The 50,314-nt window shown below is 33.5% G+C and carries 46 protein-coding genes, 2 pseudogenes and 1 riboswitch; of the genes and pseudogenes, 44 read left to right on the top strand and 4 right to left on the bottom strand.

Annotated elements, in window-relative coordinates; translation table 11 throughout:
• On the bottom strand, positions 1–1,105 hold a 1,105-nt coding region (locus GW534_RS04955; RefSeq protein ID WP_161919956.1), incomplete at its 3' end, for a Ppx/GppA family phosphatase.
• A 130-nt stretch (positions 1,106–1,235) separates the two neighbouring features.
• Positions 1,236–2,429: a trypsin-like peptidase domain-containing protein gene (locus GW534_RS04960; protein ID WP_210253468.1), complete on the bottom strand. Its 1,194-nt coding sequence runs from the start codon at positions 2,427–2,429 to the stop codon at positions 1,236–1,238.
• A gap of 444 nt (positions 2,430–2,873) precedes the next feature.
• On the opposite strand from GW534_RS04960, the gene recA reads away from it, so the two are divergent.
• The 25 genes and pseudogenes from recA to ribH all read left to right on the top strand — a co-directional run bounded on the left by recA (position 2,874) and on the right by ribH (position 32,135).
• Complete coding sequence (recA, locus tag GW534_RS04965) at positions 2,874–3,923, top strand: recombinase RecA (protein ID WP_161919958.1); 1,050 nt, start codon at positions 2,874–2,876, stop codon at positions 3,921–3,923.
• Between the two features lie 340 nt (positions 3,924–4,263).
• The gene (gene rny, locus GW534_RS04970) at positions 4,264–5,826 is read left to right on the top strand and encodes a ribonuclease Y (protein ID WP_161919959.1); all 1,563 of its coding nucleotides are present in this window, start codon (positions 4,264–4,266) and stop codon (positions 5,824–5,826) included.
• Positions 5,827–5,939: 113 nt separating this feature from the next.
• Complete coding sequence (locus tag GW534_RS04975; protein WP_161919960.1) at positions 5,940–6,737, top strand: TIGR00282 family metallophosphoesterase; 798 nt, start codon at positions 5,940–5,942, stop codon at positions 6,735–6,737.
• A gap of 156 nt (positions 6,738–6,893) precedes the next feature.
• The gene (gene spoVS / locus GW534_RS04980; RefSeq protein ID WP_019391885.1) at positions 6,894–7,154 is read left to right on the top strand and encodes a stage V sporulation protein SpoVS; all 261 of its coding nucleotides are present in this window, start codon (positions 6,894–6,896) and stop codon (positions 7,152–7,154) included.
• Positions 7,155–7,349: 195 nt separating this feature from the next.
• Positions 7,350–7,763: pseudogene (locus GW534_RS04985) on the top strand (DUF1801 domain-containing protein); the annotation flags it as partial.
• Between the two features lie 340 nt (positions 7,764–8,103).
• Positions 8,104–8,310, top strand: a complete 207-nt coding sequence (locus GW534_RS04990; protein ID WP_161919961.1) for a helix-turn-helix transcriptional regulator — start codon at positions 8,104–8,106, stop codon at positions 8,308–8,310.
• Positions 8,311–8,332: 22 nt separating this feature from the next.
• Entirely contained in the window at positions 8,333–8,710 is a 378-nt protein-coding gene (locus GW534_RS04995; protein WP_246203934.1) for a permease, read from the top strand.
• A gap of 109 nt (positions 8,711–8,819) precedes the next feature.
• On the top strand, positions 8,820–9,047 hold the full coding sequence (locus GW534_RS05000; RefSeq protein WP_161919962.1) for a hypothetical protein: 228 nt from the start codon (positions 8,820–8,822) through the stop codon (positions 9,045–9,047).
• 806 nt (positions 9,048–9,853) lie between these two features.
• On the top strand, positions 9,854–11,437 hold the full coding sequence (gene miaB, locus GW534_RS05005) for a tRNA (N6-isopentenyl adenosine(37)-C2)-methylthiotransferase MiaB (protein WP_161919963.1): 1,584 nt from the start codon (positions 9,854–9,856) through the stop codon (positions 11,435–11,437).
• A 3-nt stretch (positions 11,438–11,440) separates the two neighbouring features.
• Positions 11,441–11,875 (top strand): RicAFT regulatory complex protein RicA family protein, encoded by a 435-nt coding sequence (locus tag GW534_RS05010; RefSeq protein ID WP_161919964.1) that lies wholly within the window; start codon positions 11,441–11,443, stop codon positions 11,873–11,875.
• Between the two features lie 147 nt (positions 11,876–12,022).
• Positions 12,023–12,793 (top strand): metallophosphoesterase, encoded by a 771-nt coding sequence (locus GW534_RS05015; RefSeq protein WP_161919965.1) that lies wholly within the window; start codon positions 12,023–12,025, stop codon positions 12,791–12,793.
• A gap of 161 nt (positions 12,794–12,954) precedes the next feature.
• Positions 12,955–13,494, top strand: coding sequence for an outer spore coat protein CotE (gene cotE / locus GW534_RS05020; RefSeq protein ID WP_161919966.1), 540 nt, complete (start codon positions 12,955–12,957; stop codon positions 13,492–13,494).
• Positions 13,495–14,297: 803 nt separating this feature from the next.
• Positions 14,298–15,932 (top strand): SLC13 family permease, encoded by a 1,635-nt coding sequence (locus tag GW534_RS05025; RefSeq protein ID WP_161919967.1) that lies wholly within the window; start codon positions 14,298–14,300, stop codon positions 15,930–15,932.
• Between the two features lie 159 nt (positions 15,933–16,091).
• Positions 16,092–17,678, top strand: coding sequence for an acyl-CoA synthetase (locus GW534_RS05030; RefSeq protein ID WP_161919968.1), 1,587 nt, complete (start codon positions 16,092–16,094; stop codon positions 17,676–17,678).
• A gap of 132 nt (positions 17,679–17,810) precedes the next feature.
• Positions 17,811–20,471, top strand: coding sequence for a DNA mismatch repair protein MutS (gene mutS / locus GW534_RS05035; protein WP_161919969.1), 2,661 nt, complete (start codon positions 17,811–17,813; stop codon positions 20,469–20,471).
• A 41-nt stretch (positions 20,472–20,512) separates the two neighbouring features.
• Positions 20,513–22,516: a DNA mismatch repair endonuclease MutL gene (mutL, locus tag GW534_RS05040; RefSeq protein ID WP_161919970.1), complete on the top strand. Its 2,004-nt coding sequence runs from the start codon at positions 20,513–20,515 to the stop codon at positions 22,514–22,516.
• Positions 22,517–22,712: 196 nt separating this feature from the next.
• Positions 22,713–23,648 carry a tRNA (adenosine(37)-N6)-dimethylallyltransferase MiaA gene (miaA, locus tag GW534_RS05045; protein ID WP_161919971.1) on the top strand — a complete coding sequence of 312 codons (936 nt, stop codon included), beginning with the start codon at positions 22,713–22,715 and terminating at the stop codon, positions 23,646–23,648.
• 47 nt (positions 23,649–23,695) lie between these two features.
• Positions 23,696–23,920, top strand: a complete 225-nt coding sequence (gene hfq, locus GW534_RS05050; protein WP_161919972.1) for an RNA chaperone Hfq — start codon at positions 23,696–23,698, stop codon at positions 23,918–23,920.
• Between the two features lie 402 nt (positions 23,921–24,322).
• A complete protein-coding gene (gene spoVK, locus GW534_RS05055; RefSeq protein ID WP_161919973.1) occupies positions 24,323–25,270 on the top strand; it encodes a stage V sporulation protein K in 948 nt (315 codons plus the stop codon).
• A gap of 101 nt (positions 25,271–25,371) precedes the next feature.
• Positions 25,372–26,649 carry a GTPase HflX gene (gene hflX, locus GW534_RS05060; protein WP_161919974.1) on the top strand — a complete coding sequence of 426 codons (1,278 nt, stop codon included), beginning with the start codon at positions 25,372–25,374 and terminating at the stop codon, positions 26,647–26,649.
• Complete coding sequence (locus GW534_RS05065; protein ID WP_161919975.1) at positions 26,639–27,910, top strand: methionine gamma-lyase family protein; 1,272 nt, start codon at positions 26,639–26,641, stop codon at positions 27,908–27,910. The genes hflX and GW534_RS05065 overlap by 11 nt, the downstream gene beginning before the upstream one ends.
• A gap of 518 nt (positions 27,911–28,428) precedes the next feature.
• Complete coding sequence (gene glnA, locus GW534_RS05075) at positions 28,429–29,763, top strand: type I glutamate--ammonia ligase (protein ID WP_161919977.1); 1,335 nt, start codon at positions 28,429–28,431, stop codon at positions 29,761–29,763.
• A 136-nt stretch (positions 29,764–29,899) separates the two neighbouring features.
• A riboswitch (FMN riboswitch) is annotated at positions 29,900–30,052 on the top strand.
• Positions 30,053–30,294: 242 nt separating this feature from the next.
• Positions 30,295–30,942, top strand: a complete 648-nt coding sequence (gene ribE, locus GW534_RS05080; RefSeq protein WP_161919978.1) for a riboflavin synthase — start codon at positions 30,295–30,297, stop codon at positions 30,940–30,942.
• Between the two features lie 41 nt (positions 30,943–30,983).
• A pseudogene (gene ribB, locus GW534_RS05085) lies at positions 30,984–31,571 on the top strand (3,4-dihydroxy-2-butanone-4-phosphate synthase); the annotation flags it as partial.
• Positions 31,572–31,664: 93 nt separating this feature from the next.
• The gene (gene ribH, locus GW534_RS05090) at positions 31,665–32,135 is read left to right on the top strand and encodes a 6,7-dimethyl-8-ribityllumazine synthase (RefSeq protein WP_161919980.1); all 471 of its coding nucleotides are present in this window, start codon (positions 31,665–31,667) and stop codon (positions 32,133–32,135) included.
• A gap of 85 nt (positions 32,136–32,220) precedes the next feature.
• On the opposite strand, the gene lexA is transcribed toward ribH, so the two are convergent.
• Positions 32,221–32,841 carry a transcriptional repressor LexA gene (lexA, locus tag GW534_RS05095; protein WP_161919981.1) on the bottom strand — a complete coding sequence of 207 codons (621 nt, stop codon included), beginning with the start codon at positions 32,839–32,841 and terminating at the stop codon, positions 32,221–32,223.
• A 103-nt stretch (positions 32,842–32,944) separates the two neighbouring features.
• Between lexA and GW534_RS05100 the strand changes: the two genes are divergently transcribed.
• The 9 genes from GW534_RS05100 (at position 32,945) to GW534_RS05140 (ending at position 40,373) form a co-directional block, all read left to right on the top strand.
• Positions 32,945–33,202: a hypothetical protein gene (locus GW534_RS05100; protein ID WP_161919982.1), complete on the top strand. Its 258-nt coding sequence runs from the start codon at positions 32,945–32,947 to the stop codon at positions 33,200–33,202.
• 31 nt (positions 33,203–33,233) lie between these two features.
• Positions 33,234–33,887: a YneB family resolvase-like protein gene (locus GW534_RS05105; protein ID WP_161919983.1), complete on the top strand. Its 654-nt coding sequence runs from the start codon at positions 33,234–33,236 to the stop codon at positions 33,885–33,887.
• A gap of 113 nt (positions 33,888–34,000) precedes the next feature.
• Entirely contained in the window at positions 34,001–34,234 is a 234-nt protein-coding gene (locus GW534_RS05110; RefSeq protein WP_161919984.1) for a DUF896 domain-containing protein, read from the top strand.
• 172 nt (positions 34,235–34,406) lie between these two features.
• Positions 34,407–34,841, top strand: a complete 435-nt coding sequence (sirA, locus tag GW534_RS05115) for a sporulation inhibitor of replication protein SirA (RefSeq protein WP_161919985.1) — start codon at positions 34,407–34,409, stop codon at positions 34,839–34,841.
• Positions 34,842–35,019: 178 nt separating this feature from the next.
• On the top strand, positions 35,020–35,238 hold the full coding sequence (locus tag GW534_RS05120) for a YneF family protein (protein WP_161919986.1): 219 nt from the start codon (positions 35,020–35,022) through the stop codon (positions 35,236–35,238).
• Positions 35,239–35,555: 317 nt separating this feature from the next.
• A complete protein-coding gene (locus GW534_RS05125) occupies positions 35,556–37,304 on the top strand; it encodes an ABC transporter transmembrane domain-containing protein (protein WP_161919987.1) in 1,749 nt (582 codons plus the stop codon).
• Positions 37,305–37,310: 6 nt separating this feature from the next.
• Positions 37,311–39,113 carry an ABC transporter ATP-binding protein gene (locus tag GW534_RS05130; protein ID WP_161919988.1) on the top strand — a complete coding sequence of 601 codons (1,803 nt, stop codon included), beginning with the start codon at positions 37,311–37,313 and terminating at the stop codon, positions 39,111–39,113.
• Positions 39,114–39,279: 166 nt separating this feature from the next.
• Positions 39,280–39,987, top strand: a complete 708-nt coding sequence (locus GW534_RS05135; protein ID WP_161919989.1) for a cytochrome c biogenesis CcdA family protein — start codon at positions 39,280–39,282, stop codon at positions 39,985–39,987.
• Between the two features lie 23 nt (positions 39,988–40,010).
• On the top strand, positions 40,011–40,373 hold the full coding sequence (locus tag GW534_RS05140; RefSeq protein ID WP_161919990.1) for a response regulator: 363 nt from the start codon (positions 40,011–40,013) through the stop codon (positions 40,371–40,373).
• A gap of 47 nt (positions 40,374–40,420) precedes the next feature.
• On the opposite strand, the gene GW534_RS05145 is transcribed toward GW534_RS05140, so the two are convergent.
• Positions 40,421–40,849, bottom strand: a complete 429-nt coding sequence (locus tag GW534_RS05145; protein ID WP_161919991.1) for a DUF2621 family protein — start codon at positions 40,847–40,849, stop codon at positions 40,421–40,423.
• A 197-nt stretch (positions 40,850–41,046) separates the two neighbouring features.
• Here GW534_RS05145 and GW534_RS05150 point away from each other — a divergent pair, with 197 nt between their 5' ends.
• From GW534_RS05150 to GW534_RS05195, 10 genes are all read left to right on the top strand, one after another.
• Positions 41,047–41,682: an acetate and sugar kinases/Hsc70/actin family protein gene (locus tag GW534_RS05150; RefSeq protein WP_161919992.1), complete on the top strand. Its 636-nt coding sequence runs from the start codon at positions 41,047–41,049 to the stop codon at positions 41,680–41,682.
• Complete coding sequence (locus GW534_RS16650) at positions 41,648–41,860, top strand: acetate and sugar kinases/Hsc70/actin family protein (protein ID WP_161919993.1); 213 nt, start codon at positions 41,648–41,650, stop codon at positions 41,858–41,860. The genes GW534_RS05150 and GW534_RS16650 overlap by 35 nt, the downstream gene beginning before the upstream one ends.
• Positions 41,861–41,956: 96 nt before the next feature.
• Positions 41,957–43,054, top strand: coding sequence for a PRK06851 family protein (locus GW534_RS05160; RefSeq protein ID WP_161920000.1), 1,098 nt, complete (start codon positions 41,957–41,959; stop codon positions 43,052–43,054).
• Positions 43,055–43,267: 213 nt separating this feature from the next.
• A complete protein-coding gene (gene lepB, locus GW534_RS05165; protein WP_281351972.1) occupies positions 43,268–43,810 on the top strand; it encodes a signal peptidase I in 543 nt (180 codons plus the stop codon).
• Between the two features lie 118 nt (positions 43,811–43,928).
• Positions 43,929–44,417 (top strand): acyl-CoA thioesterase, encoded by a 489-nt coding sequence (locus tag GW534_RS05170; protein ID WP_161920001.1) that lies wholly within the window; start codon positions 43,929–43,931, stop codon positions 44,415–44,417.
• Between the two features lie 15 nt (positions 44,418–44,432).
• Positions 44,433–45,002, top strand: coding sequence for a DNA-3-methyladenine glycosylase I (locus tag GW534_RS05175; RefSeq protein WP_312854630.1), 570 nt, complete (start codon positions 44,433–44,435; stop codon positions 45,000–45,002).
• A gap of 562 nt (positions 45,003–45,564) precedes the next feature.
• Complete coding sequence (locus GW534_RS05180; RefSeq protein WP_161919996.1) at positions 45,565–47,175, top strand: long-chain-fatty-acid--CoA ligase; 1,611 nt, start codon at positions 45,565–45,567, stop codon at positions 47,173–47,175.
• A gap of 237 nt (positions 47,176–47,412) precedes the next feature.
• Positions 47,413–48,156 carry an SDR family oxidoreductase gene (locus GW534_RS05185; RefSeq protein WP_161919997.1) on the top strand — a complete coding sequence of 248 codons (744 nt, stop codon included), beginning with the start codon at positions 47,413–47,415 and terminating at the stop codon, positions 48,154–48,156.
• A 227-nt stretch (positions 48,157–48,383) separates the two neighbouring features.
• Positions 48,384–49,172, top strand: coding sequence for an enoyl-CoA hydratase/isomerase family protein (locus GW534_RS05190; protein ID WP_161919998.1), 789 nt, complete (start codon positions 48,384–48,386; stop codon positions 49,170–49,172).
• Positions 49,173–49,228: 56 nt separating this feature from the next.
• Positions 49,229–50,233 (top strand): NADP-dependent oxidoreductase, encoded by a 1,005-nt coding sequence (locus GW534_RS05195; RefSeq protein ID WP_161920002.1) that lies wholly within the window; start codon positions 49,229–49,231, stop codon positions 50,231–50,233.
• Positions 50,234–50,314: the final 81 nt, after the last annotated feature.

Consider the following 50,314-nt stretch of genomic DNA (forward strand, 5'->3'; position numbering starts at 1 on the left):
CCAAATAATAAACCGGGATGGCCAATTGTAATAACTGCCAATCATCTTCAGTTAAATGTACTAACTTGAAATTTTTTAATTGTTCATATAGTGAGTATGTTAAACTTTCAACATGATTAATTTGTGCTTCATTTTGTCCATAGTCAATCACCAGTTCTTGAATACTATTTTTAATGACGGATGGAGCTAAAGTAAATTCCATGTCCTTATACAATTCTTTGTAAAATATTCCTTCCCTTAGCCCTTTTTTACTAACGATAAAGGATGATGCATTAATATACTTATAAACACATGAAAATACGATAGCAGCAGGGACGATCGTATCCGCTCGGTCCTTAGACAATCCTTCTAGTTTTTGCAACTGTTGAACCGAAAGGGAGGAAAGGTAAGAAACAAGTCGTTCCAAATCTGGACCAGTCATTTTATATTGATGTAATCCTCCCATTGGGTAATTTTTTTGGAATTGATCAATCTGGGCCAAATTTCTTGCGCTTCCACCAATGCCAATTAATGGTGTTTGTAAATTGCGTAACCATGGAATAGCAGATAATTGATTATTAATATATAGCTCTAACTCATTGATATCCTTCATTTCATTGAAAATATATTTTAATGATAAGGAGCCAAAAGGGAAACTATGTGAGTAAACCATTTTACGATCATTAAAATAAGTAATTTCCGTACTTGCACCACCTAGGTCAATGGTTAAACCTTCATGGATATTAGTTGAATTGACGACCGATAAATACCCATAAAAAGCTTCCTCTTCCTCAGTTAAAATTTCCAAATCCCAACCAATTTGTTCGTTTACAATTTTCTTGATTTTTTCTCGGTTTTTAGCAACTCGAATCGTTGCGGTGGCAGCACATATTAGTGTATGAATCGAATAAGTTTTCACAATCTCTTTAAAACTTCTTAATGTTTTCAGTAAAGTAACGATACCTTCTTGACTTAGGTTTCCTTCTTCATCAAGATAGTTTCGCAGACGGGTAACGGATTTTACATTTTCAATTTCATTTAACCGTCCATAGCCATCCTTTTTAAAAATAACTAAACGGTTTGTATTTGAACCGATATCGATTACAGCATATAATTTTGAGTCCATATTTCCACCTGAAATCTATTTTTTCATATTTAAAAGCAATAAAAATTATTTAATAATATAGATTTTACCATATTATTTCCAGATAAAATTTAATAAATATGTGTATTTACAAAATCTTTAAACTTATATTTTATTGTTTATTAAAAATAAGCTGAACTTCAAACAAATAATTGGTGTGACTCAAATAAAATTGATTACCTGGCTGCAAATATACTTCGTAATTTTGCGGGATTTTTTGCCCATTTTCTAAATAAGTGCCGTTTGTTGATCTGAAGTCAAATAGGATAAATTGTCCATTTTGCCAATCAAATACAACTCCACAGTGTTTAGGACTAATTTCTTTAGAAGGAATAACAAATTGACATAAAGAAGGATCACTACCAATAATTATTGGTTTATCCATCGGAATGAACTTATTTTCAACTTGATTTATATGTGCAATTAAAAATGGTTGTAATAGTTTGTTGGAAGTATGTTGCGGCAAATGTTGATGATTCATTCTAGTAGTTTGATACGGGGGAGAGCTATTAGATATATAATTTTGGTTTGATTCTTCGATACGCGGCTTCTCTTTTTTATTAAATAATAAAATAAGTGCGATTAAAGCGAGTACAAAGGAAGACAATGCAAAAATCATTAAAAATATAGTTAACGTATTCCATGGTGAATCTGTAGGTCGTGGGATGAGTTCATAATCAATTCCGAGTCGATCTAGTTCAACTAACAGTTCATCAACTTGGATTGCCCAATTGATTCCATCGCCTTTTCGAATCCTCTCCGGCGAAACTTGACCATATTCATCAATTATAATTCCATAGGCAAGTGAGGCACTACTATTTACACCAATAACTGTACCCCAGTCTGAAAATAAAGGACCGCCCGAATTACCAGGATTTAAAGGAGTATCTGTTTGAAAAAGGGCAACATCTAATTCGGCATATACTTTTGCACTAATAATCCCTTCAGTTGTTTTTACAGTCGTTAAAGCAGATGAGTCCATTCCTTCAGTTGCTGCTGATGGAAAACCCATAGCATAAACTCTATCGCGAATTTCCATTTCTGAAGAGCTTGTAAACTGTACTGCCGGTCGTTTAAGGGGTTCTACTGTTTCAAGAATTGCTAAATCTTTCACTTCAGAAGACCATATGACATCTACCTCAATCATTTCATCATTATCTAATAGAATGTATACAGGGAAATCATATTCGGTTCCACTGATAACATGTTCGTTAGTAACGATATGATTTTCACTAATGATAAAACCAGATCCTGTTTCTATATCATTTTCATTAGAATAAACTAACACCATTACTGTACTTTTCATATTTTCGTTTGTTGAGATTTTTTTCGCATAAACATCATGCTGAATAAAAAAAAGAAATAAAAACAAATAAAGGATAATAATAGTCATTTTTTTGAACATTTTCATCGATGTGAACACCCGCTTTTTTGTAAAATCAATAAAAACATGGTCACACAATTTCATAATTAACGAGAATAATATATTTCTACTTATTTAAGAACAGTTTATGAAAAAGTTCAGACTTATTGACAAAAATATATTTTTATATAGTTAGGTTGGTTAAAAATTAAGTTTTCGTTTAGAAAAAAATGAATTTTCATCAAAAGCAACTCACAAAAATTAACGAATAGATGTTCGATAAAATGCTTGGCAAGTAATAAAAAAAGGTATATAGTATAGATAGGTAATTTTTGAAACCAATGAAACTTAATTGTTAATTTTATGATAGAACGAGGAGGAAATTGTGTGAGTGAACGCCAACAAGCCTTAGAACAGGCATTAAAACAAATCGAAAAACAATTTGGAAAAGGCTCCATTATGAAAATGGGTGAGAAAACGGATACCCAAGTACAAACAGTATCAAGTGGATCATTAGCATTAGATATTGCATTAGGTGTTGGAGGATATCCACGAGGACGTATAATTGAAATATATGGTCCAGAAAGTTCAGGTAAAACTACTGTTGCTCTTCATGCGATTGCTGAAGTACAAAAAGCAGGCGGACAAGCTGCTTTTATTGATGCGGAAAACGCCCTTGACCCTGTTTATGCGCAAAAATTAGGCGTTAATATTGATGAATTACTACTTTCTCAGCCAGATACTGGTGAACAAGGTCTTGAAATTGCTGAGGCATTAGTTCGTAGTGGTGCGGTTGATATTATCGTAGTTGACTCTGTTGCTGCCCTTGTACCAAAGGCAGAAATTGAAGGAGAAATGGGAGATTCCCATATGGGGTTACAAGCGCGCTTAATGTCTCAAGCGATGCGTAAATTATCAGGTGCATTAAACAAATCAAAAACAATCGGTATTTTTATTAACCAAGTTCGTGAAAAAATCGGTGTAATGTTCGGTAACCCAGAAACAACACCAGGTGGACGAGCATTAAAATTCTATAGTACGATTCGTTTAGAAGTTCGTCGTGCTGAGCAATTAAAGCAAGGTGGCGACATTGTAGGTAGTAAAACGAAAGTTAAAGTTGTTAAAAACAAAGTTGCACCGCCATTTAAGTCAGCTGAAGTTGACATTATGTACGGAGAAGGTATTTCCATCGAAGGGGAAATCATTGATATTGGTGCGGATTTAGATATCGTTGAAAAAAGTGGTTCTTGGTACTCCTATAATGGAGAAAGACTAGGTCAAGGTAGAGAAAATGCGAAATTATTTATAAGAGAAAATCCAGAAATTAAATATGAGATTTTAAATAAAATTCGTGAACATTACGGTCTTGAACAACTGGACGAAAGTAATGAAGCTCCAGACCTTTCTGAAATAGAACAAAAAGAATTGGATATATAAAATTAAAAAGATCACTTTATGTGATCTTTTTTTAATAGAAAAAACAGAAATTCGTACTTTTTTGAAAGTGACACATTAATTATGAATTACAAAAATATTATATGCCTAAATTAATTAATCAGCATAATGACTTCCCCTTGACAATGGTTTTTTACACCTTTAAAATAAAGTTGTATATTTTTAATTTTTTTGTAAGGTTTAGTCAATAGTATTTGACTATCGCAAAGATTGGCTTTTGCTGTATGAAAGCAATGAGTGCCAGATAATTCTGAAACCATATTGAAAATGTACATGCCGACATGTATGAGGTAAAAAGTTCATAGCAAGAGGAGGTGAAATGATGGAAACATTTATCTACGTCATCATCTCCATTTTGCTTATTCTCGTCGGTGTTGTTGCTGGTTATTTCATTCGAAAATCCGTTGCTGAAGCAAAGATAGCTGGTGCTAAAGATGCTGCAGAGAAAATTTTAGAAGATGCTAAAAGAGATGCAGAATCTTTAAAGAAAGAAGCATTACTAGAAGCAAAGGATGAAATTCACAGACTTCGAACAGAAACTGAACGTGAACTTCGTGAACGAAGAAATGAATTGCAAAAACAGGAAAATCGTTTATTGCAAAAAGAAGAGAATCTTGATCGTAAAGACGATACTTTAAACAAACGAGAATTATCTTTAGAAAAGAAGGAGGATTCTCTGAATCAAAGACAACAGCATATTGAACAGATGGAAAGCAAAGTGGAAGAGATGATGCGCGAACAGCAAGCTGAACTAGAACGAATCTCTAGTCTATCTAAAGAAGAAGCAAAGGCCATCATTCTTGATCAAATCAAAAAGGAGCTTTCCCACGATATAGCCGTAATGGTGAAGGAATCTGAAAATCGTGCGAAAGAAGAGGCTGACAAGAAAGCAAAGAGTATCCTCTCATTAGCTATTCAACGATGTGCTGCAGATCACGTTGCTGAAACAACTGTTTCCGTCGTGGATTTACCAAATGATGAAATGAAAGGGCGTATTATCGGTCGAGAGGGACGGAATATACGAACTTTAGAAACCCTTACAGGTATCGATTTAATTATAGATGATACTCCTGAAGCGGTCATTTTATCAGGTTTTGATCCAATTCGTAGAGAAGTTGCAAGAAGTGCACTTGAAAAATTGGTTCAAGACGGACGAATCCACCCTGCAAGAATTGAAGAAATGGTTGATAAAGCGAGACGAGAAGTTGATGAACAAATCAGAGAAATTGGAGAACAAACAACATTTGATGTTGGAGTACACGGTCTTCATCCTGATTTAATTAAAATTCTCGGACGGATGAAATTTAGAACAAGTTATGGACAAAATGTGTTAAAACACTCAATCGAAGTGGCTCATCTAGCTGGTATTTTAGCAGCTGAATTAGGTGAAGATGTAACTTTAGCAAAACGTGCTGGATTACTTCACGATATTGGAAAAGCTGTTGACCATGAAGTTGAAGGAAGCCACGTGGAAATTGGTGTTGAACTTGCCACGAAGTATAAAGAACATCCTGTTGTAATTAACGCTATTGCTTCTCACCATGGTGACACAGAACCAACATCTGTAATTTCTGTTTTAGTTGCGGCAGCCGATGCATTATCCGCTGCACGACCAGGTGCAAGAAGTGAAACATTAGAAAGTTACATCCGTCGATTAGAAAAACTCGAAGAAATTTCAGAGTCCTACGAAGGTGTAGAAAAATCCTACGCCATCCAAGCAGGACGTGAAGTTCGAATAATCGTTAAACCAGATGTAATCGATGATTCTGAAGCATATCGTTTGGCTAGAGATATTCGGAAGAAAATTGAAAGTGAACTGGATTATCCAGGTCATATAAAAGTTACTGTTATTCGAGAAACTCGTGCAGTTGAATATGCTAAATAAAAAAAGGTTGATGTCTTTAGACATCAACCTTTTTAAATATTCGAGAGTAAACTTTGTCTTTATGTGTTACAATGAAAAAGAAATAATACATAGTACATAGGAAAGGATTTGTTATGAGAATACTTTTTGTTGGAGATGTAGTCGGTTCTCCCGGTCGTGAAGCGTTAGAAAAATTCTTACCAAAATTAAAAGAGAAATATCGTCCTACGATTACCATTGTAAATGGCGAAAATGCAGCATCAGGAAAGGGGATAACTGAGAAAATCTATCGCCAATTTCTTGAAATGGGTGTTCAAGCGGTTACAATGGGAAACCATGTATGGAGAAATAAGGATATTTTTGAGTTCATAGATGATGCAAAATATTTAGTACGACCTGCTAATTTACCTGAAAACAACCCTGGACAAGGGATGATTTTTATTAAAGTAAATGCATATGAAGTTGCGATTATCAACCTACAAGCGAGAACTTTTATGGATTCAATTGATAATCCTTTTGAAATTGCAGATAGACTTATAGCTGAAGCTCGGAAAAGAACACCGATCATTTTTGTGGACTTTCATGGTGAAGCTACAAGTGAAAAAATGGCATTTGCATGGTATTTAGATGGCAGAGTTAGTGCAGTAGTTGGTACCCATACCCATGTACAAACAGCAGATAATCGAGTTTTACCGAAAGGGACCGCATATATTACAGATGTTGGTATGACAGGGGTTTATGATGGAATTATTGGTGTCGATCCCGCTCCAGTTATTCATAAATTTTTAACAAATCTTCCTGCTCGATTTGAAGTGCCGAAAAGTGGCAGAACACAATTAAATGGGGTTATAATTGATGTTGACGAAAAAACAGGCTTATCTAAAAATATCGAAAGAATTTATATAAACAGTAATCAAAGTCTGTTTAATTAATTCCGTATAAAAAATCACTTTAAAGAATTTTTGAAAAAGGAAGAATATAAGGTATATAGGCTCGACTCCTTGAATATAGTAGCAATGGGATGATTTATAGGCTTGCAGGTCAGTCATTGAAAAAAATAAAGTAGAGAATTTCAAGGAGGAGCTTATATGGAAATATTAAAGGTTTCAGCAAAATCGAACCCGAATTCTGTTGCTGGTGCACTTGCAGGAGTCCTTAGAGAAAGAGGAGGGGCTGAAATCCAAGCCATTGGAGCAGGGGCATTAAATCAAGCGGTTAAAGCTGTTGCAATTGCGCGAGGGTTTGTTGCTCCGAGCGGTGTAGATCTTATTTGCATACCTGCTTTTACCGACATCCAGATTGACGGGGAAGAAAGAACTGCAATAAAACTAATTGTTGAACCTCGTTGAAAATTGAAATCATTTATTTCGTTTTTGTTTGTGTTGAGGGAAATAAAGTCTGATTGGCAATTTGCAATCAGGCTTTTTCTTTTGTTTTTTAATATTCTCTAACGCTAATTTCTAAAATACATTATTTTATTATATAATGTTAGTAGGAAGTAGTATACTAGTACGAAAGGTTTTTTAAAAGGAGAATTAATCGTTATGGGGAATGAATTGAAGACAAAACCGACAGAACGTAGTGTCATAGAATTTATTGAACAAGTGGAAAATGTAAAAAAAAGAGAAGATGTATTTCACTTACTTAATATTTTTACTGAAACTACAGGGTATGAAGCGAAAATGTGGGGACCAAGTATTATAGGTTTTGGTTCATATCATTATAAATACGAATCCGGGCATGAAGGCGATGTAGCAATTGTCGGTTTCTCACCTAGAAAGTCAAATTTAAGTTTATATTTATTTGTATAAGATCCAAAGTGCCAAGAACTATTGAAGAAATTAGGAAAGCACAAAACAGGTAAAGCATGTGTTTATATTAATAAGCTTGCCGATATCGATGTGAATGTTTTAAAACAACTAATTAAACGGTCAGTTGAAGCTGTATCAGAAAAATACACAATAAACGAGGGAATTAGAAAAAAACAAATTGGCGACTCTTTATCAAGGGTCGCCAATTTGTTTTTTTCTTTTTTATTATTAATTTCTAATGTTTTAAAAGTGATTTCTTTCATCGTTCTTGTTAGAGAAATACTTGGATTCATAATAATTTTACCTAATAAATGACTTGATACGATAATTGGAATCATGGCTATGACTGTCATCGCGATTAAAACGATACCTAATGTTTTTATTTGATTATATGCAGACTGAATATTAACGGTTATTGAGAGTTAAGTTTACTTGACGTAAAATTAGCTTTACATTTATGATGTTTTATGAAGGGGGTGATGATCATTTGAAAAATAAGGTTTCTTATTATAGAAAGAAATACGGTTATTCCCAAGAAAAGCTAGCTGAAAAATTAGGGGTCTCTAGGCAAACTATTATATCTATTGAAAAAGAAAGATATAATCCCTCTCTTCCATTAGCGTTGATAATAGCTGAAGCTTTCCGATGTAAGGTAGAAGAAATTTTTTTCTTAGAGGAGGACGATTATAAATAATCAAATAAGGAGGTTATTCTTAATGAAATCAAAAATGGGAAATTTAGTTACAGGAGTTATTTTACTAATTCTAAGTATTTATACTATTGTTAATGAATTGATCGGAAATGATACTGAATTATTATTTTTAGGAATTCTAATTTTTTCAATAGCAGTTATGTTTCTATCTTTGGCTTATCTACATAACCAATTTAAAAAGAAAGACGAAAGAATGAAAATGACACGTGAAAGGGCAATGTTTTATTCATATTTTGCGATAATGGTTTATTATTTTATATTCATAATACTATTAGGCTTGAACCTAATTAATTTAAGTCCGATAGAAACAATTGAAATCTTGGCTTCTTTAACTATTATTACAGTCTTTTTATCTCAAGTTGTTCTATCCAAAATATACTAAATGATTAGGAGAGATCTCATATGGAATATATTGATTTTATTTATCAATTACTATCTTATCAAAACTTGTTGGTGCAACAGTTTTAAGTGGAGTCATTACCTTAGGTGCCATGACCGTTTGGGACGGTAAAGATACAGTTGATAATGCTATTACAACAATTCAAGGTCAAGTTATTGACTTAAATAAATATGAAATGAATGAAAATCAATTAGTTACTAAAATAAATGACTTAAAAACTTTAAGAGACAGTCTACAAAGTGAAGTCAACAGACTGACTGAACTAGACGAGACAAATACAGCAACGATTACATCGTTAGAAGGCAAATCGCTGAAGTAAATAATGAAATTGCTTCATTAGAAGATCAATTAAATGCAGCTAATGTTGAGATTGCAAATGCTAATACAAACAGCGAAACACTTGCTCAAAGAATTGCTGACTTAGAAGCTGAACTAACAAAAGCAAATGACGATATTGAAAGACTTCAAAACGAATTAAACAATACTGATACTAGCGATAATGTTCCATTAACAGAGGCTGAAATGGCAGATATTTTAGAAACACTAACGGAACAACCAATTCAATAATATACATCAGAAGGATCGTCGTTTGACGGTCCTTTTTAATTCCGAAAAACTTGTTACTCTGGAATAAAGAGCCAAATGTGACAAAACAAATAGGGTCTACCGGAAATGGTCGATTCACAATGCTTGAGTTATGACACTTTACGGGTCCGTTATAGTTACTGTTAATTTTCAAGTTATAAAAACGGTCCCCATTTATATCTAGAATAGACCTTGACAACTGGTAACATATATCTAGTCCTCTAAAACGTAGAGGAATGGAAAGACCTGAAGTTTTCCAAGAGTTAATTGAGGCGATCCATTCTGTGTATACAAGTCTATATAAATTAAATAATACATTAAAATTTACTCTTATTGTAACAAGATTTAATAAATGAGTCTTATTTCTTATTTTCCCTTCAACGAATCTTAGAAAATTCCATTTAACTAAGTTGTCTGTTGCATATGCACGGTATATAATGGTATTTTAAAAGAGAGTTTTTCCCATGTTTGACACTTTTTTCATTAAATAATAAAACTTAAGTACAATGTGTAACACTTGAGGTTGAAAGGAGATTTTACATGAACGAAGAACAACGAATACAAGGACAACAAGTGAAAGTAGAGACTCCATCGGACAAAAAATCCGCATTAGAGAAAAATGCTGAACGTTTGAAAAAAATTTCCAGTGACGAAATGATTGCGAAATATTTTGGAACTTTTCAACCGCCAAACTTAAAAGCGGCTAGAAAAAGAAGTAAAGGGGAAGTCAATTACTTTACAGACTTTAAAATCCCTGAAAAGTTTAAAGGGATGGGCGATGGTCGCAAGTATTATATCCGTACGTATGGCTGTCAAATGAATGAACATGATACAGAAGTGATGGCAGGTATTTTTGAAGCATTAGGATATGAGCCGACAGATACTACTGATGATGCAGATGTAATATTATTAAATACATGTGCGATCCGGGAAAATGCGGAAAATAAAGTGTTTGGTGAGCTCGGTCACTTGAAACCGCTTAAACAAGAAAAACCGGACTTGTTACTTGGTGTATGTGGTTGTATGGCCCAAGAGGAATCAGTAGTTAATAAAATTTTACAAACACATCAACATGTTGATATGATATTTGGAACGCATAATATTCATCGTCTCCCATTCATTTTAGAAGAAGCATACATGTCAAAAGAAATGGTTGTGGAAGTATGGTCTAAAGAAGGAGACATTATCGAAAACTTACCTAAAGCAAGAATGGGGAAAATTAAAGCCTGGGTAAACATTATGTACGGCTGTGATAAATTCTGTACGTATTGTATCGTTCCGTATACACGTGGTAAAGAAAGAAGTCGACTTCCTGAAGATATTATCCAAGAAGTTCGTAGTCTAGCCGCTCAAGGTTATCAGGAAATTACATTGCTTGGTCAAAACGTAAATGCTTATGGTAAAGACTTTAAAGATTTAGATTATCGTTTTGGTGACTTGTTAGATGATTTACGTAAAATCGATATTCCGCGGATTCGCTTTACAACAAGTTATCCAAGTGACTTTGATGATCACTTAATCGAAGTGCTTGCAAAGCGCGGCAATTTAGTAGAACATATACATTTGCCAGTTCAATCCGGTTCAAGTTCCATGTTGAAAATTATGGGACGTCGCTACACAAGAGAATCATACTTAGAATTAGTGCGTAAAATTAAAGCGGCTATCCCTGATGTTGCATTAACGACAGACATTATTGTAGGATTCCCGAATGAAACAGATGAACAGTTTGAAGAAACCTTATCTTTATATAAGGAAGTAGGTTTCGATTCTGCCTTCACATTTATTTATTCACCTAGAGAAGGAACTCCAGCAGCACGCATGAAAGACAATGTACCAATGGACGTGAAAAAAGAACGGCTACAACGACTTAACGCGTTAGTTAATGAACTGTCCGCGCAAAAAAATAAAGAATTAGAAGGCGAAATTTTGGAAGTACTTGTTGAAGGTGAGTCAAAAAATAATCCTAATGTTTTAGCTGGCTATACAAGAAAAAATAAACTTGTTAACTTTGTAGGTCCGAAGTCTGCGATTGGAAAACTTGTTAAAGTAAAAATTACTGAAGCAAAAACTTGGAGTTTGGATGGAGAGATGGTTGAAGATATTGAAACTGTAGAGGTGAGTTAATAAATGGGGAAGTATAAAAAAACAGAAATTATAGATAAAGCTAAGGAATTAGCAAAAATGATTTCTGAAACGGAAGAAGTCGATTATTTTAAGAAAGCAGAAGCAAAAATTAACGAAAACGAAAAAGTTGCGCAAAAAATAAAGCAAATTAAAGCGCTACAAAAGCAAGCCGTAAACTTACAAAATTACGGAAAAGTAAATATGTTGAAAAAAGTAGAAGAAACAATTGATCAATTGCAAAAAGAAATCGATGAAATCCCCGTTGTACAAGAATTTAAAGAGTCACAAGTTGAGGTCAATGACCTTTTGCAAATGGTTACTCATACAATCGCCAATACAGTTACAGATGAAATAATTAAATCAACAGATGGTGATTTATTAACCGGTAAAACAGGTGCACAATTAGAAAGCGAACAAAGAAAAATTAGTAAACAATAAAGAAAAAATATAATAAACTGACTATAACAAAAGGGTTACCCAATAACGGACAATTCAATTTTCATTTAAGTTATTTGGGTTAACCCGATTTTTTATATACAATGGATTTAGTAAAATATATTTTAAAATAAAGCTGGGGAGTCATGAATGATTTATATTTTCTATACGTGCATCATTATTGGTATTTTATTATTAGTTAGAATGTATTTTATTGCCCATGAAAATCATGTCCACTATTTATCATTAACATATAATACATTCCCTTCTTCAGTCGAAAAATTAACGATCTTTTTTATTTCAGATATTCATAAAAGAATTGTTGATGAAACCATCATTAATGAAATAAAAGAACAAACGGATATTGTAGTAATCGGCGGGGATTTAACAGAGAAAAATGTTCCGCTGGAAAAAACAGAGGAAAACTTAGCACGTCTTTCTAAAGTAGCACCGGTTTATTTTATTTGGGGGAATAATGATTTTGAAGTAGACAAAGAAAAGTTACTTTTATTATTTGAAAAGTATAACGTGACTGTACTTGAAAATAAACGGATAATTTTAAAAGAAAGTGTTGAAAACCGTGCTATTAATTTAATTGGTGTTGGTGAAATCAGTTTTGAAAGGGACAATTTGCCTAAAGCGTTACAAGATGTTGCTGATACAGATTTTAATATTATCGTATGTCACAATCCTGAAATAATAAATAATATAACAACAAAAGATAATATTTCTTTAATATTAAGTGGTCATACTCACGGAGGGCAAATACGTATATTCGGAATGGGACCGGGTAAAAAAGGCGATTTATATCGTTACCCTAACATGGATCATTTAATTAGCAATGGGTATGGAACAACGATGTTACCTCTCCGGCTAGGCGCTCACCCTGAGACACATTTGATTACAATTAAACATAAATAAGCACAATTTTTTCATAAAAACATAAGGTGAAGGTATACTTCATTCTTATGTTTTTCTTTTTGTTTTTAAAACTTTATCCGATAAATTATCAATTAAGCCCTCACACTAGTCTATTGTCCCGCATAGGATGAAGTGATAAAACATGAGGAGGTTACGCTCGCATGGGAAATTCTAGAGAGATTATCGTTAAAGCGGTCGTTGCGAAAGGTCGTAAACACACAAATTCCAAACATACGATACGTCCCAACACTACCCCATCAAACATCCTAGGCTGCTGGATTATAAACCATGCTTATAAAGCGGAGAAAGTAGGTAATACGGTAGAGGTTGACGGACATTTTGATATTAATTGCTGGTATTCCTGCAATGATAATACTAAAACAGATGTAGCAACTGAGCGAGTACAATATAAAGATAAAATCAAATTAAAATATAAAGATGATAATTCAATTGCTGATCGCGAAGTAGTATGTAAAGTATTGCAACAACCAAACACAATAGAAGCTACTATTTCTCCGAATTCAAATCGTATAGTTGTAACAGCAGAACGAGAATTTCTCGTTGAACTAATCGGTGAAACAAAAGTGTGGGTGCAGTTAGGAGAAGAAGACTTTGACGATGATGATTGGGATTTAGACTTAGATGATGAAGAATTTGAAGAATTAAACCCGGACTTTTTAGTAAATACAGAAGAGGAATAACACCTACTCGTTTAACAACGCTTTGCAAGTTTACTAGCAAAGCGTTTTTTTTATGTGCGCCCGGCATGTACATGAACTATAGGGTGTAAGTCCCGAACCCCGAAGACAGAAGTAGAGGTTAGCCAAGAGCCAAGGTGTCCGTGGTGACGCGGAATCTGAAGGAAGCTGGAGGCAAAACACCGGTCCGAGGAACACGAACCTCATATAAGGCTAGGTATGATTGAGTGAGTTTGCATAACAAAACAAAGCTCTTTCTGTCGAAGGTCATATCGAGTAAATGAGGCGGATAGATGGTGTGAAAGTGCATGTACTTACCCGGGGAGGTCTGGCGGATATGTGAAGTACTCTTCATAACCTACTTAGTGATAAATAGCTGAACCGTCAGAAGTCAGCAGAGGTCATAGTATTAGTTGGTCTAGAACAACTAAGAAGGACCGAACAATTAAGAGAGAATAGCCCTTGGCATTCAGTGAGTCATGATGAACACAGAAAAGGTAGTACCTCACTTGAGGGAGGAAGCGGTGAATCCCGTGGGAGACCTCTTGGAGGGTGGAGTGACCACTGGCATAAAGAGAACAGCTATTCACGGAAGTTATAAAGACTTGCGTCAATGATCTTAATTGAACCGCCGTATACGGAACCGTACGTACGGTGGTGTGAGAGGACGGGAGTTAATCGCTCCCTCCTACTCGATTCAAAAATAAAAAAATAGAATAATATTGACAAAAAAACTATTATTAGTATAACTTATTTTTATAAAGACATAACATTTTTTGTGATTATAGATGAATGAGGGGGAAAAAATGGGGACTGCTTTGCAACAGGTTTGGGAGAAATTGTGGTATTTACATGATCAAACAAAGGAAACCTTTCGATTTATGGTCGGAAGTTCAACTGATTTGTCATCAAGCACGAATTCCACTACCACAATAAAAGAAAAAAATATTCAACCGAAAAGAAAAAGGTCGATGCGACAAAATATAGGATTGATCCTTGGTCCTATATTGTTTTTTGTTACATTTTTTTGGCTTTCTCCTGATGGGATGCCAACTGAAGCACTTGCAGTGTTAGCCAGTACACTTTGGATAGCAACCTGGTGGGTTACAGAAGCAATTCCAATCCCTGCAACATCTCTTTTACCGATTATTCTATTTCCGATAACGGGAGCTGTTGAGGATCCAGGGATTGTTACTCCAAACTACGGGAACAAAAATATATTTTTATTTCTAGGTGGTTTTATAATCGCAATAGCGATGGAAAAATGGAATTTACATAGAAGAATTGCTTTGAACATTATTTTGCTTGTTGGTACAAGCACTCAAAGACTAGTACTGGGGTTTATGGTTGCAACAGGATTTATTTCTATGTGGATTTCTAATACTGCCACTGCAATGATGATGTTACCAATCGCATTAGCCGTTATCACACATGTTTCTGACTTATTAGAGGAGAAAAAGGAAGAATTTGATTCGAATTTTGGTAAGGCGATCATGCTTGGAATTGCTTATTCAGCTTCAATCGGTGGTTTAGCAACACTGATTGGCACACCACCTAATGTTATTTTTGCAAGTATGATTAATCAAATGTTTGATACAGAAATTACATTTGCTTCATGGATGGCCTTTGGTATTCCATTAACTGTGCTATTAATAACAATAACCTGGATTTATCTTGTTAAAGTGGGTTTTCCAATGAAAATGAAATCGATTCCAGGTGGTAAAGAAGTAATTATAAGCGAAAAGAAAAAATTAGGTAACATGAGTTTTGAAGAAAAGCTTGTCCTAGTCGTCTTTTTATTTGCTGCAATTTCTTGGATTATTCGTTCTTTTATATTAGAAGAATTTATACCTGGTATTGATGATACATTGATTGCTATTTTAGCTGGTTCCATATTATTTCTTTTACCATCTAAAGCAGCGAAAGACGGGACATTAATCAATTGGAATGATGCGAAAAATGTACCATGGGGGACGTTGCTTTTATTCGGAGGAGGACTTGCAATTGCGGATGGATTCGAAAGGACAGGATTGGCTGAGTGGATTGGTGCTCAATTAACCATACTAAATGCGATTAACTTTATTTTAATTTTAACCATAGTGGCGGCACTTGTTATTTTCTTGACTGAAATCACATCAAATACCGCAACTGCGACGATGATGTACCCAATTATGGCATCGATTGCTCTTGCTTTAGGTGTGCATCCGTATGCTTTAATGGTTGCCGCTGGTATAGCTGCATCTTGTGCATTCATGATGCCAGTTGCTACACCACCGAATGCAATTGTCTATGCTTCTGGCAAAATAAAAATCGGAGATATGATTAAAGCCGGTTTTTGGTTAAATGTTTTATCTGTTTTATTAATTGTCTTACTTATTTATTATTGGATGCCAGTCGTGTGGGAAATCGATTTACAAATCTATCCTGATGATATGAAATAACATTAATAAACAATGAGAACCAATGATTTGGATAAATTTACCAAATCATTGGTTTTTTTATTAAGAAATTAAAATAGTATCTGGTCATAAAATGTGATATTATAAATTGGTATAAAGTAATATTTTACTAATAAACTTTTAGAAGAGAGTGATTGAGAAATGATAAAAAAACATACCGTATCCCTTGAGGATTTAATGGCACCTAATAAGTATAATATTGTTGATGATATTGAAAGACATTATTCAGATAAGATTGCGTTACGCTTTTTAAGTCAAAATGGGGAACGAGAAGAAATCACGTATAAGGAATTCATCGCTCGAGGGAATAAATTAGCGAATGCTTTAAAAAAAATAGGATTGAAAAAAGGGGACCGTGTTTTTGTAATGGTTCCAAGAATGATTGAATCTTATATTATTTATTATGCATGTTGGAAAAATGGTCTTGTAATTATTCCCGCTTCTGAACTGTTACGTGCTAACGATATTTTGTATCGCTTAAACAATAGTCAAGCAAAAGCTGTCATTGCCTTCGCCGATTTATGTGAGGAAGTAGACAAAGTTGCAAATGATGCAAATAATTTACAAATTAAAATTACATTTACGAAATCAGTTAATTCTTGGCTACAAATGGAAGAGTTAGTAGAGGGTGAATCTGAAGTTTGTCAAAAAACAGACACTAAAAAAACAGATCCGCTACTTATTAGTTATACATCAGGAACAACAGGTCAACCGAAGGGAGTAGTTCACGTTCACAGTTGGGCATATGCTCATCTTCGTATAGCTGCACCACTTTGGTTAGATATTCATGAAGATGATATTGTTTGGGCAACGGCTGGTCCTGGTTGGCAAAAATGGGTATGGAGCCCATTCGTTTCAGTACTAGGTATAGGAGCTACTGGCTTTGTCTATTTAGGAAAATTTAAACCAGAAACGTATTTAACGTTGCTTGAACAAGAACAAATCAATGTCCTTTGCTGTACACCGACAGAATATCGTTTAATGGCAAAAGTAGAGGATTTAACAAAATACGATTTAACGAAATTACACAGTGCTGTTTCCGCTGGTGAAGCATTGAATCGAGAAGTAATTGATGTATTTCAAAATAAATTTAATATTACAGTTCGTGACGGGTACGGTCAAACTGAGAGTACACTTGTGATTGGTACTGTACAAAACATGGATATTCGTATTGGCTCTATGGGTAAACCAATTTTACCAGAGTTTGTCGCTATCGTTGATGATGAAGGAAATCCATTAGGACCTGATGAAAAAGGGAATATTGCTTTACGTAAAGATTTCCCAGCTCTATTTGCTAGTTATTATGAAGATCCGGAGCGTACAGCAAAAGCGTTTAAAGGTAATTACTTCGTAACTGGAGACTTAGCATATCGTGATGCAGATAACTATTATTGGTTCGTCGGCAGAAGTGATGATATGATTATTTCTTCCGGTTATACAATTGGTCCTTTTGAAGTAGAAGACGCATTAATGAAACACCAAGCCGTAAAAGAATGTGCTGTTGTCGCTGAACCTGATGAAATTCGGGGAAACATCGTTAAAGCTTTTGTTGTACTAAAAGATGGTATTACTGGTAGTGATGAGTTAGTGAAAGAATTACAAGATTTTGTGAAAAAACTCACTGCGCCATATAAATATCCAAGAAAAATTGAATTTGCTGAGTCACTACCAAAAACCGACTCAGGAAAAATCCGTCGTGTAGAACTAAGAAATCGAAATAACGCTTAAAAAACAATCCCGTATTTTTACGGGATTGTTTTATTTACCGTTTATAAAATTTTGGTTTATATTAACCAATGTCAAAACTTGTCGCTGTATGTTATAATTTTATTTTGAAAAGACATAAGAAGGTGTTGGGAAATGAAACAATATACGCCCATGATACAACAATATTTAAAAATAAAGGCAGAGTATGAAGATGCCTTTTTATTTTTTCGTTTAGGCGATTTTTATGAATTATTTTTTGAAGATGCGATAAAAGCAAGTCAAGAATTAGAAATTACACTAACTGCCCGTGATGGCGGGGTCGATGAAAAAATTCCAATGGCAGGTGTCCCTTATCACTCTGCTCAAGGGTATATTGAAACGTTAGTAAGTAGAGGCTATAAGGTCGCCATTGCGGAACAAATGGAGAATCCGAAACAGGCAAAAGGCATGGTCCATCGTGAAGTTGTACAACTCATTACTCCGGGGACAATGATGGAAGGTAAATCAATTAGTGATAAAGCGAACAATTACATTTCTTCAATTACAGCCTTTCCTGATGATACATTTGGCCTTGCCTTTTGTGATTTATCAACAGGTGAAAGTAAAGTCACCCTTTTGACTGAAGGCTGGGATGATTGTATTAATGAATTAGCAACAATTCAAACGAAAGAAATTGTTGTAGACGGTCAATTTCACCCGGAAAAAATTAAGCAATTAAAAGAACGATTATCTGTAACAATTTCTTATGAAAAGGAAACGGAAATTAGTCATGAATTTGAGAAAATTATTGCACCGTTAAGTCAAGATAAATTAGTAATAACAGCTGCCCGTCTATTTAACTATCTTTATCGGACACAAAAAAGAAGTCTTGATCACATTCAACCGATTGAAACATATCAAGTTCACCAATTTATGAAAATGGATTATTATTCAAAACGAAATTTAGAATTAACAGAAACTATTCGTTCGAAAGATAAGAAAGGTTCGCTGTTATGGTTACTTGATGAAACGAAAACAGCAATGGGTGGAAGGCTGCTAAAACAATGGATTGATCGTCCATTATTATCCCTGGATAAAATTAATAACCGCTTGCACATTGTAGAAAAATTTAAAGAAAACTATTTTGAACGACAAGAACTACGCGATAAATTAACACAAGTATATGATATTGAACGATTAGCAGGAAAAGTTGCCTTTGGTAATGTGAATGCTAGAGATTTAGTAAACTTAAAAACTACTCTCTATCAAATTCCTGAGTTAAAGGAAATTCTGTTTAATATCAATGATAAAAAAGTACAGCATTTAGCAGAAAGTCTTGATCCATGTACAGAAATTGCCGAATTAATCGAGCATTCAATTGTAGATCATCCTCCAATTACGATTAAAGAAGGAAATATTATTCGTGACGGATATAATGAACAGCTAGATATGTATCGTGATGCAAGTCGAAACGGTAAAACATGGATTGCAGCACTTGAAAAAGCAGAACGGGAAAAGACAGGCATTAAATCATTAAAAATTGGCTATAACCGGGTATTCGGTTACTATATCGAGGTAACAAAGGCAAATCTCCATTTATTGCCAGATGATAGTAACTACGAACGGAAACAAACGTTAACAAATGCAGAACGATTCATTACTCCGGAACTGAAAGAAAAAGAATCCATTATTTTAGAAGCAGAAGAAAAGTCTGTTGATCTTGAATATGAATTATTCATTGAAATTCGAAATCAAGTAAAAGAGTATATCCCAAGATTACAAGCGTTAGCGAAACAAGTGAGCGAGATTGATTGTTTACAATGTTTTGCCGAAATAAGTGAAAATCGACAATATGTTAAGCCAATTTTTAATAATGATGGGAAAGTGTCAATTAAAGAAGGTCGACATCCAGTTGTAGAAAAAGTAATGGATGTACAAACGTATGTACCGAATGATTGTGACATGAATAATGAAACAGAAATTCTGCTTATTACTGGACCAAATATGTCTGGTAAAAGTACGTATATGCGACAAATTGCTTTAACGGCAATTTTAGCACAAATTGGCTGTTTCGTTCCTGCTGAATATGCAGAATTACCAATCTTTGATCAAATCTTTACTAGAATTGGTGCAGCGGATGATTTAATAAGTGGACAAAGTACGTTTATGGTCGAAATGTTAGAAGCTCGTAACGCAATTCGCGGAGCAACGGAAAATAGTTTAATTTTATTTGATGAAATTGGTCGAGGAACGTCAACTTATGATGGTATGGCGTTAGCGCAAGCGATGATTGAATATATTCACGATAAAATTGGTGCGAAAACATTGTTCTCAACCCATTATCATGAACTAACGGTTTTAGAAAAATCCCTTTCGAAATTGAAAAACGTTCATGTAAGTGCCGTTGAGAAAAATGGACAAGTTGTCTTCCTTCATAAAATTAAAGAAGGTCCAACGGATAAAAGTTACGGTATTCATGTAGCAAAACTTGCTGATATGCCACCTGAATTAATAAATAGAGCTGAACAGATTTTACAAGAATTTGAAAAGAACGGTCACCATAACAAACAAGATTCAGAGAGTCAAGTAAAAGCTGAAGAAACGGTAACAGTACCTATCGAATCCGAACAGACTATAGTGATAGAGGAACATGAAGAACAAGGGGCGGAAATTGCTCAACTATCATTGTTTGACGAACCTGAAATGAACAAACAGCCATCAAGTTCTCCAAAAGAACAAAAAGTAATCTCAGAGTTAAAAAACTTAAATCTATTAGAAATGACTCCCCTAGACGCAATGAACGCTTTATATCAATTGCAAAAAAAAGTAAAATAACCTATTTTTATTAAAATTTATGAGATGAAGGCGGTGAGAACGTGACAAAGATTATTCAGTTAAGTGAAAACCTTTCTAATAAAATCGCTGCCGGTGAAGTTGTTGAACGTCCCGCTTCAGTTGTAAAGGAATTAGTTGAAAATGCCATCGATGCAAAAAGTACGGTTATTGAAGTACATGTCGAGGAAGCAGGTTTACAAAAAATTCGTGTCATTGATAATGGAAGTGGCATTGATAGAGAAGACGTGCCCCTTGCCTTTGAACGTCATGCAACGAGTAAAATTAAAAATGAACAGGATCTTTTTCGTATCAGAACGCTCGGTTTCCGGGGAGAAGCATTACCGAGTATTGCTTCTGTTTCAAAAGTGGAAGTGATAACAAGTACTGGTGTTGGCGAAGGGACACGTATAGTTATAGAAGGTGGCGTCCGTAAAGTTTTAGAACCAGCATCCAGTCGAAAAGGTACGGACTTTACTGTGAGTGAATTATTTTACAATACTCCTGCCCGTTTAAAATATATGAAATCATTGCATACGGAGTTAGGAAATATAACGGATTGTTTAAACCGTATCGCATTAGCACATCCTGAAGTAGCAATCAAACTTGTTCATAATGGCCGGACTCTTTTACAAACAAACGGAAATGGCGATCCGAGACAAGTATTAGCAAGCATTTATGGCTTTAAAATAGTAAAGAAAATGATACCTATTAAAGCAGAAAACCTTGATTTTAAAGTAGAAGGTTTTATTGCATTACCGGAAATTACGCGGGCATCCCGGAATTATATTTCTACAATGATAAATGGACGTTTTATTAAAAATTACGCTTTAACAAATGCGGTTATTGCGGGTTATCATACATTACTTCCAATAGGTCGTTACCCGATTGCCTTTTTAAATGTAATAATGGATCCTATTTTAGTTGATGTAAACGTCCATCCAGCTAAACTAGAAGTTCGCTTAAGTAAAGAAAAAGAACTTAGTGAACTAATTACGAACACGATTAAACAAGCTTTCAAAAAAGAAACGTTAATTCCTGATGGTGCCGTGCCGAAAACCGTTAAACCGAAATCTGAACAAATATCACTAACATTAGATCATTTACCTGAAGACAAGCGTGAACAACTTCCGATAACAAATAACAACAATGTAAAACCTAGGGAAATACAAACACTAAATTTAAATAGAGGCTATGAAAGCTCGGTCCTATCCAAAGAAGAACGAGAAGTAGCGAACAAGTTTGTTCAGTCACTAATGATAGATAGAAAGGAACGAGAAGAACCGACAATCATCCATGAATCTACTTCACTAGAAACGGATGTTGATGAATCAACACCTTTATTTACAAATGATAATTCCATTCATACTAATTCAACGGAGAATGAGTCGATTGTGGACGAAATCATAGAAAACGATACTGAACAATTTGAAGACATTTCTGAAGTTAAATCAGTAAGTTCTAATCGTGTTCCGCCACTGTATCCAATTGGCCAAATGCATGGTACGTATATTTTTGCAGAAAATGAAAATGGTCTATATATTATTGACCAACATGCGGCGCAAGAGCGGATTAAATATGAGTTTTACAAAGAAAAAATTGGTGATGTACCTAAGGATTTACAAGAATTACTCATCCCGATTACACTCGAATTTTCCAATGACGAGTATATTAAACTTGAAGAAAACCTCGATGAATTGAAAAAAGTTGGCTTGTTTTTGGATCCCTTTGGTATTAATACATTTATCGTGCGCAGTCATCCAATATGGTTCCCAAAGGGTGAAGAAAAGGAAACGATTTTGGAAATTATTGAGCAAGTTTTAGCGATGAAAAAAGTTGACTTGAAGAAGTTACGTGAAGAAACGGCAATTATGATGAGCTGTAAGGGGTCGATAAAAGCGAATCACCGCCTACGTAATGATGAAATTCAAGCCCTCCTTGATACGTTACGAAAAACAAGTGATCCGTTTACTTGTCCCCATGGACGGCCAATTATCATTCATTTTTCAACGTATGAAATGGAAAAAATGTTTAAACGGATTATGTAATATAAGGTTATCCGTATAAAAGATAAACGACATTAACATTGCATTTATCTTTAGCGGGTAACCTTTTTAATATTCAAGTTTTCATGTTTAATCCCATATTTTTTGGCAATAATAATTTGATGTTTAACATATTTAGAAAATTATGGTAAACTTGAGGTACAATTTATAATAATATGCTTTGAAAGCAGTGAGTTTTTTGGAAAAAAGAGAGAAATTAGTGGTAATTTTAGGACCAACGGCTGTAGGAAAAACAGCCATGAGTATTCAGTTAGCAAAACGCTTTTCAGGAGAAATCATTAGCGGTGACTCCATGCAAATATACCGTGGAATGGATATCGGAACGGCGAAAATAACTAAGGAAGAAATGGAAAGAATTCCGCATCATCTAATTGATATAAAAAATCCAGATGAATCATTTTCGGCTTATGAATTTCAGCAATTAGTTCGTAGTAAAATTACTGAAATAACTTCACGAAATTCACTTCCGATGATTGTTGGAGGAACGGGTTTATATATTCAATCGGTCATTTATGATTATCAATTTATTGACGATTCTCGTGATGATTTGATACGGAATAAGTTATATAAACGTTTTGAAGATGAAGGGATTGAACCGCTTTTTGCTGAATTGAAAAAAATCGATCCACAAGCTGCGGAAAACATTCATCCGAATAATGAACGAAGAGTAATCCGTGCGCTAGAAATATATTATACAACTGGGGAAACAATGACCGAACGAAAAGAAAAGCAACAGCGGGAACTGCTCTATGATGTTGTATTGATTGGACTTACGATGGATCGGGATGTTTTATATAAACGAATAAATAAACGTGTTGATCTAATGGTTGAACAAGGTTTAGTAGAAGAAGCAAAGTCGTTTTATGATAAAGGGTTAAGAAATGTTCAATCAACACAAGCTATTGGCTACAAAGAACTTTTCGATTACTTTGATAGGAAAATAACCCTTGATGAAGCGATTGATCAAATTAAGAAAAATACTCGTCATTTTGCGAAAAGACAATTAACATGGTTCCGTAATAAAATGGACGTCAATTGGTTCGATATGACGGATGCTAATGCGTTTCATGAAAATTTAGAAAAAATTTCCGAATTTATAGCAGGAAAGTTTTAAAAAAAATCGAATAAATTATTTAAGGAGATTAATGAGGAGGACATGAAATGAACAAACAGATTAACATTCAAGACCAATTTTTAAATCAACTTCGGAAAGAAAATATTCAAGTGACGGTATTTTTAACGAATGGTTTCCAAATTCGAGGATACATTAAAGGTTTTGACAACTTCACTGTATTATTTGAAACCGATGGGAAACAACAACTCGTATTTAAACATGCTATATCAACTTTTTCTCCATCACGTAATGTACAAATTAATGTTGAATAATAATCCCAATAAATAATTTGTCGAATTAGATACAAGACTATCCAGTTGCGGTGATCAATATTTATACATAACAAATCCCGCATATTTATGGATAGTCTTATTTATTTTATTTTTATGGCATGTACGTAAAACATCCTGAATAAAGATAAATAAAGATGATTTTTTTATTATTTACATACAATGAAATTATAAATGTAGACATATATTTTTATAAAATATTTTTTAAAAGATATGCAATAATTACGATGACTAAAAATAATTTCTCAGGAAAGCGCAAGAATTGACAAGTCCATTTTTATTTTTGTCGAAAAAAGTTTTTTTCTGATATAGTATTTGAATGGGCGAATGTCACCTTTTTTGCATCAAGACGTATACTGATGTATTGATAGAGAGGTGAACAACTTGAGTCAACCAATCCGTATGAAAAATAATGGACAAATAAGTATTACGTTACAGCCGAAAATAAAAAAAGTTGATACTTATCCCGAACCGAAAGAATGGAAACCGAAAGAACAAACAGAAGAACATGAAATATTAAAAGAAATTGAAGAGGAACTCAGTTCACTTGTTGGACTTGAGGAAGTAAAAAAAGTTATTAAAGAAATATATGCTTGGATTATTGTGAATAAAAAGCGTGAAGAAATGGGGTTAAAAGCTGGAAAACAAGTTCTTCACATGATGTTTAAAGGAAATCCCGGAACCGGAAAAACTACCGTTGCTCGTTTAATCGGCAAACTTTTGCATAAAGTAAATGTATTATCTAAAGGACATTTACTAGAATGTGAAAGAGCGGATTTAGTTGGAGAATATATTGGTCATACTGCTCAAAAAACGAGGGATGTAATAAAAAAAGCGATGGGCGGGATTCTTTTTATAGATGAAGCGTATTCGCTTGGTCGCGGTGGCGAAAAAGATTTTGGTAAAGAAGCGATTGATACCCTTGTAAAACATATGGAAGACAAACAAAACGACTTTGTATTAATACTCGCAGGATATTCACGAGAAATGGAACATTTTTTATCATTAAATCCAGGATTAGAATCCCGTTTTCCAATTATAATTGAATTTCCCGACTACTCTGTCGAACAATTAATGGAAATAGCTCGAAGGATGGTAAAGGACAGAGAATACATTTTAAGCACAGATGCTGAACGAAGACTAAAAGAGCATCTCGTACAAATAAAAGCAACAGTTTTTCAAAATCGTTTTTCAAACGGACGTTATATACGTAATATAATTGAGAAGTCTATTCGGCAACAGGCGATGCGATTATTAATAAATAACCAATATGACAGAACTGATTTAATGACGATTCGTAGTCATGATCTCATCTTCTCGACGGACCGATAGCAAATAGGGAATTATTGGTATATAATAATATGGTATGGAAACAATGCTCTAGTAGTGGAGCATTGTTTTTCGTTATTAATCTCCTAGAATAGGGTGATTCAATGTTAGGAAGAAAAGAGAATGTCATATTAGTTGGTTGCCAATTACCTCATATAGATGACGAAAGATTTCAGTATTCAATGGAAGAGCTGGCATCGTTAACCGATACAGCTAATGGAGAAGTAAAATTACAAGTTACTCAAAAACGAGAAAGGCCAGATAATTCTACATATATCGGTCGGGGAAAAGTGGAGGAGTTAAAACCATTAATTGACGAATTAGAAATTGATGTCATCATTTTTAATAGTGAACTATCTCCGAGTCAAATGCGAAATTTAAATAATGAGTTAAAAGTTCGTATTATCGACCGTACCCAATTAATACTTGATATTTTTGCCCAACGAGCAAAATCGAGAGAAGGTAAGTTACAAGTTGAACTAGCACAATTAGAGTATTTATTACCAAGACTAACCGGGATTGGTACGGAACTTTCGAGGCTCGGTGGAGGAATTGGAACACGAGGTCCTGGGGAAACACAACTTGAAACAGACCGAAGACATATTCGGAATCGAATTCAAGATATTAAAAATCAATTAGCTGTCGTCGTTGAACATCGAAATCGGTATCGTCAAAGACGGAAGCGAAATAAATCGTTTCAAGTCGCATTAATCGGTTATACGAATGCAGGAAAATCAACATTGTTTAATCGTTTAACTGATGCAGAGTCCTATGAAGAAGATAAATTATTTGCCACGTTAGATCCATTAACGAGACGCATGGTATTACCGAGTGGTTATAAAGTTTTACTGATTGATACGGTTGGTTTTATTGAGGACTTACCAACGACTTTAGTAGCGGCCTTCCGATCAACTTTAGAAGAGGTAAGTGAAGCGGATTTACTTTTACATGTCGTTGATAGCTCAAATCCCGATTACTATCAGCATGAACAAACCGTTAGTAAAATTATGGATGAATTACATGCGGATAATATACCTATGTTAACTTTGTATAATAAAATTGATGCAAAACATCCTGATTTTATTCCGCTAGCCAAAGGTGAAGTATTACAAATTAGTGCATTTAAAGAATCGGACAGGTTTTCGGTTAAACGTAAAATCGAAGAAATCATGTTAAAACATATGAATGAATACAATGTGGGATTACCTTCATCAGAGGGTAAAACACTCTCTCAGTTAAAGGAAGAAACTATTTTACGTGAATTAAAATTTAACGAAGAGCAAGAAACGTACCAATGCAAAGGTTTTATCTTTGCTGATCACCCATTAAATGGAGAAATAAAAAAATTTACAAATGGAGATGGAAAACGCAGTGAGGAATGACTTAAAGAACGGAAACGTATTAAACCCAATCATTAAAGAAGTAGAAAAACAAATTCGTCCCATTCATGACAAAATTGATGAAATTGTAGAAGCAAATCAATATAAAGTTTTAAAAAGTTTTCAAAACAACAGTGTAAGTGATTCTCATTTTCATCCTTCAACCGGATATGGTTACGATGATCTTGGCCGTGATACGCTAGAAAAGGTGTATGCCGATTATTTCGGAACTGAAGCAGGACTTGTCCGTCCGCAAATTATTTCTGGAACCCATGCAATTTCGACGTGTTTATTCGGAGTTCTTCGTCCCGGTGACGAATTACTATATATTACTGGAAGTCCATATGACACATTAGAAGAAGTTGTTGGTGCACGTGGCAATGGTGCCGGTAGTTTGAAAGACTTTAATATTAGCTATGATGTTGTCCCGCTTAAAAATGATGGGAAACCCGATTACGATGCCATCGGTAAAGCAATCAAATCAAACACAAAAATGATTGGTATACAAAGATCAAAAGGTTATGCGAATCGTCCATCCTTTACGGTAGATGAAATTGCAGAAATGGTTCGTTTTGTAAAAGAAATAAAAGAAGAGGTTGTTGTTTTTGTTGATAATTGTTACGGTGAATTTGTTGAGTTACAAGAACCGACCCATGTTGGCGTTGATTTAATGGCCGGCTCATTAATTAAAAACCCAGGAGCTGGTTTAGTGAAAACCGGGGGCTATATTGTAGGTAAACAAGAGTTAGTTGATATGTGTGCAAACCGATTAACTGCACCAGGTCTTGGGGCGGAAGCAGGCGCATCATTATATAGTCTTTTAGAAATGTATCAAGGCTTCTTCCTAGCTCCACATGTTGTAGGTCAAGCATTAAAAGGAGCTGTATTTACAGCAGCTATGTTAGAACGATTAGGACTAAATACAAATCCATCTTGGGATGCGAAAAGAACCGATTTAATCCAATCTGTTCAATTTGATGATCGGGAACGAATGATTGCATTCTGTGAAGCAATTCAATATGCATCTCCAGTTAACTCACAATTTACTCCTTATCCAAGTGAAATGCCAGGATACGACGATGAAGTCATTATGGCAGCTGGAACATTTATTCAAGGTTCAAGTATCGAATTATCAGCTGATGGACCAATTCGCCCACCTTATGTAGCATACGTTCAAGGTGGATTGACTTATGAACATGTTAAAATTGCCATTTGCTCAGCATTAGATCACATAATGGAAAAAGGATTATTACAAATTTCATAAATACATTCATTTGGGCTGTCATGTACAGCCCAACTTTTGTATGAGGAGGATTAAGGTGGAAAAGATTCAATTCATAAGGGACCTTTTTGAGTCTAACCGAAATATAGATAACCAAATCCCAATGGAAAAGTATATGTGAAATCAATTTCCCTTTTTAGGTATAAAATCACCCGAAAGGAGACAATTGATGAGGACTTTTTTGCTGAGACAAATGTTTTAAAAGAAGCATTTCAACCTAATTTCGTGCGTGACTTATGGAATTTGCCTGAAAGAGAATTTCAATATGCGGCTTTAGATTATATTGAAAGATCACTTAAAATAACCGAAAATTATTTTTCAAAGCAATTAAAAAAAGTTCTCCAACATTCAAATCTGTTATTGACAATATAAATAATGATGAAATATAATTACTCCATGATTTTTTTGAGAGAATATTTAACTACTATGTACACTTACTTTATGAACATATTAGTTAAATGTTTTTTCACCCAAACTCGTAAAAAATTGGAGGACATTGAATGGGAAAATATACAAAGGATGACATTTTACGTTTAGCAAAAGAGCAAGAGGTTTCATTTATTCGTTTACAGTTTACCGATATTCTCGGAACAATTAAAAACGTAGAAATTCCCTTCAATCAATTACCGAAAGCATTAGATAATAAAATGATGTTTGATGGTTCTTCCATTGAAGGATTTGTTCGGATTGAAGAAAGTGATATGTATTTATATCCAGATTTAGATACGTGGGTGATTTTTCCGTGGACAGCGGGTCGTGGAAAGGTTGCACGGTTAATTTGTGATATATATAACGCAGATGGTACCCCTTTTGCGGGTGATCCGAGAAACAATTTGAAAAGAGTATTAAAAGAAATGGAAGAGATGGGGTTTACTCATTTTAATTTAGGTCCAGAACCGGAATTTTTCTTATTTAAATTAGATGAATATGGTGAACCGACATTAGAATTGAATGACCATGGTGGTTATTTTGATCTTGCACCAACAGATTTAGGTGAAAATTGCCGTAAAGAAATTGTAGTTGAATTGGAAGAAATGGGTTTTGAAATTGAAGCATCTCACCATGAAGGTGCCCCTGGGCAACACGAAATTGATTTTAAGTATGCTGATGCGATATCAGCTTGTGACAATATCCAAACATTTAAATTAGTAGTTAAAACAATTGCCAGAGACTTCGGATTACATGCTACCTTTATGCCGAAACCATTATACGGAATTAGTGGTTCAGGAATGCATTTTAATTTATCTTTATTTAAAGGTAATGAAAATGTATTTTATGACCCGGATGGTGAGTTACAACTAAGTGATTTAGCTTATCAATTCATGGCAGGTATTATTAAACATGCGCCAGGATATACAGCCATTACAAACCCGATTGTCAATTCATATAAACGGTTAGTTCCAGGATATGAAGCGCCAGTTTATGTTGCTTGGTCAGCAAAAAACCGTAGTCCCCTTGTTCGTATACCTACGTCAAGAGGACCTAGTACACGAGTTGAGTTACGAAGTGTTGACCCTTCAGCAAATCCTTATTTAGCTATGGCAGTATTACTTAAGGCGGGATTAGAAGGTATTAAAAATAAATTAACACCGCCTGCTCCAGTTAATCGAAATATTTATGAAATGACAAAAGAAGAACGGAAAGAAGCCGGTATTATTAGTCTTCCAGATACACTTCATTTCGCTTTGGAAGAATTACGTAAAGATGAAATTATTAAGGAAGCGTTAGGAGAACATATTTATACAAATTTTGTCGAAGCAAAAGAAATTGAATGGAATATTTTCCGTTCCTATGTTACTAACTGGGAACGAGAACATTATTTGAAACTATATTAGTATTTAGGTAATACGTACTTGATAAAAATGCTTTTGATTGTATAAATGCAGTAATTATTTCACTATTAAAATAAATACAATGTATATTAATTGTTATTCTTTAAACGCTATGTTATATTAAGATAAATTAAATAAAGGAATCCTTCGGGGCAGGGTGAAATTCCCGACCGACGGTGATGAGGGTGTAAATACTCTCTAAGTCCGTGACCCATTTTCCTTTTTTAGGAAAATGGCTGATTTGGTGAAATTCCAAAACCGACAGTTAAAGTCTGGATGGGAGAAGGATATCATATAAACGTTTAAAATTCTTTTTTAAAACGTTTATTTGACATACCATTAAAGCCCCATACTTACTTTGTATGGGGCTTTGTTTGTCATATAAAAGAATTATATTTCCTTTTCCATGATTCTTTGTTACCTCTTTTTATCAAACTATTCATATTTTTCAACCCTCCAAGCCCTACGCTTTTAGGATTCCCTTTATATTTAATTGTATTTTTTAAACTTTATGAAGAGGAGGATGGTGTATATTTGTTTACCGGTTTAGTTGAAGAAATAGGGACAATCAACAACATTCATCAAAACGGACAGACTTTAGTAATTGCTATTAAAGCTAACAAAATATTATCTGATATACAATTAGGCGACAGTATTGCCGTTAACGGTGTTTGTCTTACAGTGACAAACTTTTCTAAAAATCATTTCGAAGTAGATGTCATGCCTGAAACATTTAATGATACTACATTAAGATTTTTAAAAGTAGGTTCTAAAGTAAATTTGGAACGTGCATTAGCTGCAAATGGTCGTTTTGGGGGTCATTTTGTCACCGGACATACTGATGGAATCGGATTAATAAGGAAACGAAGCTATTTTGAAAATGCTATTTTAATAGAAATCGAAATACCAGAGGAGTTTAATCATCTTGTAATAGAAAAAGGTTCAATTGCTATTGATGGCACCTCCTTGACAATATTTAAATCGAGTCAAAACACGATTACAATTTCACTTATTCCGCACACTGCTAAAGCATCTATTCTTGGTTCTAAGAGAGAAGGAGAAAAGGTAAATTTAGAATTTGATATGATGGCAAAATATTTCTATTCTTTCATGCAAAATAAAAGTCAAACAACAAAGTCAAAAGGTATTGCAATTGAATTTCTAAAAGAAAATGGATTTTAATAAATGCCTTAATTGTTTAAAAAAGGAGTGAAATAAATCCAATGTTTAATTCGATAGAGGAAGCTCTGGTGGATTTAAAACAAGGAAAAATTATCATTGTAGTAGATGATGAAGATCGTGAAAATGAGGGTGACTTTTTAGCACTTGCTGATTTAGCTACGCCAGAGACCATAAATTTTATGGCAAAAGAAGGTAGAGGATTAATTTGCACACCGATTACCGAAGAAATTGCCAATCGATTAGATTTACATCCTATGGTAGAAAATAACACGGATGCTAAACAAACAGCTTTTACTGTTTCTATTGACCATAAAGAAACTACAACTGGCATTAGTGCATTTGAACGCTACTATACAATTTCAAAAATTGTTGATTCAAAAAGTAAAGCTCAAGACTTTAATAGACCAGGGCATGTGTTTCCTTTAATCGCAAAAAATGGAGGAGTATTAAGTCGTCCTGGTCATACAGAAGCTGCAATTGATTTTGCTAGATTAGTCGGAGTAAACCCGGTTGCAATTATTTGTGAAATTATGAATGATGATGGAACAATGGCACGTTTAGAAAATCTTGTACAAATTACTCAGCGATTTGAATGCAAATTAGTATCAATTGAACAATTACAAGAATACTTACTGGGACAGCAAGTTAGTATATAAGAGAATTAGACAACTTGTTGTGCTATTTTTAGTTTAATATAAAGAATGATATGAGGAGAGATTGAAATGAAAAAAGTATTTGAAGGTAAATTAATAGGTACAGGACTTAAATTTGCTATTGTCGTTTCCCGATTTAATGAATTTATTAATGGACGTTTGTTAACAGGTGCAGAAGATGGTTTAAAAAGACATGGTGTGGATGATGAAAATGTAGAAATATTTTGGGTACCAGGTGCATTTGAAATTCCTTTAACTGCACAAAAATTAGCTGAGACTAGAAAATATGATGCTGTTATTACACTCGGAACGGTAATCAGGGGTGCAACACCACATTTTGATTATGTAAGTAATGAAGTTGCAAAGGGTGTGGCAGCTGCAAGTATGGAGACTGGTGTGCCAATAATTTTCGGTGTTTTAACTACAGATACAATTGAACAAGCAATTGAACGTGCAGGTACAAAAGCTGGTAATAAAGGATATGATGCAGCTGTATCAGCTATTGAACTTGCAAATTTATATAAAGAAATCGCGAATTAACAGTTAAAATAGTTTAATATTTGAGCTTCTATATAAAAATCCTTAGCTGCGAAATAGCAGTTAAGGACTTTTTAGTTAAAATTATTTAATAAATGTGGCGATAAACTCCAATTACTTTACCTAATATTTTTACATTCTCTACAATAATCGGTGCCATTGTTGAATTTTCTGGCTGTAAGCGAATATAATTCTTTTCTTTATAAAAACGTTTAACCGTTGCCTCATAATCTTCAGTCATGGCAACAACAATATCTCCATTTTCAGCTGTGTTTTGTTGACGAACAACTACATAGTCCCCATCTAATATCCCAGCTTCAATCATACTATCACCCATAATTTCAAGCATGAAAACTTGATCGCCAGCTGGTGCCATTTTTTCCGGTAAAGGAAAATAATCTTCAATATTTTCAACAGCTGTAATTGGTTGTCCTGCAGTAACACGTCCAACAATTGGAATGTTACGAACGGGTACTTCAGGTTCTTCAAATTCTTTTCCATCTAATATTTCAATCGCTCTCGGTTTTGTTGGATCTCTCCGTATTATCCCTTTACTTTCTAAACGAGCTAAATGACCATGAACAGTCGAACTAGATGATAAACCGACAGCTTGACCAATTTCACGAACAGATGGCGGATAACCTTTTTCACGTACTTCTTGTTTAATAAAATCTAGTATTTCTTGTTGACGTTTTGATAGTTTGGTCATAATTTCCACCTCACAAACATATTTTTTAATAGTATACCATGACGGACAGGTGTTTGACAAACGTAAGTTCGTTAAATAATCGAACAGATTTTCGTAAAAACAGTTGACACAAATGTATGTTCGTATTATAATTAATTTAACAAAACACGAACAAATATTCGATGGGGTGAGGAACATGATTTTACAAAGATTATGGAAAAATTATTGTTATGTTATTCTATTAATAGTAATTTCAATTGCATTTAGTTTCGTTTATGTGTTTACAATGACAGATTCTAGTAATATAGAACAAGAAAATCAAAATAATGATAGTTATCAACAAGTAGAATATGCAATTGAATGGAATGAACATAGTAATTAATTTCATAGAAAATGGGTAAGTAGGTGTTAAGTTGCAAGCAATTATATATTGTCGAGTAAGTACGGAAAAAGAAGCACAGGAAACATCAATTCAAAGACAAGAAGAAGAGTTGTTACAGTTAGCTAAGCAATATAACTTTCATGTAGTAAAAGTTATTAAAGAAAAAGCAAGTGGTTACGATCTAGACCGCTCTGGAATTTTAGAAGTCATGGAATATTTAGAAAATATGGATGAACGTATTTTATTAATTCAAGATGAAACTCGTTTAGGTAGAGGAAATGCTAAAATTGCGTTACTACACGTATTAAATAAACTCGGTGTTAAAATTTTTACAATTTCTGATTATGGTGAATTGCAATTATCAGAAGCTGATTCTATGGTACTAAAAATTGTTGGTCTTGTAGAGGAATATCAAAGAAAATTACATAATATTAAAATTAAACGGGGAATGGAACGGGCAATTCAAAATGGGTATCGTCCTGAAAAAAATTTAGCAAAACGAGGAACGAATGCAGGACGAGACAAAATAGAAGTACCAATTGAAGAAATTGTTCGCCTTCGCAATAAAGGATTAACGTTTTATGATATAGCCGCAACTTTAAGAGGTTTCGGATATGATGTATCAAAGGCTACAGTTCATCGTCGTTATCAAGAATATAAAGAGGAGCATCAATTGGATAGATAATGATGCTCTTTTTTATTGCTTCTAGTGAAAAAATCTTATACGATATACTAGGTGTATTTTTGTACTTAAAAATAACGATTTCCTATAAATATAAATGAAAGAGGTATTTAGATATGATTTCTAAGGAAAAATTAGCAAGAATTAATGAATTAGCAGCAAAAAAGAAAAGAGAAGGTCTAACTGAAGAAGAAGCAAAAGAACAGTCTCGGTTACGTAGTGAATATTTACAAAATGTTCGACAACAAGTATTAAATACAATTGAAAATGTAACAATCGTCGATACAAAAGGTAATGATGTTACACCTGAAAAAATCAAACAAATAAAATTGCGTAAAAAGAACCACTGAACGGTAAACGTATAATAATTATACTTCATTTAAACTCCAGTTTTATAGCAAAGTACTGTTTCGACAAAGATAGACCTTATTTTCACAATAATATGACATAAATTTTAACCCTTTTCATATACAATATAAAGAATAATAGGAAATATGAGTAAATTGAGAAGGGGTTGTGAAAATGAGGAGATACGATTTGTATATTATAGATGAGCAATTTATAAACTATTATTACGGTCGGGAACGGATTTTTTATAATTTATTTAAGGAATATAATGAAGCCAACCTTCCGTTGAAAAAATTACTTGCTAAACAAATCAATTATATAACAAAATCAATGCCAACCCTAAGACTTCATAAACGATTAAGTGAACAATTAAGTAAACATAAAGATTATTATATGAAAGATGGAGTATATTGTTTAGAAAGCGGGACAAGCTCAGCTCGTTTAATGATAGAAGATAGAAAATGTATCTTATATGCCACAGGGAATATTCATGCTGAAATGCTCTTTTTTGAAGTACTACGAAAAACGGATTTAAACTTTTTAGCTGTTGATATTAAAAACGAACGTTTTGGATGGATTAAGCCAATGAAAGAGAAGCATTATATATAAGAGGGAATTGATCTTTTGGAATCAATTTTGATTCCAATATTCTTTTCTAAATCGAAATTTGTAAAATATACTTGATAAAAATGAAATAAAATGGAAAAATAGTTTATGTTGTCGTATTGTAAAAATTACATACGTTTAGTAAACTGTTTTATAGACAACATGAAGGAGGATAAAAGTTATGCCGTGGTGGGGATATTTACTAATTGTTATTGCGTTACTCGGTGGTATTGCCATCGGATTTTTCTTAGCACGTAAATACATGATGGACTACTTAAAGAAAAATCCACCAATCAATGAACAAATGATCCGAGTTATGATGATGCAAATGGGTCAAAAACCATCCCAGAAGAAAATTAATCAAATGATGAATATGATTAATAAGCAACAACAAAAATAATTACTAAATTTGTAACAACTATCTAAATCATAATTCATTATCCTAACATAGGGATAGCCTTATGTTTAATTGAATAAATGATTAGGTGAATAAAAAGCAAAATGATCACTTCATCCGTATTATGTTTACATAGTAGTCGGAAGGTGGTCATTTTTTTTACATAATTAAATAAAATAAAAATATGTTATTTTGTATTAACTATATGGGTTTGCTATAAATTTATAAATCTTTGCCAATAATATAAAAATTTGGTAAACTAATATAGTTCGAGAATCGAATAATTCGATATTTTTTTATTGTTAGTTTGGAGGATGGACATGAAGGTCTTTCGAGATTTAGCTTGGTTTTTCAAACAAGAGAAAAAAGCGTACTTATCTGGAATATTTATGTTATTTTTAGTTGCGATTTTACAACTTTTACCTCCCCGGGTAATTGGTATTGTCGCTGATGAAATCGGAGCTCGGACACTTACTTTGGGGAAACTAGGTTTATGGATTGCTGTTTTAATAGTTGCAGGATTACTTATGTATGTATTTCGCTACTATTGGCGAATTTATATTTTTGGTGCATCGGTAAAATTAGCAAGAATTCTAAGGACACGTCTTTATGAGCATTTTACAAAGATGTCTTCTCATTTTTACCAAAGAAAGCGAATTGGAGACTTAATGGCTCATGCTACAAATGATATTCAAGCTATTCAACAAACAGCAGGATCCGGAGTTTTAACTTTAGTAGATTCATTACTAACAGGTGGATTTGTCATTATCGCAATGGCTACGACCATTAGTTGGAAATTGACTTTGATTGCTCTTCTACCTATGCCAATCATTGCCCTTTTAACAAACTGGTACGGAACAAAATTACATGCTCGCTTTAAAAAGGCACAAGAGGCCTTTTCCTTTTTAAATGATAAAACCCAAGAAAGTATATCTGGAATTAAAGTTATAAAAACCTTTGGCCAAGAAAAGGAAGATATAAATGACTTTAAAAAACTTTCCGATGAAGTCGTTGAAAAAAATATTGCCGTTGCTAAAGTAGATTCTTTATATGATCCTACAATATCGGCTTGTGTCGGTATATCTTTCTTTCTATCAATTGGTTTTGGCGCAAAGTTTGTTTTAGACGGTAGTATTACGCTAGGGGATCTAATTGCTTTTAATACATATTTAGGTTTACTCATTTGGCCAATGCTTGCCTTTGGTTGGTTTTTCAATATTGTTGAACGTGGGAGTGCGTCATACGATCGGGTAAGTCGACTTTTAAATGAAAAAATTGACATAAAAGATCATGAACATGCCATTATTGAAAGTCCTAAAGGTAATATTGAAGTAAATATTGCAAAATTCTGTTACCCGGATAATGAAAAGACAGTTTTAAAAAATATTAAGTTTACTTTAGGACAGGGGAAAACCCTAGGAATTGTTGGAAAAACAGGGGCAGGGAAAACAAGTTTATTAAAACTTCTGTTACGTGAATTTGAAGGTTATGAAGGTGAGATTCGAATTGGTGGCAAAGAAATAAAAGAGTATCGTTTAAATGCCTTAAGAAAAGCTTTTGGCTATGTACCACAAGAGCATTTTCTATTCTCTGCTAGTATCAAAGAGAATATTGCCTTTGCGAAGCCAGATGCATCGGAAGAGGAGATCCATTTAGCTGCTAAAATCGCGGCAGTCCATGATGATATTTTAGGCTTTGCAGAAGGTTATGATACGGTTGTTGGTGAGCGTGGTGTAAGTTTATCTGGAGGACAAAAACAGCGAATTTCAATTGCTCGAGCAATTCTATTAAACCCTGAAATATTAATTTTAGATGACTCGTTATCTGCCGTTGATGCGAAAACAGAGGAAACAATACTTGCTTCTCTGAAAGAAAATCGTCAAGGGAAAACGACGATCATTACTGCTCACAGACTTAGTGCCATTCAGCATGCAGATTTAATCATCGTTTTAGATGAGGGGAAAATTGCCCAACAAGGTGTGCATAAAACATTGATGAAGGAAGATGGTTGGTATAAAGATATGTATCTTCATCAACAACTTGAGGCACTTGTAGAACATGGAGGGTAATTATAGATGGATGAAATTAGAGTTCTTAGTTCGAAAGAGCAAAGAAAGGTTATGTTTCGCTTAATTAAATATGCGAAACCACATATTAAACCAATTATCTTTGCCTTTCTCTTATTATGTTTAGTTACGGTTGGAGAAGTAACTGGCCCAATTTTAATTAAAATTTTTATTGATGACTATATAGCAAAAAATAATATTGTAGCAGGACCAATCATTACTTTAGCAGTAATTTATCTGTTTATACAAATAGCAAACGCTTTTTTAATGTATTTACAGTCATTAAAATTTCAAGAAATAGCGTTAAAAATTATCCAACAACTGCGGATTGATGTTTTTTCAAAGGTTCAAGCTTTAGGTTTACGGTATTTTGATAAAACACCTGTTGGAACAATCGTTTCCCGTGTAACGAATGATACGGAAGCAATAAAAGAAATGTTTGTTAGTGTCCTAGCAATCTTTATTCAAAGCTTTTTCCTATTCATTGGTATTTTTGCTGCGATGTTCATTCTTGATGTTAAATTAGCAGCTCTTTGTTTACTTTTTTTACCTGTCTTAATTTGGATAATTCATATGTATCGGAAATTAAGTTCTAAATCTTTCTCAGCATTAAGAGAACTGATTGGACAATTAAATGCGAAGTTAAATGAGTCATTACAAGGTATGTCGATTATTCAAGTTTTTCGCCAAGAACAGCGGATGAGTAAAGAATTTAATGATCTTAATAGTCGCCATTATGATGCAGGGATTCACAATATTAAAATTAACGGGTTATTACTTCGTCCTGCCGTTGATTTAGTACATATTGTAGCAATCATCATTGTGTTAAGCTTTTTTGGAATTACTTCTATGGAAACGACAATTGAAATTGGAGTTTTATATGCTTTTGTAAACTATATTTCTCGATTTTTTGAACCAGTAAACCAAGTGATGCAGCAATTAACATTTTTCCAACAAGCAATTGTTTCTTCTGCAAGGGTGTTTAAATTATTAGATGAAAAAGAATTAGCACCCCAACAAAAAAATGATCCACAAGCAGTTATTCAAGATGGAAAAATTGAATTTCGTAATGTAACTTTTTCCTATGACGGAAAGCAAGATGTTTTGAAAAATATTACTTTTACTGCTAATCCTGGAGAAACCGTTGCATTAGTTGGTCATACTGGAAGTGGAAAAAGTTCGATTATCAACATATTGATGAGATTTTATGAGTTTGAACATGGAGATATTTTAATTGATGGTAAGTCTATTAAAGATTATGATATTAATGAATTGAGAGACAATATGGGACTCGTCTTACAGGATTCATTCCTGTTTTATGGAACAATTAAAGACAATATAAGACTTCATAATTTAAATATTTCCGATGAAGATATTAAAGAAGCAGCTAAGTTCGTGCAAGCTGATAAATTTATTGAAAAGCTGCCAGATGGATATAATCAACAAGTGACCGAAAGAGGATCGACTTTCTCTAGTGGTCAGCGTCAATTATTAGCATTTGCTCGAACGATGGCAACAAATCCAAAAATATTAATTTTAGACGAAGCAACTGCAAATATTGATACGGAAACAGAAGAGATGATTCAACAAGCTCTTGAAAAAATGAGGGAGGGTAGAACAACAATTGTAATCGCCCACCGATTATCAACGATTCAAGATGCTGATTTAATTCTCGTCTTACATAAAGGGGAAATTGTTGAGCGAGGAAATCACCAACAATTACTTGCTGAAAAAGGTTTATATTATAAAATGTATTTATTACAAAATGGTTTGGCGGAAAATATTGCTGAAGTTGTTCAACATAAGGTGTAAATCCGTTTGGATAGCTAGTACATTATAAAGTAAAACAAGTGTTATATTTTAAATTAATTTGGTACAATAAAATCAATAATTACTAATTCTGAATTTCTAACTTATTTTTTCATAAATTTCCAGATCAGTCAGCATGAATAAAAAAGCCTTATTAGGAGGTATTTTGTTGACGGATATTAATATATATTTAGCATTTGGTGCTGGCGTTTTAAGTTTTATTTCACCTTGTGTGCTACCGATTTATCCAGCCTTTTTGTCTTATATTACAGGGATGAGTATCGGGGAATTGAAAGAGGAGAATATTCAACTTAAACGAAGAAGCTTATTACATACTATTTCATTTCTTTTAGGTTTTTCAATAGTTTTTGTAGTATTAGGTTTAAGTACTACTTATGTATATAGCCTGTTTGTCCAAAATATGGATCTCATCAGACAAATAGGTGCCATTTTTATTATTTTATTCGGGTTAATTACAGCAGGTATATTTACCCCAAGTTTATTAATGAGAGAAAAACGGTTTGAATTTAAAAATAAACCATCTGGTTATTTTGGTTCTGCACTAGTTGGTTTAACATTTGCAGCCGGTTGGACACCGTGTATGGGTCCTATTTTAGGTGCAGTTATTGCCTTATCAGCCTCATATCCTACTGCTGGGTTTGTTTATATGACAGCCTATGTGTTAGGATTTGCCATCCCTTTTTTAGTAATGTCGTTTTTTATCGGAAAATTGTCATGGATCCGCAAACATAATGTATTAATGATGAAAATTGGCGGATATTTAATGATTGCGACCGGTATTCTATTATTCTTTGATTTAATGAACGTCTTTATCAGCTGGTTAACAGTTCTTTCCGGTGGATTTCAAGGATTTTGAGCTTTCTAGAGGAGGATATTATCGTGGGAAATGTTTTAGTAGTTGATGATGCAAAGTTTTTACGATTGACCATTGCAAAAGCGATTGAAAAAACGGAACATAAAGTTATTGGAGAGGCTGAAAACGGAAAAGAAGCAGTGTTAAAGTATTTAGAATTAAAGCCTGATTTAGTAATTATGGATATTACAATGCCGGATATGAACGGGATAGAGGCAGTTAAACAAATAAAGCAAAACGATCCAAATGCGAAAATTATTATGTGTTCTGCTATGGGGCAACATAAAATGGTTGTTGATGCAATAGAAGCTGGAGCGAAAGATTTTATTGTGAAACCATTTGATGAAGGACGACTGATTGAAGCGATAGAAAAAAATATAGAAGACTAAATAAATGAGGTTATCCTAAAATGATAGTTTAAAGGATAACCTCTTTTTTATTGAAAGAGATGTTCATATTGGTCGATATTTATATTCATTTCATGAAGTTTTTTTCTTAAAAATTTATGATCACGTTTAGGTGTGGCAATTATATATCCTTTTATAATAATATCATTTGTAATTTTAGCTGCTTTCTCTTTTAAGGCAATTTCCCCGATTTTCCCTTGAATTTTTTGACGGGCAACATCACGAAACGGTTTCGGTACAGGTGACACTAACTCTTCTAGCAAAGAAAGTGTATTCCTATCCCATAGATCTTTCGTTTTTTCAACATAATAAATTTCCCAATCTAAATCCGATTTACCGTCTTTTTTCGGAAGGCTTTTTAAAAATTTTCGAAACATAAAAAAGCCACCGATTCCAAGTAAGGTTGGAAGTAAAATTATCCATAAAAGGATAAACCATTGAAACCATTCGTCCAGCATAAAATCCCCCCTAAACTAAAATCCAATCGAAATAAATATAATTTTAAAAATATTCAAATCCATTATATCAAATATTAATATTTTGGAAAATAATCTAGTCAACTATGTGTTTTTTCTAGTTTTTTGATAGAAGCATATTATTATAAAAATTGTTTTATGGGTGTTACGATTAAAGAAAAAAATGAGGAGGTGCGATTTTGGTAAATAAAATTGGCCTAGATGCAGGTGGAACATTATTAAAAATGGTTTATTACGAATCTGGACATATGCATTATAAAAAGTATCAAATTTCCGAGATGGAAAAGCTAACAAACTGGTTAAACATTGTTCATAGACAAGGAACAGTTTTTATTACTGGTGGTAGGGCGAAACTTTTACAAGAAAAATTAATGCTAAGGTCTTTTCTCGTCAATGAATTCCAAGCAATTGTTGAAGGCTCAAAAAGACTATTAGAAGAAGAAAAGGGTATAATGAATGAGGGATATATTTTAATAAATATCGGTACTGGAACTTCGATTTTTCATGTATCACCGAATCATTTTGAACGAATAACGGGAACCGGAATGGGTGGCGGGACATTTATCGGTTTAGGTACACTTTTAGCAAAAAATAGCAATTATTCATTTTTAATCGATCAAGCTAATAAAGGTGACCGCTCAAAAATCGACTTACTTGTAAAAGATATTTACACGAAGGATCAACCTCCACTTATTGGTGACTTAACAGCTGCTAATTTTGGGAAAGTAAATAAAAATGGAGATTTTCCGAATAGAGGACCAATTGGCAGGGCTTATCCAGATGATTGCAGAAAATATTATGTTACTCGCCATTGAAGCGGCAAAACAAAAAAACGTGAAAAAGATTGTTTTTATCGGTGGTATGTTAGAAGGAAATAAATTGTTAACACAAAATTTGGAGCGGTTTACGCCTTTAATGAGTCTTGAACCAATATTTTTATCAAATGGCATCTATACCGGTGCAATTGGTGCATTAAATAGTAACATTGACTAACCATTAGGTATTCACCTATTTATTCAACTCCCCATATAATTTAAAAGGGACTTTTTTAACAAGAGCAGAACATCTTTTCATCCTTTAAGGAGTGGTATTTTGAAAAAGGAAATCCGTTACTTTGCCGGTGGTAATACAGCAAAAGGTTTTGTTGAATTTTTTGATTCGAATTTTCAAGATTTAGAGCGTTTATATATTTTAAAAGGGGGACCAGGTACAGGTAAGTCATCCTTAATTAAATCAATTGGTAACGAATGGGGAGAAAAAGGTTATTTTATCGAATGGATTCATTGTTCATCAGATCCTGACTCAATCGATGCCATTATTTTACCTGAGTTAAAAGTCGGTATCGTTGATGGTACTAATCCCCATGTAATAGAACCGAAATATCCTGGTGTTGTAGATGATTATGTTAACTTAGGAATTGCTTGGGATCGAAACGAATTATTAGATCAAAAAGATGAAATTATTTCTCTTACAAATCAGGTGAAGGAAGGATTCAAAAAGGCTTATGATAGTTTTGCCCAAGGTTTAGCTTTACATGATGAATTAGAGAAAATTTTTATTAATGAAATGGACTTTGATAAAGCAAATCAACTAGCAGAACATTGGATTCAAAAATTAATCCTGAATGAGCAAAGGAGTTCGATAGGAAGCAGTAAAATATATAAACGATTTTTAGGTGCTACAACCCCAATTGGGCCTGTTGACTTTGTAGAAAACATAACTGAAGACTTAAATCGTTATTTCATTAAAGGAAGAGCGGGTAGTGGGAAATCCACAATGTTAAAAAAGATAGCGAAAGCCGCTAATGAAAAGGGGTATGACGTGGAGGTTTATCATTGTGGCTTTGACCCTAATAGTCTAGATATGGTTGTTGTACGTGAATTGAATTTTTCCATTTTTGATAGCACTGCTCCCCATGAATATTATCCGACGAAAGAATCGGATACAATTATTGATTTATATGAGTTGTTAATAACCCCGGGAACGGATGAAAAATATGCAAGTGATATCAAGGACGCGACAGATAAATATAAAAGCAAATTGAAGGAAGGTATTCAACATTTAGCGAAAACGAAAGAAATTCGTGATCAACTGGAGCAAATTTATATTAAAGCAATGGACTTTAGTATTGTTGATAAAATTCGTGATCAAATTAACGAAGAAATGAAATCTATGATAAAAAAATAAACCTAATATTTACTTTATATCTTCATTTTGAATAAAAATTTAATAAAAATTTCAGGGGCTAATGCAAGCCTCTTTATTTATTTTATAAAGTTTAATATTATTTTATTAAGTTAGTTTTTTTCACACATTAATGATAATTTTTATTAATAATTCACATAGGGCTAAAATTGGAATTATATAATATATTTATAGATGAAATTGGGAGGAATTAGTTTGAAAACATCACTTTCAAAAGAGATTGGTTCATGGATTAAAGCAATAGCAATTGCGTTTATCATCGTATTTATATGTAGAAAATATTTATTTACAGCTACAACCGTTTATGGAGAATCGATGGAACCAACTTTTTCTGAATTTGATCGGATTATTGTAGGAAAACATACGAGTATTGAACGGTTTGATATTATTGTATTTCAATCACCAGACTCTGACGAATATTATATTAAAAGAGTTATTGGCCTCCCAGGTGATCATATTGAAATGAAGGATAATATTTTATATATAAACGGTAAAAAGCATCTCGAACCATATTTAATGAATGAAAATGTACAACAATTTCGAAATGCTACAGGTGATTTTACATTGCAAGAACTGACAGGTAAAGACGTTGTGCCGGAAGAAACTTTATTTGTTTTAGGAGACAATCGATTAAACAGTTATGACAGTCGTTTTTTTGGATTTGTTCCATTTAATACTGTTTTAGGTGAAGTTAAATTCCGTTACTATCCACTTGAAGAAATCGGGATGCCAAAATAAAGTTAGTTTACATGTGGGCTGATTTAATCAGCCCTATTTTAATTATATATAGTTTTTCCGAATTGAAATTGTTATAATTCTACTGAGGTGAAAGAGTTTGAAACAACAAGAGATTAAAATGAAGGATACTAAAGTGACAAAAACATCACTTGTTTTGCCACCTGATACAAATTCCCATGGCACTTTATTTGGCGGTAAATTACTATCATACATAGATGATATTGCTTCAATATCTGCATTGAAACTTTGTCGAAAACCAGTTGTAACCGCGTCAATCGATTCAGTAGACTTTATTCAACCAATTCGTGAAGGTGATGCTGTCACATTAGAAGCAATGGTAACATGGACAGGACAAACTTCGATGGAAGTACTTGTAAAAATTACAACGGAAGACTTATTGACAGGAGAAAAAGTTTTGGCAGCTTTATCATTTCTTACTTTCGTCGCACTAGATGAAAATGGAAAACCAACCTTAGTTCCGAAGGTAGTTCCTGAAACAGATAAGGAAAAATGGTTAAATTCTGGTGGTGAACAACGAGCAAAATATAGAAAGATGCGGAGATCCCATAGTAAAGAGCTCATTGAATTTTTCAATGATAACGAATAGTTAGGAGTGGCTGAAGTGAAAAGATGTGGTTGGGTAACAGATGACCCGATATACATTCAGTATCATGACAATGAATGGGGAGTACCAGTATTTGATGATCAACAACTATTCGAAATGCTAACTCTAGAAGGAGCACAAGCTGGATTAAGCTGGATTACAATATTAAAGCGACGAGAAAATTATAAACAGGCCTTTGATCAATTTATCATTGAAAAGGTAGCGAATTATTCTGAGGAAAAAATACAAGCTTTACTTCAAAACGAAAAAATTATTCGTAACGAGAAAAAAATTCGTTCTGCTGTTACAAATGCAAAACGAATTATAGATATACAAGAAGAATACGGTAGTTTCTCAAATTTTCTCTGGAGCTATGTAAACCATCAACCAATTATTAATCATTGGTCAACGCTAGAAGAAGTTCCTGCAAATACTGAATTAAGCAAAACGATTAGTAAAGATTTAAAGAAAAGAAGCTTTGCATTTATAGGTCCGACTATTATTTATTCATTTATGCAAGCAATTGGTATGGTTAATGATCATCTAATTACATGTTTTTGTCATCCAAATCAAAAAGGATTCAATTGATATACAATCTAGATGATTTAAAGGTCTTATTTACCATAACTATACTAGTATTGATTTTAAAAACTTATAACGCTTAATCATACAATAGCCTGACTGAATGAAATGTACATAGGATTTCTAGGTCAGGTTTTTTTCTTTTAAAAAAGAATATTGCAATCGATCTATTATCAGTTATAATATAATTAAACTTCAGAATATAAAAAATATTAAGGAAATAAATAACAAGATGACAAATCTCTCCTCCTCCTATGAGTGATATAGAAAATGAAGTTTACATATTTAAACCTTTTATCCCATTATTAATTAATTAGTATAGATACACCTTGTATCGAAATCGCTTACAATGCATTTTTCAAAAACCATATTTTCTATGACATTTAATAAACAACAGACCAATGTTTTACTCACTTTATATATTACATCTATATATAACAATGCCATGCTTTTTATGAATAGTTGAATATTTGGGGGTGATAATTAATTTATCAATTTTGTATATCGAAAAGTAAATGTCAAGGAGTATTAATAAAAATGGCAACTGTCTGTTAAGAGGAGGGTTTTTATGTCTAATAAAGTTTGGCAAAAATTTTATCCCGCACATATTAAAAGTGAAATAGACATACCAAATGTCTCATTACCTGAAATGTTAAATGAAACAATTAAAAAATATCCTAATCATGCTGCTATATACTTTTTTGGAAAGGAAATTTCTTATACACAATTAGGAAAGTTAACCGATCTATTTGGAGCGGCATTGCAGGAAAAAGGGATAAAAAAGGGCGAACGAGTAGCCATTATGTTACCTAACTGTCCGCAATATATTATTAGTTACTATGGAACATTGAAGGCAGGAAATATAGTAACACAAGTGAACCCAATGTATACTCCGCATGAATTAGAATACCTCCTAAAAGACTCAAGTGCAAAAGCAATTGTCGTTTATGAACCATTAATCCCAGTTTTACAACAAGTCATTGATAAAACCTCTATCGAACTCGTTATAAAAGTAAACTTCAAAGGGGTCACTAGTCAAGAAGAGGCTATTATTGACTTCGATACATTTATAACATCCGCAAAAAAACCTATTCAACAAGTTAACATTAAACCGGAAGAAGATATTGCAGTTTTACAATATACGGGTGGAACGACTGGACGTTCAAAAGGTGCTATGTTGACCCATCGAAATTTGTACGCAAATGTTCTACAATGCTACGAGTTTTTTAAAGACTTTATCAATCTTGGAGAGGATCGCAGATTATCCGTTATACCGTTTTTCCATGTGTATGGTATGACATCATGTATGAATTTAACTATTTTTACAGGCTCAATGAATATTATTCTACCAAGATTTGAAGTGGAAGAAGTTTTAGAAACAATTAAAAACACAAAACCAACATCATTCCCTGGTGTTCCAACGATGTATATAGCCTTAATTAACCACCCGAATGCACAAAAATACGGAATTGATAGTATTAAAGTCGTAAATAGTGGTAGTGCTCCAATGCCTGTTGAAGTGATGAAGTCCTTTGAACAACAGACAGGGGCAAAAATTCTCGAAGGTTATGGATTATCTGAAGCCTCTCCGACAACACACTGTAACCCGATATTCGGTACGAGGAAACCTGGTAGTGTTGGGATAGGTTTACCGAATACAGATTATAAAATAGTTGATTTAGAAACGGGTACTCAAGACTTAAAACCTGGCGAAATTGGAGAGTTGATTATTAAAGGACCACAAGTGATGAAAGGTTATTGGAATATGCCAGAAGAAACAGCGAATACACTTAGAAATGGGTGGTTATTCACAGGAGATATCGCTTATATGGATGATGATGGTTATTTATATATTGTAGATAGGAAAAAAGATATGATTATTGCTAGTGGTTATAATGTTTATCCACGGGAAGTGGAAGAAGTACTTTATGAACATCCTTCAATAAAAGAGGCTGTTGTCATTGGCGTTCCTGATGCATATCGAGGGGAAAATGTGAAAGCCGTTGTTGTTTTAAAAGAAGGTGAACACTTAAGTGAAAATGAGTTAATGGATTACTGTCGGGAAAAACTAGCATCGTACAAAGTACCTAGAATAGTAGAGTTTCGAGAAGAATTACCGAAATCAAGTATAGGAAAAATTTTACGAAGAACAATAAGAGAAGAAACATTAGAAAAATAAAAAAATCAGTTAATTCTTTTCCGTCAATTTTATAAAAATTTTATTGGAAGCAGCTTTCTTGGCTGCTTCTACTATTGTATTAAAAGTAATATTGAATACTTGCTAAAAAGATTAAGTAGCCTTAAAATGAAAATATAGTCCGAAAAATCTGAAATAACAAATAAATCGATCGATAAAATTAATTTACCTTAACTAGAATAATACAAATACTATTAGATAGTTTGAAAGGATGATTGAATGAGGTTGCAAGGTAAGGTAACGATTATTACCGGTGGAGGAGGTGGGATTGGTAGAGCTACAGCAGTTCGCTTTGCTCAAGAAGGTGCACGACTTTTGATAGCAGATTTAAATGAAGAAGAAAGTATTACAACAGTTAATTTAGTAAAAGAAATAGGCGGTACTGCTGAATTTATTAGAACTGATGTTACGAAAGCGGAAGAAGTAGAAAAAATGGTAGATGAGACAATACGTATATTCGGAAAACTAGATATTTTATTTAATAATGCAGGAACAGGAAGCGGTGAGAAAAAAATTCCTGATATTAACCTTGAAGACTGGCAGCGGGTAATTGATGTTAATTTAACAGGAGTTTTCCTCGGATTAAAATATGCATTACCTAAAATGCAGTCAGGAGGTGCAATAATAAACACATCTAGTATTGCTGGAATAAAAGGACAAAAACTACTTGGACCTTACACCGCTTCGAAAAGTAGTGTAATTGCATTAACAAAAGCAGCCTCAACAGAATTTGGTAGGAAAAATATACGTGTAAATGCAATTGCACCTGGAGTAATAGAAACTAACATGGTAAGTGATTGGAAAAAAACCGATAAATGGCCTATTTTATCTACCGCAAATGCTTTAAAAAGAATTGGAAAACCAGAAGAAGTTGCCAATGCGGTATTATTTTTAGTATCAGATGAAGCTTCTTTTATTACTGGAGAAACTTTAATAATAGATGGTGGAACTTTAAATCTTTGAAATTAAAATATAAAGCAATGTGTAGAAGAGCTTAATTGATTAATAAAATTTACAGAAAAAGGTAAAAAGTTGAAACATAGAAACTCGTGACGTTACATTTGATTTTGATTATAGTAATTTACAGACTCATAAGTATCAAAACTTATGTAAGTAAAAATTTCAATGTTTATTGATTGAATATTCATTCAATATATCAATTTATAAAATAAAAATTAGGAGGTTTTACAATGTCTGAAAAACATGTATTAAAAGAAGTGTTAGATGGCGTTTTATATTTAAAATTAAATCGTCCTGAACGATTAAATGCCTTTAGTCCAGAAATGATTTCTACTTTAAAAGAATCAATTGAACAAGCAAAAACAGACGATTCTATTCGTGTTATTGTAATTTCAGGGGTGGGGCGTTCCTTTTGCTCCGGTGGTGATGTAAAAACAATGGGAAGTCGAGAGCCACTTGTTACTTACAAACATATTGGCAAATTAAATGAGTTAATTTTAACAATGCAGTCAATCGAAAAGCCGATTATTGCTGCAGTTCATGGGTATGCTGCAGGTGCAGGATTTAATCTAGCATTAGCGTGTGATTTAATCGTAGCAGCTGACAATAGTAAATTTGTCCTTAGTTTTTCGAAAGTTGGTTTAGTATCTGACGGAGGAGGTCATTACTTTTTATCTCGAGTAATCGGTCCTTATCGTGCGAAAGAGTTATTATTTAATGCCGAGCCAATCGATGTTGAAGAAGCTAATCGATTAGGTATTGTAAACCAGGTATTTCCGATAGAACATTTTGAGGAGAAAGTTGTGGCATATGCGAATAAAATTGCACAAGGTCCAACCGTTGCCTATGGATTTATTAAAAAACTCGTTGACCAATCTTTAAATTCCACTTTGAAAGAAATTTTAGAGCAGGAGCAAATAACTCAAGCAACTGTTGTAACAACTGAAGATCATAAAGAAGGCGTACTTGCTTTTAAAGAGAAACGTGAGCCAAACTTCGGAAAGCATAAAGTTTATTAAAATATCAAAATTATGTACATCTAATTTTAAATCTGGAGGAGAAGGCAATGGAAAAAATGAACCGAATGATAGTTTTAGCGAGCAGACCGATCGGAATGCCGACAAAAGAAAACTTTAGAATGGAATATAGTTCAATTCCGGAAATAAGTGATGGACAAGTTTTAATAAAATCAATTTATTTATCTGTTGATCCTTATATGCGTGGACGAATGAGTGGTATTAAAACATATATTGACCCATTTGAAGTAGATAAACCATTAGTTGGCGGAGTTGTTGGTAAAATTGTCGACTCAAAAAATCCGTCATTTAAAGTAGGAGAATTTGTTGAAGGGCGCTTACCTTGGGCTGATTATTCAATTTCATCAGGTAAAAATATCCGTAAAATCGATCCGAAACTTGCACCTATATCAACCGCATTAGGCGTAGCTGGTATGCCAGGCCTTACCGCCTATTTCGGTATGGTAGATATCGGAAAACCGAAGGCTGGTGAAACCGTCGTTGTTTCAGGTGCAGCAGGTGCTGTTGGATCAGTTGCTGGTCAAATTGCAAAATTAAAAGGTTGTAGAGTAGTAGGCATTTCCGGATCGCAAGAAAAAATTGATTTTCTTATAAATGAACTCGGTTTTGATGCTGCGATAAATTATAAGTCTAATAATCTTTTTTCAGCATTAAAGGAGGCTTGTCCTAACGGTGTAGATGTTTATTTTGATAATGTTGGGGGAGAAGTTTCAGACTTGATGATGAAATTGATGAACTTTCATTCTCGTATCGTATTATGTGGGCAAATTTCACAATATAATAACACGGAAATTGAGTACGGACCAAGATTTCAAGGAAAGCTCGTTACCCACAGTATTTTAATGCAAGGTTTCATCGTTTCGAATTATGTTAAACGATTTAATGAAGGATATGAACAATTAGGCAAATGGATTCAGGAAGGGAAAATCAAATATCGTGAGACGATTACTGACGGTTTGGAAAATGCCCCAGATGCATTTATCGGTCTTTTTAAAGGAGAAAATATAGGAAAACAATTGGTACGTGTTGTTAAAGAGGATTAGCATAATATTAATCTTGCTAAATACTATATAGATTTTTTTATCAAATTTATAACAATCAAACAAAGTTTGAGTAAATAACAA

Source organism: Pallidibacillus pasinlerensis (assembly GCF_009996845.1).
GTDB lineage: Bacteria > Bacillota > Bacilli > Bacillales > Caldibacillaceae > Pallidibacillus > Pallidibacillus pasinlerensis.

What these genes read in the sequence shown, in the direction of transcription:
- cotE (WP_161919966.1), top strand. Translation starts at nt 12,955, where the DNA reads ATGGGAAATTCTAGAGAGATTATCGTTAAAGCGGTCGTTGCGAAAGGT.
- GW534_RS16650 (WP_161919993.1), top strand. Translation starts at nt 41,648, where the DNA reads ATGATTGCAGAAAATATTATGTTACTCGCCATTGAAGCGGCAAAACAA.
- ribH (WP_161919980.1), top strand. Translation starts at nt 31,665, where the DNA reads ATGAAAAAAGTATTTGAAGGTAAATTAATAGGTACAGGACTTAAATTT.
- spoVS (WP_019391885.1), top strand. Translation starts at nt 6,894, where the DNA reads ATGGAAATATTAAAGGTTTCAGCAAAATCGAACCCGAATTCTGTTGCT.
- GW534_RS05010 (WP_161919964.1), top strand. Translation starts at nt 11,441, where the DNA reads ATGGGGAAGTATAAAAAAACAGAAATTATAGATAAAGCTAAGGAATTA.
- GW534_RS05190 (WP_161919998.1), top strand. Translation starts at nt 48,384, where the DNA reads ATGTCTGAAAAACATGTATTAAAAGAAGTGTTAGATGGCGTTTTATAT.
- GW534_RS05185 (WP_161919997.1), top strand. Translation starts at nt 47,413, where the DNA reads ATGAGGTTGCAAGGTAAGGTAACGATTATTACCGGTGGAGGAGGTGGG.
- mutS (WP_161919969.1), top strand. Translation starts at nt 17,811, where the DNA reads ATGAAACAATATACGCCCATGATACAACAATATTTAAAAATAAAGGCA.
- GW534_RS05125 (WP_161919987.1), top strand. Translation starts at nt 35,556, where the DNA reads ATGAAGGTCTTTCGAGATTTAGCTTGGTTTTTCAAACAAGAGAAAAAA.
- sirA (WP_161919985.1), top strand. Translation starts at nt 34,407, where the DNA reads ATGAGGAGATACGATTTGTATATTATAGATGAGCAATTTATAAACTAT.
- GW534_RS05110 (WP_161919984.1), top strand. Translation starts at nt 34,001, where the DNA reads ATGATTTCTAAGGAAAAATTAGCAAGAATTAATGAATTAGCAGCAAAA.
- GW534_RS04975 (WP_161919960.1), top strand. Translation starts at nt 5,940, where the DNA reads ATGAGAATACTTTTTGTTGGAGATGTAGTCGGTTCTCCCGGTCGTGAA.
- GW534_RS05030 (WP_161919968.1), top strand. Translation starts at nt 16,092, where the DNA reads ATGATAAAAAAACATACCGTATCCCTTGAGGATTTAATGGCACCTAAT.
- GW534_RS05130 (WP_161919988.1), top strand. Translation starts at nt 37,311, where the DNA reads ATGGATGAAATTAGAGTTCTTAGTTCGAAAGAGCAAAGAAAGGTTATG.
- GW534_RS05015 (WP_161919965.1), top strand. Translation starts at nt 12,023, where the DNA reads ATGATTTATATTTTCTATACGTGCATCATTATTGGTATTTTATTATTA.
- GW534_RS05195 (WP_161920002.1), top strand. Translation starts at nt 49,229, where the DNA reads ATGAACCGAATGATAGTTTTAGCGAGCAGACCGATCGGAATGCCGACA.
- GW534_RS05170 (WP_161920001.1), top strand. Translation starts at nt 43,929, where the DNA reads ATGAAGGATACTAAAGTGACAAAAACATCACTTGTTTTGCCACCTGAT.
- glnA (WP_161919977.1), top strand. Translation starts at nt 28,429, where the DNA reads ATGGGAAAATATACAAAGGATGACATTTTACGTTTAGCAAAAGAGCAA.
- GW534_RS04995 (WP_246203934.1), top strand. Translation starts at nt 8,333, where the DNA reads ATGAAATCAAAAATGGGAAATTTAGTTACAGGAGTTATTTTACTAATT.
- lexA (WP_161919981.1), bottom strand. Translation starts at nt 32,841, where the DNA reads ATGACCAAACTATCAAAACGTCAACAAGAAATACTAGATTTTATTAAA.
- GW534_RS04960 (WP_210253468.1), bottom strand. Translation starts at nt 2,429, where the DNA reads ATGAAAAGTACAGTAATGGTGTTAGTTTATTCTAATGAAAATGATATA.
- GW534_RS05025 (WP_161919967.1), top strand. Translation starts at nt 14,298, where the DNA reads ATGGGGACTGCTTTGCAACAGGTTTGGGAGAAATTGTGGTATTTACAT.
- GW534_RS05000 (WP_161919962.1), top strand. Translation starts at nt 8,820, where the DNA reads ATGACCGTTTGGGACGGTAAAGATACAGTTGATAATGCTATTACAACA.
- GW534_RS05145 (WP_161919991.1), bottom strand. Translation starts at nt 40,849, where the DNA reads ATGCTGGACGAATGGTTTCAATGGTTTATCCTTTTATGGATAATTTTA.
- GW534_RS05180 (WP_161919996.1), top strand. Translation starts at nt 45,565, where the DNA reads ATGTCTAATAAAGTTTGGCAAAAATTTTATCCCGCACATATTAAAAGT.
- miaB (WP_161919963.1), top strand. Translation starts at nt 9,854, where the DNA reads ATGAACGAAGAACAACGAATACAAGGACAACAAGTGAAAGTAGAGACT.
- rny (WP_161919959.1), top strand. Translation starts at nt 4,264, where the DNA reads ATGGAAACATTTATCTACGTCATCATCTCCATTTTGCTTATTCTCGTC.
- hflX (WP_161919974.1), top strand. Translation starts at nt 25,372, where the DNA reads ATGTTAGGAAGAAAAGAGAATGTCATATTAGTTGGTTGCCAATTACCT.
- GW534_RS05120 (WP_161919986.1), top strand. Translation starts at nt 35,020, where the DNA reads ATGCCGTGGTGGGGATATTTACTAATTGTTATTGCGTTACTCGGTGGT.
- hfq (WP_161919972.1), top strand. Translation starts at nt 23,696, where the DNA reads ATGAACAAACAGATTAACATTCAAGACCAATTTTTAAATCAACTTCGG.